Here is a 56907-nt window from a genome sequence, read left to right as displayed (position 1 = left end):
AGTGCCGAGATGACCTCCTGCGCGGCGCCGACGTCGGCATCCACGGTGCGGGCGATCGTGCCGTGGTCCTCGAACGCCTCGAGGGTGCTGTCGGGCAACGTGTTCACCGTGTCGGGACCGATGAGTTCGTCGACGTAGAGCGTGTCGGGGTAGTCGGGGTCCTTGGTGGAGGTCGAGGCCCACAGCGGGCGCTGCACACGTGCGCCCCGCGCCACCAGCGCGTCCCAGCGCGGACCGGAGAAGGTCTCGAGGAAACGGGCGTAGGCCAGCTGCCCGTTGGCCACTGCGGCCGTGCCCCGCAGCGCGAGGGCCTCGTGGGTGCCGATGGCCTCGAGTCGACGATCGATCTCGACGTCGAGGCGGCTGATGAAGAACGACGCCACGCTCGCGATGGCGGAGAGATCACCCTCGGCCCGTTCGAGACCGGCGAGGTAGGCCTCCATCACCTCGGCGTAGCGGTCGAGGGAGAAGATGAGGGTGACGTTGATCGAGCGACCCTCGGCGATCATCTGCTGGATCGGTGCGAGTCCCTCGGCGGTGGCGGGGATCTTGACGAAGAGGTTGGGGGCCTGCAGCTGTTCGTCGAGCGAGCGCGCCGCGGCCTCGGTGCCCGCCGAGTCTCGGGCGAGGCCTGGGTCGACCTCGACCGAGACGTAGCCATCGAGACCGTCGGACTCGTCGTGGACCGGACGAAGGATCTCGAGCGCCGAACGGATGTCGCTGGTGACCAGTCGCCAGTACGAGGCCTCGACGTCGAGCCCTTCACCCACTGCTTCGCCGAACTCGTCGTCGTACTCGGACGAACCCTGGATGGCCTTCTGGAAGATCGACGGGTTCGACGTGAGCCCACGCACCCCGCGCGCCACCCAGTTCTCGAGCTCGCCGCTGGTGATCCAGCCACGGCGAATGTTGTCGAGCCACGGGCTCTGTCCCTGCTCGGCGAAGAGATCGTGCAGGCGGGTCATGGGTCCTCCGGGACAGGTTTTCGACGAGAGGGTTTCGACGAGCGGGTGTGACGATCGGGTTCAGGGGGCGAGAAGTGCGTGGACCCGGGCCACCAGGTGATCGCTGGTCATCCCGAGTTCTGCCAACACCGTATCGCCGGGGGCCGACGCACCGAAGCGATCGATACCGACCACGTCGTCGACCCACCGGTGCCAACCCTGGGTCACGCCCGCTTCGATGGCGATCGACGGAATCGAGCGGGGGAGCACGGCGTCACGGACGTCGGCATCGGCCGCCTCGAAGAGTTCCCACGACGGCATCGACACGACCCGGGCGGCGACCCCGCCCTCGGCCAGCTTCTCGGCGGCGTCGACGCACAACGAAACCTCGGAACCGGTGCCGACCAGCGTGACCGCCGCGTCGGCCGCCTCCTGCAGCACGTAGGCACCCTGGGCGACGCCCTCGGCCGACGTGCCCTCGAGCACGGGAACGTTCTGTCGGGTGAGGACGAGGGCAGTGGGGCCCCCCGACGCAACTGCCACCCGCCATGCCGCAGCGGTCTCGTTGGCATCGGCCGGTCGGATCACCCGCAGGTCGGGGATGGCCCGCAGCGAGGCGAGGTGTTCGACCGGCTGGTGTGTGGGCCCGTCCTCGCCCACGCCGACCGAGTCGTGGCTCCAGACGAAGATCGTGTGGGCCGAGGACAGTGCGGCGAGACGAACCGCGCCGCGCATGTAGTCGGCGAACACGAGGAAGGTGCCGACCACCGGAATCGCCCCGCCGTGCAGCGCCATGCCGTTGGCGATGGCGCCCATCGCGTGCTCCCGAACCCCGAAGTAGATCTGGCGGCCGCCCGGGTCGGCCGCCGAGAAGACGCCTTCGTCCTTGATGACGGTGCCGGTGTTGCCGGTGAGGTCGGCGCCGCCGCCGGTGAGACCCGGCACGAGCGGCACCAGCGCCTGCAGCACGGCATTCGACGCCTTGCGGGTGGCGATCGAGTCACCCACGTCGAACGTGGGCAGCGCATCCTCCCAGCCGGGAAGGCCGGTGCCGCTGAGTTGCGCCTCGAGAGAGTTGCGGTCACCGTCGAACGCGGCGACACGCGACTCCCAGGCCTCGCGAGCGCTCACCCCACGGGTGCCTCGACGGCGATACTCCTCGAGGACGTCGTCGGGGACGTGGAAGGACTTGTCGGCCGGCATCCCCATCACCGTCTTCGTGGCGGCGATCTCCTCGTCGAAGATCGCGTAGCCGTGGGCATCCGGCGTGTTGGCCGACTCGGTCGCGGGCGTGGCGATGATCGTGCGGATGATGACGAGCGAGGGCTTGTCGGTGACGGCCATGGCGGCCCGCAGGCCGGCCTCGAGCGCGTCGAGATCGTCCCCGACCCCGCCCAGTTCGTGGACGTCCCACCCGTAGGCCCGGAACCGGGCGGCGGCGTCGTCGGTGAGCGCGAGCTCGGTCTCACCGTCGATCGTGATGTGGTTGTCGTCGTAGCAGAGAACGATCTTGCCCAACCCGAGGTGTCCGGCGAGCGAGGCCGCCTCGTGGCTGATGCCTTCGGACAGGTCGCCGTCGCCGCAGATGCCGAACACGTGGTGATCGACGATGTCGGCCCCGTAGCGGGAACGCAGCTGGGCTTCGGCGATGGCCATGCCGACGACGTTCGCAACACCCTGGCCGAGCGGACCGGTGGTGACCTCGACACCGGTCGTGTGGCCGACCTCGGGGTGGCCGGGCGTGTTCGATCCCCACTGACGGAACTGCTCGAGGTCCTCGATCGTCAGGCCGAAACCGGCGAGATGCAGGATCGAGTACTGCAGGATCGACGCGTGGCCGGCGGACAGGACGAAGCGGTCACGGTCGACCCAGTCGGGGCGGCCGGCGTCGTAGTCCATCACCCGCGTGAACAACACGTGGGCGAGGGGAGCGAGCGACATGGCCGTGCCCTGGTGTCCCGAGCGGGCGGCGTGCGGTGCATCCATGGCCAGCCCACGGATCGTGCTGATGGCACGCGCGTCGAAATCGGTCATTCGTCCTCCAGGTCGGGATCCTGTCGGAGACTATCCGCGCGATTCCGCCACGAACCGGCCCGACCCGGTCCGGATGTTCCTCAGCCGTAGAACAGCAGCACCGACGCGGTGAGACCGTGGACGTGGTTCCGGCCCCGAACGGGACCGATCTCGCCGGCACAGAACATGCCGGCAACGGCGCCGCCGTGGACGGCGTCGTGCACGAGTTCGGCGTCGTGGTCGGGCGTGGCGAACATCCGGGTACCCCGACCGTTGCAGGTGAACACCAGGGCAGCGTCGGCATCCACGGGCGCGAGGAGCGAACGCAGGTCATCGGATGCCGTCTCGGCGTCACGCACGTGGAACTGCAGCGTGGTGCCGACGGGCGCATGGTCGCCGATGCGCACCGCGCCGGACTCGGCGTCGGTGCCGAGCACGCCGCGGATCAAGAAGTCGCCCCGTTCGAACTGCTCGGCCTGCTCGTCGATCACCAGGCCCACATGGAGGCCGTGGGCGAGCAGAGATCGCTCGTCGTCGTCCGCATCGTCGAGCAGCGACTGCAGCCGTTCGAGCGCCGGGCGCGAGGCCAACCCCGTGACCAGGTTCCGGTCCGAAGCCGTGACGATCAGTGGATCGCCCACCGGCCGGCAGCCCTGCGACACCAGTGTTGCGTCGTCGGATCCCTCGGGGAGCAGAATGGCGACGGCACCGTCGGAGTGCACCTCGCCCTGCACCACGAGCCGGTTGGCACCCGGTCCGCCGGCCGAGGCCATTCCGCCGACGACGGAGAGGTTCGGGTACTGCTCGTTCGTCGCCTTGACGAAGGCCTCGGTCGGAAACGACGACGGGTCGGTGAGCAGGATCAGTGTGCGACGACCGACCGCGGCGTCGTCGGGCATCCCGACCACGGCGACGCCGTCGGGGGAGTGGATCACCTCGAGGCGCACCGCCTCGGCGGGACCGGTGCGACCGGCCCACACCGACACCGCCGGCACCTCCTCGACTTCGGACGGACCGCCGATCACGCCGATGGCAGTGGTGCCGATGAGGGCGCCCGGCGCGAGAATCGCGTGCACCGCGGCCGCGAGGTCCGTCATGGCGTCGACATGCGGGCCGGTCACGAACAACAACGCGATGTCGGCACCCTGCCCGACCCGGTCGAGCACCGCCCCTGCCGCCTCGGCCACGGCATGCGCCGCGTCGGGGTGTTCGCTCACCGCCGACCCGAAGGTGGCCGCGCCGGCGGCGACCACGCTCAGCCCTCCGTGGGCGGGAGCAGCGTGTAGGGAACGGTGGTGTGCGGACCGTGACCGATGCGACACCGCGCCTCGATCGATCCATAGTCGGTGAATTCGAGCTCGGCCCGCACGAGCCGATAGGTGAACTTGCCCGGCTCGACGTCGAAGGGCTGCACGTTCCGGGCGATCTGCTCGTCGTCGCGATGGAAGGTGACCTCGAGCACGCCCTGCCCCGACGCTTCGGTGGGACAGCGCACGATGACGCACAGATGGGGCGCCCAGGTGAGCGGCACCGGCGTGGGGGCCGCTGCGCTGAACTGGATGCCCTTCAGGTCGATCCGGGTCGCCGGACCCTCGACCTGACGAAGGTCGATCTCGTCGATGAAGAGCGCCGAAACGATCTGCATGGCCGGCGCTGCGTCGGGCGAGGAGTCGGTCGTTGGAGGCATGCGCGCACGCTATCGGGGCCTGCGGTACCGATCCCACTACGCTTCGGCTCGTGACCGACATGGCCACCGCCGACTCCGACGTGCCCACGCGTGAGGCGATCGGTACCGCGGCGCGCCGACTTTTTGCCGAACGCGGCTTCGACGGCACGTCCTTGAACGACATCGCGGCGGTGGTCGGCATCCGCCGCCAGAGCCTCCTCCATCACTTCCCGTCGAAGGAAGCGATGTATCGCGACGTCTTCGAACGGGCGCTCGCCGAGTGGTACCAGCGGGTCGAGTCCGCGGTCTCACAGACCTCGGCGAGCGGGTGGGACAAGGTCGACTTCGTGCTGGCCGCCGGCTTCGACTTCTTCAAGGACAATCCGGACTTCGTGCGCATCGTTCGCCGCGAAGCCCTCGCCGAGGAGGGCACCGGCCACATCGAGCTGGGCGTCGCGCTCCAGCCACTGTTCGCTCGCGCCGTCGAGTACTTCGAGCGCGAGATGAACGCCGGCCGGTTCCGTCGCCACGACGCCGAGCAGCTCCTCCTCACCGGCTACGGGGCGCTCCTGTCCTATTTCTCCGATGTCGCCTTCATCGGCGATCTGCTGCTTCGCGACCCGCTCGACGAGGCCTCGCTCAACGCCCGATTGACCCACATCCGTGAGTTGTTCCGGGCCGCGCTCGAGCCCCCCTCGACATGAACGAGTGGGGGCGGCACTACCTGGGCCGCCGGGCCGCGTAACCTTCGTCCCACATGCGTCGGTCCATCCTCCCTGTCATCGTCCTCGCCGTCGCCATCGCGGCGTCGTTCCTCGCGGGACAGGCCAACGACGCCGCGGATCCGAACGACCCGGCCGGCGACGACGCAGTATCGCTCACCACCCCCGTCCTGAGCATGCGGCGCACCCCCGAGTGGCTGCGCCAGCCGACCACCAGCAACCTGCTGGCGGCTGCGGTGCAGGCGCCGATCGACACCGTCGGCCAGGCCGGCGCCGTCTGCGCATCCGTCCACGTCAACGGTGAGCCCGTCACCGACATCGCGGCCACCCAGGCCTTCATCCCCGGCGAAATCCAGCGGTTGCTCACGGTCATCGCCCTCGACACCCTCGGCAGCGGCGGGTTCACCACCGAAGTCGTCCGGTCCGGCGACGCGGTCATCAACGACGAAGGTGTGCTCGAGGGAGATCTCTGGCTCATCGGTGGCGCCGACCCGGTGTTGTCCACCGACGACTACATCAGCCGCTTCGGCGACGACCGGGCGTTCACCCCGCTCGAGGAGCTGGTCGCCGACACGGTCGCCGCGCTGCGAGACGAGGGGATCACCGCCATCGGCGGCCAGGTGATCGGGGTCGACGCCAAGTACGCCGGTACTCCGCAGGTGTTCGGCGACTTCTGGACCAACGCCGAGATCGCATCGGGCACCGTCGGGGTCACGTCGGGCCTGCTGGTCGACAACGGGCTGTCGTCGTTCCCCACCGAGGTCGACCTCGCCAGCGATGTGCGCAGCGCCGACGGAACCGCCCATGCCGCCTCCGTTTTCGCCTCTCTCCTGAACGGCGCCGAGATGCCGGTCGTCGGTGGGTCGAGCGCCGGCGACGCGCCCGCCACCATCAGCCGTCAGTCCGTCGCCAGGATCAGTTCGCCGCCGCTCGACGACATCGCGAAGCGGGCTCTGGTCGACGGCACCACGGCCGAGATGCTGTGGCGTGAAATCGCGGTGCGCAGCGGCAACCCCTTCGGCGCCCTCGCCGCCGTCAACGCGTCGCTCGTCGAGCTCGGTCTGCTCCCGAACGACGAGGCCGGCAACTTCCCCAAGTACGACGGGTCGGGGCTGTCGCTGCTCAACCGGGCCCGCTGCGACACGTTCACCGGTGCCCTCGACGGCGACGCGTCGAGTCTCGCGGCCGAGTCGCTGCCCCCGGTCGAGACCACGAGCCTGGCCGACTGCGCGCCGGCCGGGCTCACGTCACTGCACGTCCTCGCCGCGGCGCGTCCCGAGGTGACCTCGATGGCCGGGCGGGCGGTTGCCGGTAACGGCGACGTCATCACCTTCTCCATGATCGCCAACTGGCTGCCCGGCGAGAACGGGGCCTACGCGCCACAGGCCGTCTGTGACGGACTGTTCCCGGCGGTGCTCGAGGCGATCGCCGACCATCCAGCGGGGCCGCTGCTCGAGCAACTGACCCCGCTCCCGGCCGGATAGCCGTGTACGAGCTGCCGATGTTCCCACTGGAGCACACGGTCGCACCGACCGCGGTGGTGCCGCTGCACATCTTCGAACCCCGGTATCGGGCCCTCGCCGCCGCGGTCACCTCCCTCGACGAACCCGAGTTCGGCATCGCGCCGATCGAGCGGGGCCGCGAGGTCGGCGGCGAGGACGTGCGCGCCGACGTCGCCGTCGTCGCCCGCGTCGTCGACTTCGAGGAGTACCCCGACGGCCGGTGGGCGCTGATCGCCGTCGCCACCCGACGCCTGCGCGTGATCGAGTGGCTGACCGACGATCCGTACCCGCGGGCCCGGGTCGAGGATTGGCCCGACGACGACGCGGACCGCTATGTCGCGCAGCTCGGCGACGATCCGCTGACGACCATGACGGCCGAGCTCGAACGGATCGGCGCGGCCGTCGCGCGCCTCCAACCCGACCACCCCGTCGATGTGCCGACACTGAGCGACGACCCGGCCCAGGCGACCTGGGAGGCCGCAGGGTTCGCGCAGCTCAACAGCCTCGACACGACCACCCTGTTGCGCACTCCCGGCGCGGCCGAACGACTCCACCTCGCCGAGGGCCTCGTGCGAGAACGCGCCGAGATGCTGGAGGCTCTGGCCGACGAGCGCGGATAGGGTGTTTTTCCAATGGCAGATCGAATGGGCCCGGGCGACTTCTTCGAGTTGGTCAAGGCATACGCACGACAAGAGACAATCGAGCCGCTGCGCGGGGCCGGCCGATGGGTCGGTTTCGGCATCGCCGGCAGCGTGCTGCTCATGCTGGGTGGCGTGGCGCTCACCATGTCGATGCTCCGTGTCCTCCAGGAGGAGACCGGGTCGACGTTCACGGGCAATCTCTCGTGGTTTCCGTACCTCGCCACGCTCGGCGCCGCCCTGGTGATCATCGCCCTGCTCGTCTGGCGCATCACGAAGAGGAGCCTGTGATGGCATCCGACCGCAAGTCCGAGAAGAACGCGACCGTCGGTGAGCCGATCACCCGCGACGACATCGAAGCGGGCCTGCGCAGCTTCGTCGGTGAAGCCGAGAAGACGGTCCAGAGCACCGCCAGGAAGATGATGCCGGTCGTCGTCGGTGGCGGCCTGCTCGTGCTCTTCGTCGTCTACCGACTCGGCAAACGCGTCGGCACCACGAAGTCGACGGTCGTGGAGATTCGGCGCATCTGATGGCCGGTCGCGGCTTCGGGCCCACCTACGCCAAGCGAATGATCCGCACGAACAGCGTCCGCAAGGGCCTGCTCGGCGGTTCGCGTTTCTGGCTCACCATCTTCGGGCTGAGCTACGTGGTGCGGTGGATGGGCAACGTCACGAAGCGCGGCGAGATGCCGGTCCGATTCTCCGAAGCGCTCCAGCCCGGCGAAGAGCTCGTGATCCGCCACACCACCGACACCCGTGGAAAGTCCTGAGTGAAGGTCCTCCTTCGCAACCCGTCGCGCGAGGTCGAGATGGACGGACCGGTGCAGGTCTCCGTGCTGTTGCAGCGGCTCGACCTCAACCGGGAATCACACCTCGTGATCGAGGACGGTCAGCTCGTGCCCGGCGACAAGACGCTCGGGAAGGACGCCGTCGTCGAGATCCGCTCCGTGATCTCCGGTGGCGCCCATGACTGAGGCCCCCGTGACGGAGACCCTGCCGTGAAGTGCCAGGTGTGCCGGGGCCCGGCCCTGATCGATGTTCGCCGCCACAACGCGAACTTCTGCCAGGAACACTTCCTTCGCCTCTGCCGCGATCAGACCAGGAAGGCGATCGACGAGTTCTCGATGCTCGCCGACGACGACCGGGTGCTGGTTGCCGTCAGCGGCGGCAAGGACTCGCTCGCCGTCTGGGACATCCTGCTCGAGCTCGGCTACCAGGCCGACGGGTTCTACATCGGGCTCGGCATCGGCGAGTACAGCCGCGAGTCGCGGGGGTTCGCCGAGCGCTTCGCCGAGGCCCGTGGTCTGACGCTGTTGGTCGACGACCTGTTGCGCGACCACGGCTTCGACGTTCCCCACGGCAGCCGCGCCGCCAAGCGGGCGCCCTGCTCGGCCTGCGGGTTGTCGAAGCGTCACCTCTTCGACGAGGCGGCTCGCCGGGGCGGCTACGACGCCATCGTCACCGGCCACAACCTCGACGACGAAGCCGCCGTGCTGATGGGCAACGTGTTGCACTGGCAGACCGACTACCTGGGCCGCCAGTCGCCCCATCTCCCTGCGGCCAACGGCTTTCCGAAGAAGGTGAAACCGCTCGTCCGGCTGACCGAACGCGAGACCGCGGCCTACTGCCTGATGCGCGGAATCGACTATCTCGTCGACGAGTGCCCCATGGCGGCCGGCAACAAGCATCTCTCCTACAAGGCCGCCCTGAACGACATCGAGGTCGACTCGCCGGGCGCGAAGCACGCGTTCTTCTTCGGGTTCCTCGACCGCGCCGCCGACCGCTTTGTCGTCCCGACGGGCGAGACTGCCGACGTGATCATCACCCCCTGTGCGCGCTGCGGCGCGCCGAGCTCCAACGACGTCTGTGCGTTCTGCCGCCTCACCGAACGGGCCACCGATGCCGTTCCGATCGAGCTGGGGCGCACCCGCCGCCGCTCGGGGGCACGGCGATGAGCCGCAGCGGACCGCTCACTGCGGGCGAGCCGGTCATGCTGATCGACCGCAAGCTGCGGCGCTACCTGATCGACCTGGCCGATGGGGGAGAGTTCCATTCCCACTCGGGTGTCCTGCCCCACGACGACATGATCGGGTCGCCGGAGGGCACCACGTTTCGTTCCACCCGCGGCATGGTCTTCACCGCCCTGCGCCCGACCATCAGCGACTTCATTCTGAAGATGCCCCGCGGCGCGCAGGTCATCTACCCGAAGGACATCGGCCCGATCCTCATCCTGGCCGACATCTTCCCTGGCGCTCGGGTGCTCGAGTCCGGTCTCGGTAGTGGCGCGTTGTCCATCGGGATGCTGCGGGCGGGCGCCGAGATCACCGGCTACGAGATCCGCGAGGACTTCCTCGAGAAGGCCCGGGAGAACGTGACCCGCTTCCTCGGCCCGGCGGCGATGGAGCACTACACCACCCATCTCCACGACGTCTACGAGGGCATCGACGAGACCGACCTCGACCGGATCGTCCTGGATCTGCCCGAACCGTGGCAGGTCGTACCCCATGCCGAGAAGGCCCTCCGGCCCGGCGGCATCTTCGTGGCCTACACGCCGAGCATCATCCAGGTCTCCCAACTCCACGACGCGCTCGAGGAATCCAAGCTCGGCTTCGCCGAGACCGTCGAAGTGCTCAATCGCGGATGGCACGTGCAGGGCACCGCCGTGCGTCCCGACCACCGGATGGTGGCCCACACGGGCTTCCTCACGCACGCCCGGCTCCTGGAGGAATGAGGCCTCCCGGCCGCCGACGGGTGCGGTGGCTGCAGTCCGTCGTTGCCATGGCCCTGGTCGCGTCCGTGTCCGCCTGCGGCAGCGACGATCCCGTCGCCACACCCGCGGCCTCGGCCACCACTCCCGACGTGGGCCCGGTTCCCGACGATCACGGCCTTTCCGAACAGCAGCTCGCCGCCGTGCTGCCGTCGACGGTGAGCATCCAGGGCGTGGCCTGCGGCCGCGTCGCCTCGGGATCGGGGTTCGCGCTCACCGACACGCTGGTGGTCACCAACGCCCATGTGATCCTGGGCATCGACGAGATCACCGTCCACACGTTCGACGGTGACGAGTTCATCGGTACCCCGGTGGCGTTCGACGCCGACGCCGACCTTGCGATTCTCGACGTGCCCGATGCCGACTTCGTGCCGCTGCCGCTCACCGAACGCGCGGCCAACGGCTCGACCGGCGTGCTCGTCGGCTGGGAGCGCGGCGGCTTCGCCGACCCCACGCCCTATCGCGTCGAGCGACGGGTCACCGTGCGCATCGAGTCGGTCGGCAGCACCACACGGGTCGAACGGCCGGCCTGGCTCATCGCCGCCGAGGTCCAAGTGGGGGACTCGGGCGCCGCGCTCGTCGACCGCACCGGCGAGGTGATCGGTGTCGCCTTCGCCACCTCCACGGCGGGGGAAGGCGTGGGCTACGCGGTGCGCAGCACCGCCATCGAGGAGCTCATGGCCCGCGGTCTCGACCCGAACCAGACCGTCCCGGATTGCTGAGACGGGCCCGACGCGAAACGAGAGGGGCCGCAGCCCCCCTCGTTCATTCGCGAATTCGTCGTCGGCGCCGTGCGGCGATTTCGATCAGATCTCGATGAAGATGCACTCGCCGGGGCACTCTTCGGCCGACTCGATGGTGGCCTCTTCCTGGCCGGCCTTCACGACCGCGAGGCCCTCGGGGCCGCCCGGGTCGGAGTAGATCTTGTCGCCTTCCTTCACATAGGCCAGTCCGTCGTCGAGAAGGGTGAAGACGTCGGGGGCGATTTCTTCGCAGAGGCCATCGCCGGTGCAAAGATCCTGGTCGATCCAAACCTTCATGAGTGGTGCTGACCTCACTGTGTTTCGAAGCGGGTGACCCGCTCTGGCGTACTCGCGTCCCGAACGTCGGGAGACCCGAACGTCGGAACACCTTACTGGTCGGCAGCATAACGGTCGGAATCAAGTTCGACCGTCATCCTGGCCGGTGAAATCCAACACGCCGCCGGGTCGCCACGGAGCGTGGCTCACCTTGTGCCAGGCTCGGGGCGTCCGACGACAGTACGGGAGCCGGGTCTAGGGTGACCCCGAGTTGGGTTGCCGACGAGATGGAGGAACCGTGGAGGACCATGACACCGCCGCCGAGGTGAACCGGCTTCGGATGCTCGCCGCCGAACTCGAGGACGAGGTGACCGCGCTGCGGCGTCGTCTCCAGGACTCGCCCAAGCGGGTACGCACCCTCGAGGAGCGCCTGCTCGAGACCAAGGGGCAACTCAGCAAGGCCGTGTCCCAGAACGAGAAGCTCACCTACACCCTGCGCGAAGCACGCGAACACATCTCCACCCTGCGCGACGAGGTGGACAAGCTGACCCAGCCGCCCTCGGGCTACGGCACGGTGCTCGGTGCCAACGACGACGGGACGGTCGACGTCCACGCCGGCGGCCGCAAGATGCGTGTCGCGGTGCAGCCCGAACTCGCCGGACAGCTCGAACTCGGCCAGGAGGTCGTGCTCAACGAGTCGTTCAACGTCGTCCTGGCGCGCAACCCGGATCGCACCGGCGAGGTCGCCACGCTCAAGGACGTGCTCGACGGCGGCGACCGTGCCCTGATCATCGGCCGCGCCGACGAGGAACGGGTCGTGGAGATCGGCGACGTCGCCCGTTCCCAACCCCTCCGCAGCGGCGACACCCTGCTCATCGACCCGCGTGCCGGTGTGGTGCTCGAGCGGCTCCCGCGCCCCGAGGTGGAGGATCTCGTGCTCGAGGAGGTGCCCGACGTGTCCTACGACGACGTCGGCGGCCTCGACACGCAGATCGAGGAGATCACCGACGCGGTCGAGCTGCCCTTCGTCCACAGCGCGTTGTTCGCCGAGTACGACCTGCCCGCACCGAAGGGGATCCTGCTCTACGGTCCACCCGGCTGCGGCAAGACACTCATCGCGAAGGCCGTGGCCAACAGTCTGGCCAAGAAGGTGGCCGAGGTCTCCGGCGACAAGGAGGCCCGCAGCTTCTTTCTCAACATCAAGGGCCCGGAGCTGCTCAACAAGTACGTGGGGGAGACCGAGCGCCAGATACGCCTGGTGTTCCAGCGGGCTCGCGAGAAGAGCGAGGAGGGCTGGCCGGTCATCGTGTTCTTCGACGAGATGGAATCACTGTTCCGCACCCGAGGCAGTGGGATCAGCTCCGACATCGAGTCCACCATCGTGCCCCAGCTGTTGGCCGAGATCGACGGCGTCGAGACGCTGCGCAACGTCATCGTCATCGGTGCGTCGAACCGGGAGGATCTCATCGATCCGGCCATCCTCCGGCCCGGACGACTCGACGTGAAGATCAAGATCGAGCGCCCCGACGCCGAGGCGGCCATTCCGATCTTCGCCCGCTATCTCACGGCCGATGTCCCCATCGACGAGGGCATGATCGAGACCGAGGGTGGCGGCGACATCCACAAGGCCATTCAGGCGATGATCGAAGACACCGTTCGCGAGATGTACCGAGAAGACGACGCGAACCGCTTCCTCGAAGTCACGTACCAGAACGGCGACAAAGAGGTCATGTTCTTCAAGGACTTCTCTTCGGGCGCCATGATCGAGAACATCGTGCGCCGGGCCAAGAAGTTGGCCATCAAGCGCGAGATCGCCGGCGGCGAGCGCGGTATCCGCACCGACGACCTGCTCTCCTCGATCCGCCAGGAATTCAAGGAGCACGAAGACCTTCCGAACACCACCAACCCCGACGACTGGGCGAAGATCTCGGGAAAGAAGGGCGAACGCATCGTCTACGTGCGCACGCTCATCCACACCGACAACGACGCATCCGGCGGGAAGTCGATCGACTCGGTGGCCACCGGCCAGTACCTCTGAGCACCCGTTCGACCCGGGTCGTGGGTCCAATGGGGGCCGCCGCGTTGTTGCAGAGCCTTTACGTTCCTGTGGCCGCCATGTGCTGAAGAACACCGTTGCGGCCTGTTGTGCTGCGCAATGTGTGTGTCCGGCGGGTGAACGTCAACTGTCGCATCGGCGACCATCTGCTGACAGCGAAGTCAACACTGTGTAGGGTCGTCTTCACCCAAATAGGGAACCCATTGGAGGGATAATGCGAAACCATTGGATGTTGCGGCTTCTCGCCGTCCTGTTCAGTTTCACCCTGCTCGCGACCGCGTGCGGCGACGACAGTTCTGACGACGCCGACGGCGGCGACACCGACAGCGGTGACACCGACGGCGGCGACACCGACACCGGTGACACCGGCGGCGACGACGACGACACCGTCGACCTCGTCCAGGACGAGGGACAGACCATCCAGACGATCATCGACCGCGGTGTGCTGAACTGTGGCGTCAACGGCCAGCTGCTCGGGTTCTCCAACGTCGATGCCGACGGCAACTACACCGGCCTCGATGTCGACTACTGCCGGGCCATCGCTGCCGCGCTGCTCGACGATCCCGATGCGGTGGAATACACCGACCTCACCGCCGAGACTCGCTTCACGGCCCTTCAGTCGGGCGAAATCGACGTACTGATCCGAAACGGCACATGGACCTCGTCGCGAGACGGCGCCCTGGGCCTCCAGTGGGCCGCCACGACCTTCTACGACGGTGCGGGCATGCTCGTGAACGCGGACTCCGGCTTCACCGAGGTCGCCGACATGGACGGCACCATCATCTGCGTGCAGACCGGTACGACCACCGAGATCAACCTCGAGATCTACTTCAGCAACCTCGGCATCAGCTACGAGCCGTTGAATGTTGCCGACGAGGCCGCAGTCACCTCGAACTTCTCGAGTGGCGCCTGCGACGGCTACGTGACGGACAAGTCCGGGCTCGCCTCCTTCGCGGCGACCTACGACGGCGACGTGACCATCCTCGACGACACCATGTCGAAGGAGCCCCTCGGCCCGGCCACCCGTGAAGGCGACGACGATTTCTTCGACGTCGTTCAGTGGGTCGTGTTCGCCACGTTCAACGCCGAGGAGTTCGGACTCACTTCCGAGAACATCGGTGACGTCACCCCTGGTGAGAACGGTGCCATCGACAAGTTCGTCAACGACGCGGAGTCCGGCCTCGGGTTCCCGACCGCTGACTGGGCAGTCCGTGTCATCGAAGCGGTGGGCAACTATCAGGAGATCTACGACCGCAACATCGCCCCGCTGGGGATTCCCGAGGGATACAACCAGCTCTACACCCAGGGCGGCATCCTCTACGGAGCCCCGGTCAACTGATTCCGCTTCAGGTCATCTGACCTGAAGTCAGCGAACGAGCTGTGGGGCAGGGCTTCGGCCCTGCCCCACATTCGTCGCCGGATTCACACCTGAAAGGAACCTTCTTGACGACCGTCGAGCAGGAGATCCACACGCCGACGAAGCCGCCGCTGTACCGCAACGTGCGCGTCCTCCGCTGGGCGTTTCAATTCGCGGTCGTGGGCGTCGTCGCCTACGTGGTCTACCGCCTCTACGACAACGCGATCACCAACCTCGAGGATGCCGGTCTGCCCACCGGTTTCGACTTCCTCGACAATCAGGCCCGCTTCGCCATTCCCGGGCTCGCCGACAGCGCCGACTACTCGATTCGCAAGGCCTACTGGGCCGGGTACCTCAACACCCTCCGGGTGATCGTCGTGGGTATCCCGCTGTGCACCGCGCTCGGCGTGATCATCGGCATCATGCGTCTGAGCGAAAACCTGCTCGTTCGGGCCGTCGGCACCATCTATGTCGAGGTCTTCCGCAACATCCCGGTCCTGCTGTGGATCTTCATCACCTACCTGGTGATCATCCTCCTGAACCTTCCCCAGATCACCGACGACGTCACCCCGTTCGATGCCTTCGTGATCTCGAACCGCGGCATCGGTATCCCGTGGTTCAACCCCGATGCCAACCTCCTCATGTTCGTCGGCTTCGTCGGTGTCGCAATGCTCGCCGTGGTCGGTGTCAGCCTGTGGCGGCGCAAGGTCAACGAGGAGACCGGCGAACCTCCACGGGGTCTGCTCTACGGCGGCATCGCTTTCCTGATCGTGCTGGCCATCGGCAACTTCGTCGCCGGCAACGCGCTCTCGCTCGATCCGGCGGTCATCGACGGCCGCCAGGTCGGTGGCGGCATGAACATCTTCCCGCCCTACATCGGTCTCACCATCGCCCTGGTGCTCTACACCGCGAGCCACGTCGCCGAGATCGTGCGAGGGTCCATCCAGGCGATCCACAAGGGGCAGGCCGAGGCGGCGCAGGCCATCGCGCTCTCGACGTTCCAGCGGTACCGCTACGTCATCCTGCCGCAGGCCTTCCGGATCATGATCCCGCCGCTGGCCAGCCAGTACCTGAACATCACCAAGAACTCGTCGCTCGCCGTCGCGATTTCGTACGTGGAGATCACCTCGATCTTCGGGCGGGTGTCGAACAACGCCACACCCGCGTTGCAGGCGCTGATCATCCTGATGTTCTGCTACCTGACCTTCAGCCTCGGCATCTCGCTGATCGCCAACTTCTTCAACCGACGACTGTCGCTGGAGTCCCGCTGATGGCCCCCGACGCACAGCTTCCGACCGGGCTCCACGGGGGCGGGGGAGTGGACGGCACGCCGATCGCATCCGAGCCCCCACCGCTCCTCGAGAGCGGATGGGGAGTACGCGAGATCCTCCGGAAGAACCTCTTCAAGGACACGAAGAACTCGATCCTGACCCTGCTCTTCGGGGGGCTCATCCTCTTCGTGCTGTTCAAGACGTTCAACTACGTCTTCATCACGGCCCGCTGGGAAGTCATCTACAACGGCCCGCTCGAGTTCTACATGGTGGGCAAGGACTTCGGCCGGACGGGGATCTCCTACGAGATGCTGTGGGCCGGCATCTACACGGCCATGCTCGCCATGGGCATCGGGACCGGCCTCGGCTACAACGAGGAAGCGCCGCCGATGCGGCTCGGGGCCCGCGCCGCGATGATCGGCGGCCCATTGGTCGGCATCGTCTTCATCCTCTCGATGACCCGCACGATCACCCCGACGCTGCTGACGGTGGGCGCGGTCGTCGTGCTGGCCGCGGGCAACCAGCTCGGGCGCCGATTGCCGCAGGTCGTTCGCCGCCGATCCGGCTGGATCCTGCTGGCGCTGACCCTCCTGGCCTTCGGGCTCATCACCGACTTCACGCCGTCCAACATCGACGAGTTCGGTGGGCTTCTGCTCACCATCGTCGTGGCCTTCGCCGGTGTCTCGCTGAGCTTCCCGATCGGCGTCATCATGGCACTCGCCCGCCGATCGACCTTCCCGCTGATCCGGCCGTTGGCGGTCGGCTACATCGAACTCATCCGCGGTGTGCCGCTCATCAGCCTGCTCTTCATCGGCCAGTTCGCCCTCGGCTTCCTGTTCCCACCGGGCGCAACCCTTCCGGGCCCGATTCCCCGCGCGATCATCATGATCACTCTCTTCTCCGGCGCCTACGTCGCCGAGGTCGTTCGCGGCGGTCTCCAATCGGTCCCGGCCGGGCAGGTCGAGGCGGGCAAGGCGCTCGGACTCTCCCCCTTCACCATCACCCGGCAGATCGTGCTTCCCCAGGCGCTGCGCAACTCGATCCCCGCCTTGATCGGCCAGTTCATCTCGTTGCTGAAGGACGTCTCGCTGCTGGTGATCATCGGCCTCCAGGAGATGCTGGGCATCGTCGACGTCGTCCTGGCTCGACCGGAGTTCACCAACCAGGGCTACACGCCGGAGGCCTACGCCTTCGTGGGGACCATCTACTGGACCTTGTGCTTCTCGATGTCACGGGCAGCACAACGTCTCGAAACCCGACTCGGAGTAGGAACGCGATGAGCGATCAACCAACTGACAACGGAACCCCAGGCATGACCTCTCTGACCAACACGGCCACCGTCGCCGGCGGCACCGGCGAGCCGATCATCACGGTGCAGGGGGTCGACAAGTTCTTCGGCGAGTTCCAGGCGCTCACGAACGTGAACCTGGTCGTCGGCAAGCAGGAGGTCGTCGTGGTCATCGGCCCGTCCGGCTCCGGCAAGTCGACGCTCATCCGCTGCATCAACCATCTCGAAGAGCACACGAACGGCACGATCGTCGTCGACGGCGTCGAACTGACCTCGGACATCCGCAACATCCGGGAGATCCGTCGAGAGTGCGGGATGGTCTTCCAGTCCTTCAACCTGTTCCCACACATGACGGTGCTCGACAACATCACGCTCGGGCCCCGCCGGGTGCGCAAGAAGCCGAAGGCTGCGGCGGAGAAAGCAGCGATGGAGCTCCTCGAGATGGTCAAGATTCCCGAGCAGGCGAAGAAGCACCCCGGACAGCTCTCGGGCGGTCAGCAGCAGCGGGTCGCCATCGCCCGGGCGCTCGCCATGGAACCCAAGGTCATGCTGTTCGACGAGCCCACCTCGGCGCTCGACCCCGAGATGGTCAAAGAGGTGCTCGACGCCATGCAGGACCTCGCCGAGTCGGGCATGACGATGATCGTCGTCACCCACGAGATGGGCTTCGCCCGAGCGGTCGCCGACCGAGTCGCCTTCATGGCGAGCGGCGAAATCGTCGAGGTCGGCACCCCCGAGCACTTCTTCACGAACCCCCAGGAGGAGCGGACAAAGCTCTTCCTCTCCCAGATCCTCTGAGCCGTCGATCGGGCGCCCTCGCGCGGCGGTGGTCCGACTTGGCGGGCGAGTAGGGTCGCCGGAATGGCTATCCCGAAGACCCTCGGCATCGAGACCGAGTACGGCATCGTCCACAAGGGCACCGACGATCCGAACCCGATCGCGGCCTCGTCCGTGCTCATCAACGCGTACCTCTACGATGCCGGCTATCGCACCGACAGCCGGGACGCGTCGGTCCACTGGGATTTCATCGACGAGACACCGGGCATGGACGCCCGTGGCTACGCACCCACCGGCGCGATGCCGCCCGACGTGGAGACCCACCTGGTCAACGCGGTGCTCACCAACGGCGCCCGCTACTACGTCGACCACGCCCACCCCGAACTCAGCACGCCCGAATGCGCCGATGCCCTCTCGGTGGTGCGGTTCGACCGGGCCGCCGAACTCATCGCCGCGCAGTCCATGGAAGCCGCCAACCGCCTGCTGCCGCCGGACGAGGAGATCGTCCTCTACAAGAACAACAGCGACGGCAAGGGCAACAGCTACGGCTGTCACGAGAACTATCTCGTCGACCGGGCGACGCCGTTCGGGCGCATCGTCAACCGGGCAACGGCCCACTTCATCACCCGCCAGATCTTCACCGGTGCGGGCAAGGTCGGCGCCGAGGCACCCGGGATGCGCACCGACGACGTCGGCTTCCAGCTCACCCAGCGGGCCGATTTTTTCGAGGAGGAGGTGGGACTGGAGACCACCCTGAAGCGCCCGATCATCAACACCCGCGACGAGCCCCACGCCGACGCGCGCAAGTACCGGCGTCTCCACGTGATCGTCGGCGACGCCAACATGGCGCAGGTGGCCACCTATCTGAAGGTCGGCACCACGGCCCTCGTGCTGGCGCTCACCGAGGACGACGCGTTCACTCGCGACTTCACGTTTCGCACACCGGTGCCGGCAATGCGCCAGGTGTCCCACGATCTCTCGCTTCGTGCTCCGCTCGAACTCGACGACGGCACCACCATCACCGCGCTCGAGGTGCAATGGGAGTTGCTCGACCAGTCGAAGAAGTACGTCGAGGCCAACGGCACCGACGACGTCGGCGGTGACGTGGCGCTCGATGTGCTCCGCCGGTGGGAGTTCGTGCTGGCCGGCCTCGAGGACGACCCGATGACCCTGGCGGGCCAGGTCGACTGGGTCGCCAAGTACCGCCTGGTCAACGGCTATCGCGACCGCCACGACCTCGAATGGTCCGACGCCCGGCTCCGCGCCATGGACATCCAGTACAGCGACCTGCGTCCGAGCAAGTCCCTCGCGGCGCGCGTCGACCTCGAGCGCCTCGTCGACGAGGCCGACGCCGAACGAGCCAAGACCGAACCGCCCCACGACACCCGGGCCTTCTTCCGCGGCCGCTGTCTCCAGCGCTTTCCCGACGCCGTCGTCGCCGCGAACTGGGACTCGCTGGTGTTCGACGTCGGCACCGAGGCCCTGCGCCGGGTGCCGATGATGGAACCATTGCGCGGGACCGAGGCCCACGTGGGTACCTTGTTCGATGAGTGCGACTCGGCGACGGACCTTCTCCGTCGTCTGGGCAACTGAGCAAACGACCGACGACCAACGGAGCAACGCATGGCCGAGCGTGAACAAATCCGTAAGCCCGCCCCCGCGGAGCGTGAAGCGGAAACCGCTGCCGCCCCCGCGACATCGGAACGGGGCGACGAACTGAAGGCGGAACTCGACGACCTCCTCGACGAGATCGACGAGGTCCTCGAGACCAACGCCGAGGACTTCGTGAAGTCCTACATCCAGAAGGGTGGACAGTAGCCCCGTGAATCTGCCGCTGTTCCAGGCCCAGGACGATCCGGGGCCCAGCTTCGCCGAACTCCTGAAGCGGACCGGCTTCTCCGACACGGTGGCCATCGACTCCGCTGTGCCCGCGTCGGAGTTCCGTCACGGCACGACGTGTGTCGCCGTGCGCTACGCCGACGGCGTGTTGCTGGCCGGCGACCGCCGGGCCACTTCCGGCAACCTGATCAGCCATCGCACCATCGAGAAGGTGTTCCCGGCCGACCGCCACAGCGGGGTGGCCATCGCCGGCGCCGCCGGACCGGCGATCGAGATGGTGAAGCTGTTCCAGCTCCAGCTCGAGCACTACGAGAAGGTCGAAGGCGGGGCGCTGAGCCTGGAGGGCAAGGCCAACCAGCTCGGCCAGATGATCCGCGGCAACCTTCCCGCGGCGATGCAGGGGCTGGCCGTCGTGCCCATCTTCGCGGGCTTCGACGTCGGTCGCGACGAGGGTCGACTCTTCGAGTACGACGTCACCGGCGGCCGCTACGAGGAGACCCAGCACGCCAGTACCGGCTCGGGCAGTCTCCATGCCGGTACCGTGCTCAAGCTCGGCTTCCGGGAGTCCCTCGATGCGGCGGCGGTCACGGATCTCGCCCTCGAGTCGCTCTACGAAGCAGCCGACGAGGACTCCGCCACCGGCGGGCCGGATCTCGTCCGGGGCATCTTCCCGGTGGTCGCCCTGATCAACGCAGCCGGCTACACACGCGTCGACGACGTCGAGCTCGCCGAGCGCACCCGCGCCCTCATCGACCGTCGCCAGAACCAGTAGGGGATCGCCATGAACATGCCCTTCTACGTCGCCCCCGAACAGGTCATGAAGGACCGCGCCGACTACGCCCGCAAGGGCATCGCCCGCGGCCGGAGCCTGATCGCCTTCCGCTTCGAGGGCGGCATCGCCATCTGCGCCGAGAACACCTCGTCCACGCTCCGCAAGGTGAGCGAGATCTACGACCGCATCGCCTTCGCCGGCGTCGGCAAGTACAACGAGTTCGACCAGCTGCGCATCGCCGGCGTGCGCCACGCCGACCTCAAGGGCTACTCGTTCAGCCGCGAGGACGTCGATGCCCGCAGTCTCGCCAACCAGTACGCCCAGAGCCTGGGCCAGGTCTTCACCCACGAGATGAAGCCGATGGAGGTCGAGATCCTCGTCGCCGAGATCGGCACCGCCGAGGACGGGTCGCAGGACCAGCTCTTCCACATCCTCTACGACGGCACCGTGATGGACGAGGACATGTCGGTCGTCCTGGGTGGCGAAACCGACACCATCCGGCAGCGCTTCGGCGACCTCGACGCCCCGCCGACACTCGCCGACGGCGTCGCCCGTGCCGTTGCGGCCCTCGGCGGACCCGAGCGCACCCTGGCCGGTGGCGACCTCGAAGTCGCCATCCTCGAACGCGGCACCGGTCGCCGTGCCTTCCGCCGCCTCGAAGGCCCCGAGCTCACCGCCATCCTCACCCCCTGACCGTCCCGCCGGTGTCAGACACCCGTCCTGCCGGTGTCAGACACCCGTCCCAACCGGTCGGGGGGATCTGGGCCGGAAGGTGGGACGGGGGTCTGACCCCGTCGTCCCACCTTCTTGGCGGGCGGGGCCGTTAGGTTGTCGTGGTGCAGCGTCGGATCTTCGGGATCGAGAACGAGTACGGAGTCACGTGCACCTTGCGCGGTCAGCGTCGCCTCAGCCCTGACGAGGTCGCCCGCTACCTGTTCCGCAGGGTCGTGTCCTGGGGGCGTAGCAGCAACGTGTTCCTCGGCAACGGGGCCCGCCTCTATCTCGATGTCGGCAGCCACCCCGAGTACGCCACGCCCGAATGCGACTCGGTCCACGACCTGGTCGTCCACGACAAGGCCGGCGAACGCATCCTCGAACAGCTGCTCACCAGCGCCGAGGAGCGACTCGGTGACGAGGGCATCCACGGCGACATCTATCTCTTCAAGAACAACACCGACTCCGCCGGCAACAGCTACGGCTGCCACGAGAACTACTGCACCACCCGCAAGGACGACTTCAGCGCCTACGGCGAGGTGCTCATCCCGTTCCTGGTGAGCCGGCAGATCTACGCCGGTGCCGGCAAGGTCCTCCAGACCGCCCGCGGCGCCATGTACTGCGTCAGCCAGCGAGCCGAACACATCTGGGAAGGCGTGTCGTCGGCGACCACCCGCTCGCGTCCCATCATCAACACCCGCGACGAGCCCCACGCCGACGCCGAGCGCTACCGTCGGCTCCACGTCATCGTGGGCGACTCCAACATGAGCGAGTACACCAACTTCTTGAAGGTCGGTGCCTGCGCCCTCATGTTGCGAATGCTCGAGGAACCCAAGGTCGTGCTGCGCGACATGACCCTCGAGAACCCCATCCGGGCCATTCGTGAGATCAGCCACGACATGACCTGCACCCGGCGGGTCCGGCTCGCCAACGGGCGGGAGGTGTCGGCCCTCGACATCCAGTCCGAGTACCTCGAACGGGCGATCCGTTTCGCCGAACACAACGAGCTGAGCGAACAGGAACAGCTCGCGCTCGACATGTGGGAACACTGCCTGACCCAGCTGGCCAACGATCCGATGAAACTCGATCGCGAGATCGACTGGGTGATCAAGTACAAGCTCATCGAGAGCTACCGCGAACGTCACGGGATCGAACTCAACGACGCCAGGATCGCGCTCGTCGATCTCCAGTACCACGACATCAATCGCGACCGCGGGCTCTTCTATCGCATGCAGAAGCGGGGCATGGTCGAGCGCATGGTGACCGACGAGGAGATCTCGCACGCGGTCGAGCACCCGCCGGAGACCACCCGAGCGCGGCTCCGCGGCGAGTTCATCCGCCGGGCCAAGGAGCAAAAGCGCGACTACACCGTCGACTGGGTGCACCTGAAGCTCAACGACCAGGCACAGCGCACCGTGCTGTGCAAGGACCCGTTCAAGGCCCACGACGAACGCGTGGAAAAGCTCATCGCCAGTCTCTGATGGACAAGCTCGAACGCCTCCTCAACCTCGCCGCCGCGCTGCTCGATGCCGACCGTCCAATGACGGCCGACGAACTCCGCGACCGCATCGGCGGCTATCCCGAGGCGAAGGCCTCGTTTCGTCGCACCTTCGAGCGCGACAAGGACGACTTGCGGGCCATGGGGCTGCCCCTGAACGTCGAGCCGGTGCCCGGCACCGATCCACCGCTCGACGGCTATCGCATGCGCCGGGCGGACTACTCCGGCCACGAACTGCGACTGGAACCGGACGAGCTCGCGGCCCTGCATCTGGCGACGAACCTGGTCCGCCTCGATGGGGCCGACACCGGTCTACGCAAGCTCGGTGGGGGAGCGGCCGACACAGCCGACGAGGTCGGTCGTGTCCCCTTCGACGATGCCGTGGCGGTCATGATCGCCGCCGCGGCCGACCGCAAGGCCGTCACGTTCACCTACGGCGACACGGCCCGCACCGTCGAACCGTGGCGGCTGTCGTTCACCCGCGGTCACTGGTATCTCGCCGGCTGGGATCGCACCCGCGATGCAGAGCGGCTCTATCGCGTCGACCGCATCAGCAGCGCCGTCGAGATGGGCGACGCGGCAATTCAGGAGGTCGGCACCCCGAACGACCCGAGTGACCTGCGCGGCTGGGAGTTGGGCGACGGCGAACCGGTGCGGGCGCTCGTCCGCATCGACGCGGCCCGGGCCGCTCATGCCCGCCACCTCCTCGGCCCGGTCGAGGAGCTGCCCGACGGGGGAGTCGTGGCCGAGATGGCCGTGCGCAACGAGCAAGCGTTTCGTTCCTTCGTGCTCAGCTTCCTCGAGCACGCGGAGATCCTCGAGCCGCCCCGTCTGCGCGACGAGATGGTCGCGTGGCTGGAGACCTTTGCATGAGTGCCAAACTCACCGCTCGCGAACGGATGACCCGCCTGCTGGCGGTGATCCCGTGGGTCGTCGAACAGGACGGCGCCCTGCTCGACGACATCACCGCTCGTTTCGACTACCCCCGCAAGCAACTCGTCGATGACCTCACGCAGGTCGTGCTGTTCGTCGGTGTGCACCCCTTCACCCCCGACTCGCTGATCGAGGTGGACATCACCGACGACCGGGTGCAGATCCGCTACGCCGACTGGTTCTCCCAGCCGCTGCGCCTCACTCCCGAGGAGGGCGCCCGCCTCCTCACCGCCGGCCGCACGGTGCTGTCGATGACCGCCGACGAGGGCTCCAGCCCGCTGCTGCGGGCACTGGCGAAGCTCGGCATGGCGCTCGGCGAGGGCGCCGACAGCGCCGTCGACGTCCGCCTCGGCAACGCGCCCGAGGCGACCCTCGGCACACTCCGTCAAGCCGTCGGCCGTGGCACCCAGGTCGAACTCGATTACTACACCTACGGTCGCGACGAACTGACGACCCGGCGGGTCGATCCGGCTCGGGTCTTCAGCGACCACGGCAACTGGTATCTCCACGGCTACTGCCATCGCGCCGACGACGAACGGGTGTTTCGCGTCGACCGCATTCGCGACGCCCGGCCCACCGACGACGCGATCGTGCATCCGCTCGAGGGCGGCGGCGCATCGTTCACTCCGGGCGGCGACGACCCGCGTGTGCGCCTCGTCCTGCGACCGAGCGCCACGTGGGTGGTCGAGCAGTATCCGACCGACATGGTCACCACGCTCGACGACGGCCGACTCGACGTGGTGATGGCCGTCACGGCGGTGCCGTGGCTCGAACGTCTCCTGCTCCGACTCGGGGACGACGCGGAGATTCTCGACGTGGATCCGCCGCTCGAGATCGGGCTCGCGGCCGCCGCGGCTGCCCGCATCCTCACTCGCTATCGCCCCTGAGGACCAGGGTCGACGGCTCGGTGGTGATGGACCGGTACCCTCGTGATTCGTGACCGACTCCGGCGTTCCTCCCTCGACCCCGGGTGACCGAGGCTCCTCTTCGTCCGGACCCCGTCCCCGGGTCGGTGCCGGTGATGTCAACGGGGCCAACAGGTCTGCGGCCCGCGGCGCTGCCGAGCCGAATCGGCCCCCGTCGGCGGTCGATTTCTGGCGTGACGAAGACGAGGCCGAGGCGAGCGCACCCTTCGACGTCCAGACCGGTATTCGCACCGTCATGGAGTGGGTCGCGGTCGCGATCGGGGCCCTCGTCGTCGCACTCGTGATCAAGGCGTTCCTGCTGCAGGCCTTCTACATCCCGTCGGCCTCGATGGAGCCGACCCTGCACGAGGACGACCGGGTCCTCGTGAACAAGCTGAGCTACCGCGTCGGCGACGTCCAACGCGGCGACGTCATCGTGTTCGAGAAGCCCGAAGGCGCCGGCGGCGAAATCGACGACTTCATCAAACGGGTGGTCGGCCTGCCCGGCGAGACGGTCTCGTTCAGTGACGGCAGCGTGTTCATCGACGGCGAACGGCTCACCGAGAGCTATGTCGAAGGGGCGCAGTCGAACCCGGGGCCGGTCATCGAGGGTTGCGACAACGCCCCGGCACTGGCCGACACCTGTCAGGTCCCCGACGGCATGGTGTTCGTGATGGGCGACAACCGTCTGGCGAGCCAGGACTCGCGCTATTTCGGCCCGATCGACCAGGATTCGATCGTGGGTCGGGCATTCATGAAGGTGTGGCCGCTCGGCGACATCGGTTTCCTCTGACGCCGCCTACGGCGTGTGGAAGGTGGCCGCCACTGCGGCCATGCGGTCCGCGTGATCGCTGCTGACCGCGTCCACCCCCATGTCGATCAACCTCGCCAGCTGGCGTTCGAACTGTGCATCGTCGGCGAAGGCCAGCACCTCGAAGCGGTGAAACAGGGTCACGAGCCCGCCGGTCCAGTCGGCCTCGGGTAGCGCCACGGCGTCGACCCGGGCGGCTGCGAGTTCCGCCGCCCGACGCTCGGGCCCGCGTGGGAGGTCGGGAACCGTCGTCGAGTTGACGAGATGGACGTCCGCGGCCTGGTCCCGCCAGCGGGCCAGCACCTCGAGATCGTGGTGGGCGAGCCACACCCGGTCGACCTGGCCCCGTTCTCGGGCCGTTGCCATGATCAGCGCCACCGTCTCGTCGTCGCTCGGCGCGAGACGCAGCGGCACATCAGTGTCCAGCGCGAAGAGCTCGTCGAGGGTCGCGAAGGTCTCGTCGATCGCGTCTCGACCCACATCACGGATGCGGCGTTTGGGGAACCGCCGAACGAGGCCGGTCCGACTGAGCACCACATGGCCGTCGTTCGTGGTCCAGGCATCGGCCCGCAGGCCCGTGGCACCGAGTCGCAGCGCCACGGAGAGCGACTCGATCGTCTGGCGGTGAGCGAACAGGATCGCTCGGTCGAGCAGCGAGGGAAGCCGTGTTGCCATGGCGCCATCGTCCCATCTGTGTCCGCATCGGGCACACCCCGGCTGATTCGGGCCGGAACTGAGCCGAACGGACCAGCGAATCGGGGCCGCTGGACCCTTTATCGCCTCTCCGAATCTGCCGATGGACTTGAGCACACGGGCAGAACGAACGGGGCTTACCGCACACCATGGCTACGATCAGAGCGAGTTGCGAAGACTGCGGCGACGTCGAATTGACGACCGCTGATGTGCGAGTGCGGGTCTGCATCAACGACAACCGCGGCGAATACAGCTTCCGTTGTCCCGCCTGTGCGATGACCATCGTCAAGGCCGCCGAGCCCCGCACGATCGACCTGCTCGTCGCCTCCGGCGTCGCCATGGACACGTGGTCCCTGCCCGCCGAGCTGGACGAGACCAAGGACGGCCGGCCGATCACCCACGACGACCTGCTCGAGTTCCACGACAAGCTCCACGACAGCAACTCGTGGACCGAGGCCCTCGCGCACCTCCTCGACGGCTGAGTCCTCGACGGCTGGGTCCTCGGGCACATCGCCACTCGGCGCCGCTGTGATCGGTAGCGTCGGGATCGTGAGCCTGACCCTCCTGGCCCCGGCCGCAGCCATCGTCGTGACCCTGTGCATGCTCGCCTGGTCGATGCATCGCATCGAGGGCGAACTCGCGGCGCTGCGCAGCTCGCTGCGTCGGAGCCGGGCCGCCGGCGTGGCGATCGACGAATTGCGCCGCGAGACCGCCGCCACCATGCACGACGCCGAGCGGGTGGAACGCCACCGAGCCGACCTGCGCCGAAGCCGACGGCGAACCCGGCGTCGGTAGGCTGGTCAGATGTTCTCCAACATCGGAGGCCTCGAGGTCCTGTTCGTGATGCTCGTCGCCCTGGTCGTGCTCGGACCGACCAAGTTGCCCGAAGCGGCCCGCCAGGTCGGCAAGTTCGTCAACGAAGCACGACGGATGTCGGCCGGCTTCCAGAAGGAGTTCCGCGAGGCGGTCCAGGATCCGATCATCGAAGCCGAGGCCCGCGCCCGAGGCTCGATGGAGAAGGCGAAGTCCGCGGTGACCGAGCCGTTCCAGGCGCTCAGCGAGCCGGTCGAATCCGCGAAGCCCACACCCACGCCGGATCCGACGACCTCGCCGAACGAGGCGACGTCCGCGAACGAGGCGACGCCCCCGGATGAGGGAAACGGGCAGTGACCGACACCGAGGAGCGGCCCGTCACCGAGGCGAGGATGTCGCTCATCGAGCACCTGACCGAGCTGCGCCGCCGGCTGGTCATCTCGTTCATCGCCATCGGTATCGGGGCCGTCATCGGTTGGCTGGCCTACGACTGGATCGTCGATCAGCTGCTTCGGCCGTACTGCAGCATCGTGGAGACCGACGAACAGTGCACCGTCGTCGCCCGAGGGCCGCTCGAATTCTTCAACGTCAAGCTCACCATCGCCGGCTACAGCGGCGTGATCATGGCGATGCCCGTGGTGCTCTGGCAGGCCTGGCGCTTCGTCGCCCCCGGCCTCTACAGCCACGAGAAGAAGTACGCGATCCCCTTCATCGCCTCTGCCGTTGCGCTGTTCTTCCTCGGCGCCGGCCTGGCCTACTGGAGCGTGCCCAAGGCGCTCGACTGGCTCATCAGCCAGGGTGGTGACAACTTCGAAGCGCTTTTTGCTCCCGAGGAGTACTTCGGCTTCATCGTGAAGATGATGTTGGCGTTCGGCCTCGGGTTCGAGTTCCCGATCGCGCTGATCTTCCTGCAGATGCTCGGTCTGGTCGAGAACAAGACGCTGCGGGCCGGCCGTCAGTACGCCATCGTCGGCATCGTCGCGTTGGTGGCGGTGATCACCCCGAGCGGTGATCCGTTCACCCTGGCCGTCCTCTCGGTGCCGATGTACGTCTTCTACGAGGTGGCGATCCTGTTCGGACGCATCCGGCTACGGAGGGCCGGCGGCACGTCGGCGAGCGCGTGAGCGCGGCGGAGCGCACGTTCCAACTCGATCGCTTCCAACTCGACGCCATCGAACACCTCGACGCCGGGCGGTCGGTCATCGTCAGCGCGCCCACCGGCAGCGGCAAGACGGTCGTGGCGGAGCACGCGATCGATCGCGCCGTGAGCGAAGGGAAACGCGCCTTCTACACCACGCCGATCAAGGCGCTGTCCAACCAGAAGTACCGCGATCTCGCCCAGAGGATCGGCACCTCGCGGGTCGGCCTGCTCACCGGCGACAACGCGATCAATCCCGACGCCGACGTCGTGGTGATGACCACCGAAGTCCTGCGCAACATGCTCTACGAGGGTCGCAATCTCGACGAGCTGGCGTTCGTCGTGCTCGACGAAGTGCACTATCTCGAGGACTCGTTCCGTGGCCCGGTGTGGGAGGAGGTCATCCTCCACCTTCCCGCGCACGTGGCGCTCGTGTGCCTCTCGGCCACAGTGTCGAACAGCGACGAGGTCGGCGGCTGGCTGGAGTCCGTACGCGGCCCGACCGGCATCGTCGTCGAGACCAAGCGACCCGTCGAGCTGACGAATCTCTACGCCGTGGGCGACCGACGCGGCGATCGCCTCCATGTGATCCCCACGCTCGTCGACGGTCGTCCCAACCCCGAGGGTGATCGTTTCGACCCCGATCTGCGGCGCGGTCGTGGGGACAACCGCAAGAAGAAGCGGCCACCCTGGCGCACGCCCACCCGTCTCGAGCTGCTCGACGAGCTCGAGGACAAGGACCTCCTGCCGGTCATCTGGTTCGTCTTCAGCCGCAAGGGCTGCGACGAGGCCGCGGCAACCGTGCGCCGGGCCGGTGTGCGCTTCACCGACAAGGACGAGGCCCGACGCATCCGCATCATCGCCGAAGACCGCCTGGCCGGCCTCGACCCCGGCGATCTCGCCCTGCTCGACACCGCCGGCTGGCTCGACCGCCTCGAACGGGGCATCGCCAGCCACCACGCCGGCCTCGTCCCGGCCTTCAAGGAAGCCGTCGAGATCTGCTTCGCCGAGGGTCTCGTGCGGGTCGTCTTCGCCACCGAGACGTTGGCCCTCGGGGTGAACCTGCCCGCCCGCAGCGTGGTGATCGACAAGTTGTCGAAGTTCACCGGCGAACACCACGAACTGCTCACGCCCGCCCAGTTCACCCAGCTCACGGGCCGGGCCGGGCGGCGAGGCATCGACGAGCGGGGCCACGCCATCGTGCCCTGGTCGCCGTTCACCCAGTTCGACCAGGTGTCGGCGCTGGCCGGGAGCAAGGCGTTCCGGCTCCGCTCCGCCTTCCAGCCCACCTACAACATGGCCGTCAACCTCCTGCAGCGGCTCGAGCCCGATGCGGCCCGCGCGTTGCTGGCCCGGAGTTTCGCCCAGTACCAGGCCGATGCCGGGGTCGCCCGCCTCGAGGCACGCCTGGTGCGCGAACGAGCCAAGCTCGAGAGCCTTCGCGCCGAGGTGGCCGCGGCGTTCGGCGACGAACCGGCCGACGAACCGGCGCAGTCCGACCCCGCCGCCATCGCCGACGCGGTGTCCCGGCTCCGGCCCGGCGATGTGGTGATCGACGACAACGGCGACCGCCTCGCCGTGCTCGGCGTGTCGTGGCGCAAGGGCGGACGGGCCCGGATGCGGCTCGTCACCCAGAGCGCCCACGAGATCCGGTGGGAGCTGGCCGAGCTCGACGAGGCGCCGCTCACGGTCGGCCACATCGATCTTCCCCAGCCGATGGCACCGGAACGCATCGACTACCGCCAGGAGGTCGCCACGCTGCTGCGTCGCGCCCGCGGCGGGGGAGGGGCGCGTCGCCAGCGCCGCACCCGACCCCGCAACGATCCCCGCGCCACCCTGACCCGGCTCGAGCAGGAGGTCGTCCATCTCGAGCGCAAAGCACGACGGGACAAGGGTTCGGTCGCTCGCCGCTTCGACGCGATCTGCGAGGTGCTGCGGTCCCGCGGCCACCTCGACGACTGGACCGTCACCCGCAGCGGCATCATGCTCGGCCGGGTCTACCACGAGTCCGACCTCCTCATCGCCGAGGCGATCGACGGCGGTCATCTCGACGGCTTGGAGCCGCCGGCACTCGCGTCGCTCGTCTCGTGTTTCACCTACGAGCACCGGCGCCCCACACCGCCGCCGGAACCCTGGTTCCCGTCGAAGGCGGCGAAACAACGCTTTCGCGAGATCGACCGGCTGGCGAGCGATCTCGCCGGCCACGAGACCCACCATGGCGTGCCCCCGACTCGACCACCCGAGGCTGGCTTCGCGCCGATCGCCCACGCCTGGGCGGCCGGCGAGGATCTCGCCGTGCTCCTCGACACCGACGACGAGTTGAACGCCGGCGACTTCGTGCGCAACATCAAGCAGCTGATGGATCTCCTCCGCCAGATCGCCGTCGTGGCACCCGACCCGACCACGGCCCGCTCGGCCCGCCAGGCCGCCGACTCGATCCATCGCGGGGTGGTCGCGTTGTCGGGCTCGGTGGAGGTGGAGTGACCGTCCGCAAGGGGCAGGACTGGGGCGATGATGCCCCGCTGCCCGACGATGCGGTGACGGTGGGCTCGGACCGCGAGGCGGCCGAGGTCGCCGCCACGCATCGCCGGGCCAACACCCCGATCCCGCCGATGCTGCTCACCGCCGGCGATCTGGCCCGGACCCTCGGGGGCGGCCAACCCGACACGGCCCGTCCGAGAACCCATGTGACGGTCGATCTCGGTGCGGTTCTGGTCGATGGTCGCCTGCACTGGTTCGTGGCCCATCTCGTCGCTCGGCGTTCGTGGCTGCGGGGGCGCATCGTGGTCGTGGCCAACGCCGCCTTCCTCGGCGACTGGAACATCGCACCGAAAGCCCACCCCGGCGACGGCCGTCTCGATCTGCTCGACACCGACCTCTCGCTCGGCGATCGGCTCAAGGCGCGGCGACGCCTGACGACGGGGACCCACGTTCCCCACCCGGACATCACCACGCGGCGGGTCGCGGCAGTCCAGATCGACCTTCCCGGCCCCACGCCGGTGCATCTCGACGGACATCGGGTGGGCACGGCGCAGAGCCTGAGCATCCGGGTCGAACCCGCGGCCGTCGACCTCTGGATCTGAGCTCTCCGCCCCACCGATATCCTCGTCCGGCCGCCGCTGGTCGCGGTCGGTACCATGGAGTCATGGACGTCACCGAGGCCAAGCAGAAGGTTCGCGCCGAGATCGATCGGCTCACCCCGACCCTGCTCGAGGTCTCCCACGAGATCCATGCCCACCCCGAGCTGAACTTCGAGGAACACTTCGCCCACGACACGCTGACAGGGGTCCTCGAGGACCAGGGGCTCGGCGTCGAACGTGGCGCCTACGACATGCCCACCGCCTTCGACGCCCGCGTGGGCGGCGAAGGGCCGACGATCGCCGTCTGTTGCGAATACGACGCGCTCCCGGGCATCGGTCACGCCTGCGGCCACAACATCATCGCCGCGGCCGGCCTGGGTGCCGGCCTGGCCGCCGCCACGGTCGCCGACGCCCTCGGCGGGCGCCTGGCGATCCTCGGCACACCGGCCGAGGAGGGCGGCGGCGGCAAGGAGTTCATGATCCGGCGCGGCGCGTTCGACCAGATCGACGCGGCGATGATGGTCCACCCCGCCGACCACGACCTGCGCTGGATGCAGACGATCGCCATCCACACCGTCGATGTCGAGTACGAGGGCCGAGCCGCCCATGCGGCCGCCGCGCCCCACAAGGGTCTCAACGCCCTCGACGCGGCGGTGCTCGGCTACAACAACGTGGCCGCGCTGCGCCAGCACATCCGGCCCGAAGAACGCATCCACGGCGTGTTCACCGATGCCGGCGAGAAGCCCAACATCGTGCCCGAGCACGCGGCGGCACAGTGGTATGTGCGTTCCGGCAACATGGCGTCGCTCGAGCCCCTCAAGGCCCGGGTGCTGGCCTGCCTCGAGGCCGGGGCCGCGGCGACCGGCTGCACGATGACCCACCAGTGGAACGATCCGCCGTTCCTCGACATGATCGACAACACACCGCTGCTCGACCTCTACTGCGCCAACGCGGCCGACGTCGGTCGGGTCGTGGCGGAACCCAACCCGATGTCGATCGTCGCCGGCAGCACCGACATGGGCAACGTGTCCTACGCCGTTCCCGCCATCCATCCCATGATCAAGGTCGCGCCGGAGGGCTGCGCGATCCACACGCCCGACTTCGCCGGCCACGCCCGCAGCGAAGCCGGCGACCGCGCGGTGATCGATGGTGCACTCGCGATGGCCCTCACGATCGTCGATCTCTGGGCCGACGCAGCCACCATGGGAGCGGTCCGCGGTGCCTTCCCCTCGACGCAATAGGATCTCCGACCGATGACGGTCTACATCGCCGAGGAGTTCACCGCCGACGAGGCCGACATCCTCCGCCGCTATTTCACGAACCTCGACCAGCCGGTCTTCGCCCTGGTGAATCTGCCCGAGGTCGTCAAGGGCGCGCTGTTCGCCCGCTACTCACGCTCGCCGCTCAGTCTGCGCCGCCTCTTCCTCCAGGAATTCGTGGGCGATCTCGACATCGAGGGTGACCAGACCATCGATGCCACGGTCGGACTGCGTCGGGCCGAGGAGCTCTACGACAAGGTCTTCTTCGAGTACGGCGACGACAGCGTGGCCCAGCTCGGGGGCGTACACCTGGCCTGTGAGCAGGCCAGCAACGTGCTCACGAAGGTGCTCGAGTGGGGCCGCCTCATGGCCTATCTCGAACAGAGCACCCGCTACATCGCCTACGACCAACGACTGGGCGGCCGCTACCGCTACTACCGCGATCCCGACATCCTGAGCAGCCCCCTTGGCACCCGCTACGTCGCCGACATGGACCGGATCTTCGACTCCTACTCGGGCCTGGTGCCGCAGATGCAGGAGTTCTTCAAGGCGATCACCCCCAAGGCCGGCACCGACAGCGACTTCGCATACCGCACCGCCATCAAGGCCCGCGCCCTCGACGCGGTGCGAGGCATGCTGCCCGCTTCGTCGCTGTCGAACCTCGGGATCTACGGCACCGGCCAGGCCTACGAGGCGCTGTTGCTGCGGATGCGGTCGCACCCGCTGCCCGAGAGCCGGGCCTATGCCGACCTGATGCTCACCGAGCTGCGCAAGGTCGTGCCGTCATTCCTCAAGCGCGTCGATCTCCCGGATCGCGGCGAGCGCACCAGCGCCTATCTCGCCGACACACGCGACTCGATGGACGCGGTCGTCGACCATCTCTTCGGCGACGAGACCGGCGGTGTCGTCGCCGACGACGTCGTGGACCTGGTCGACTTCGACCCCGACGGCGAGGTCAAGGTCGTCGCCGCCATGCTCTATCCCCACACATCGCTGTCGGAGACCACCATCGAAGCGCGTGTACGCACGATGTCGGTCGAGGACCGCCTCGACGTCATCAAGGCCTACGTCGGCCATCGGGAGAACCGCCGGCAACGACCCGGTCGGGCCTTCGAGCGCACCGACTATCGATTCGACGTGCTCTCCGACTATGGCGCCTTCCGGGATCTCCAGCGCCACCGGATGCTCACGATCGACTGGCAGCCGCTGTCGCCGCGCCACGGCTTCGTCATGCCCGAAGCGGTCAGCGCCGCCGGGGTCGAGGGCGAGTTCCGGGCCGCCATGGAACGCTCGGCGTCGCTGCACGCGGCGCTGATGGAGACGCACCCCGATCAGGCGGCCTACGCCGTCTCGCTGGCCTACCGAGTGCGCTACTCGATGCAGTTCAACGCCCGTGAGGCCATGCACATGCTCGAGTTGCGCACCACGCCGCAGGGACACGAGGCCTACCGCCGGGTGTGCCAGCGCATGCACACGGCCATCGCCGAAACCGCCGGGCATCGTGCCCTCGCCGAGGCGATGAAGTTCGTCGATCACTCCGGCGAGCCGGCGCTCGGCCGGCTCGATGCCGAACGCCGAGCCGAAGAACGTCGCCGCAGTCGCGACCTGGGCTGATACTCTCTTCGAACGCGGGTGGAGCCGTAGGAGGCTCCCGTGTACCCGCACTCGCAAATCTGGCGCCCGTTGGCTCTGGCCGGCGCTCTCGTCGCCGCCACGACGTTCGCCACCTCGACCATCACGGTGGCCCCCGGCGACACCCTGTCCGAGCTCGCGGAGCAGCACGGCGTCACCGTGGCCGAGCTCCTCGAGTGGAACGGCCTCGACGACCCTGATCGGGTCATCGCCGGATCGACACTCATCGTGTCGGCCCCCGACGGCGCAGCGCCGGCCACCGCCGCGAGCGGCAAGCACCTGGTCACGGCCGGTGACACCCTCTCGGCGATCGCCGTCCGGTTCAGTACCTCGGTGCGCACCCTCGCGGCAGCCAACGATCTCGCCGACCCCGATCGGATCTATGTCGGCCAGTCGTTGGTGCTCGACGCGTCGGCGACCCCGACGACCACCGCGGCGCCGACGACCACCCACACGGTCGTGACCGGCGACACGCTCAGCACCATCGCCGAGCGCTACGGCGTGAAGACCGGTGTGCTCGCGGCCGACAACGGCATCAGCGACCCCGATCGCATCGTCATCGGCATGGTGCTCACGATCGGAGCGCCGGCACCTGCGGCGCCCCCCACGACGACCACCACGACGACCCCCACGACGACCCCGACCACGACCCCGACCACGACCCCGACGACGACCCCGGCTTCGAGCCCTACGACGACCACGACGGCGACGCCCACGACAACCGAAGCGACCCCGACCACCACGACGGCGGCGCCTCCTGCGTCATCGGGGACCCCGCGTCAGGCTGACGAGGTTCTGCTCGTGCCGATGTTCAGCCGATGGGCCGAGGTCTACGCCGTTCCCCAGGATCTCCTCGAGGCCATCGCCTGGAAGGAATCGAACTGGAGCCCGACCGCAGTGGGCTCGAGCGGCCACATGGGGATCATGCAGCTCAGCGCCGACACCGTCGCCCTGATCGAAGGCGGCCTCCTCGGACGGGACATGGAGCCGCTCGAGGCCGACGACGGCATCCAGATGGGCGCCCGCTACCTGCGCTACCTGCTCGACCGCACCGACAGCGAACGGGCCGCGGTCGCCGCCTGGCGCCAGGGACTGAAGAGCGTGCAGGACAACGGCATCAGCGACAATGGCGGGGCCTACGCCGACGCAATCGAGGAGATCCGCCGCCAGCGCAGCTGAAACAGGCATGATCCACCTCACAATTGCAACAAATCGATCACGGACGTTGCGTGTGCGCTCGCAGTGTCTATGATCCGCCGCAACATCTGAGGCGCAGGAACCCATGGCTGACGAAGACTCCCCTGAAGACGAGATCGACGATCCCGACGTCGACGACGAAGAGATCGACGACGAAGAGTTCGACGACGGCGAGGACGACTTCGAAGTCGACGACGACGCCGTCGTCGACGATGATGACGATGATGATGACGACGACGACGTCCCGACCCCGGCCCGGCCGGCCGACGACGACGAAGAAGATGACGACGACGTCGAAGCCGACCTCGACGCGATCCTGAAGGACCGCATCGCGGCCGGCGATGACGAGGACGAAGACGACGACGAAGACGACAACAAGCCACCGAAGCCGACGCCGACGCCGGCCGGCGAGGCTGAACCGGTCCTCGCACGCCAGGACAACGAGTTCTCCTGCCCCCACTGCTTCCTGCTGGTGAACGCCCGGTCCGTCGTCGACGACGAGTGCCCACATTGCGGGGGACCGGTTCAGGTCCCGTGAGCGACGACGAGGGGCTCGCGGATCAGGTGCTGGACCTCTTCGTCTACGCCCCGATCGGCTTGGCGCTCGAAGCTCGCGAGCTCATTCCCAAACTCGCCGATCGTGGACGCGGACAGATCGCGCTCACCCGCCTGGCCGGACGAATGGCCAGCCAACGAGGACAGGGCGAGGCCCGCAGGGTGATCGACCAGGTGGTCGACGCGGTCGGCACGGTGCTCGCCGGCGAGGCCGGCGACCCACCGGTCGATGACGAGACGCTCGTGGATCTGGCCAACAGCGATCTCGTCGAGCAGCTCGATCTGACCCCTCTACCGATCGACGACTACGACGATCTCACTGCGCCCGAACTCCTGCCATTCCTGTCATCGCTGACAGAGGAGGAGTTGCACACGGTGCTGCGCTACGAACAGGCCCACCGCAGCCGAGCGACCGTCATCAATCGCGTCCGCCAGCTGCAGAGCTGATCCCGTGGACGTGGCAGCCCGAGAAGCCCGCGCCGATGACCTCGAGGTCGTCACCGCACTGTGCGAGTCGGCCATCGCCGAGCTTCGCCCCAACCGCGGCGGCGACATATGGAGCCAGTGGGAAGCGCGGTCCGAGCCGGTCGGCCCCGCGCTGGCGCAATCGATCGACGACGACGAGGCCGTCCTCCTGACCGGCACCATCGACGACGTGGTGGTCGGCTACAGCGCCTGTGAGCTCCACTGGCTGCACGACGGTCGGCTCGTCGGCCATCTCCGCGATCTCTACGTCATGCCCGAAGCCCGCGGTGTGGGCGTGGGTGAGGCGCTGATGCACGCCGTCGACGAGTGGTGCCGGAAGAAGGGGTGCGTCGGCGTCGACTCGATCGCCCTCCCCGGCGACCGGGCGACGAAGAACTTCTTCGAGTCGTTCGGCATGGTCGCTCGGGCGCTCCGGGTCCACCGGTCCCTGTAGCGCGTTCGGGTCAGCGACCCTTCCACACGGGGTCACGCTTCTCTATGAAGGCTCGTGGGCCCTCGGCAAAGTCCTCGGTCGTAGAGAGCTCGGCCAGGACCGTCCCCGCCGCCCTCATGCCCTCTCGATCGCTCTGTCCGGGGGCATCGAGGATGAGCTGCCGGCTGGCTCGCACCGCGAGCGGCGCGTTGGCCGTGATGCGGCCGGCGAGGGCCATTGCGGCGTCGACCGAACTGCCCGGCGCGCAGACCTCGTTGATCATGCCGAAGTGCGCAGCGCGTTCGGCATCGATGGTGTCGCCGGTGATGGCGAGCTCCATCGCGATGGCAGGCGGAAGCACCCGGGGAAGGCGCACGAGACCGCCGGCGGCGGCAACCAACGATCGCTTCACCTCGGGGATGCCGAACTTCGACGCGGACGACGCCACCCGCAGATCGCAGGCCAGCGCGATCTCGGTGCCGCCGGCCACGGCGTGGCCGTCGACGGCGGCGATCAGCGGCTTGGTGCGTTCGCGACTGACGATGCCACCGAAGCCGCCCCGCTTCGTGGCCAACCCGCCGGCGTTGCCGGCGGCGATCTCCTTGAGGTCGGCGCCGGCGCAGAACACCGGGCCGTCGTGGGTGAGAATGCCCACCCAGAGGTCGTCATCGTCCTCGAGACGGTCGATCGCGCCCTCGATGGCCTCGGCCATCGCAGCGTTGATCGCGTTGCGGGCCTCCACCCGCTGGAGCGTGATGATCGCCACATGGCCGTCGACCCGGAAATCGATCATTCGGCGACCCGGGGTGCGTCGTCGGCGGGAGCAGGTGTCTCCTCCACCGGAGCCGGCGTTGCATCGATGGCGGCGGGCGCCGGTGCGTCCTGCTCGGGAGCGGTCGCGGCGACGGGCGCGTCGGCTTCGGGCGCAACGGACTCGGGCCCGGCGGCGGGCTTGGGCGGCGGCGGGGGAGTGCGGCGGCCACCCTTCTTGCGGGGCGCCGGCGGCTCGACGCCGAACAGGGCGGCGATGGCGGGCACCTTGGTTGCGTGCTTGCGCACTGCCGAGAGCAACTGATCGTTGGGTGTGGCCGGAACACCCTCGGGGATCACGAGGCCCTTGACGGGGGAGAAGGCGACCGCATCGAGCACTGTGGCCCAGCGGTCCTGGGTGATCTCGCTGGTGAGCGACGCCGAGGCGGCAGCGGCCAGCCGCTCGGCCATGTCGGGCGGCAGCGGGGCACCGGCCTTGGGCGGGCGCGAACTGTGCCGCAGGGCCCGCACGGTGCGGCCCTCCTGGATGTTCTCGGCCAGCTCGTCGAGCCACTTGCGATGTTCGGCATCGACACGAGCGGTGAGACCGTCGCGCAGCTGGTCGGCGAGCGCTCGGGACTCGTCGTCACGAGCGGCGGAGTCGGCCGCCACCACGACGCTGCGAATGTCCTTCACATCGATCTCGGTGATGCCGGCCAGCGCAGCCTCGGCCCGATCGCGCCATTCGGCGGCCTTGAGCTTCGGCGCCAGCTTCTCGGCGAGCGCGACCAGCGGCTCGGTCTTGATCTTGGGCATTCCCTCGGCCACGGCCTTCTCGTTCATGCGGTCGACCGCCTGACGCAGGCCGGGAACACCGCCCTTGAAGACTTCTTCGGCCAGCTGGTGCTGGATCTCCGGCAGCGCCGTGAGCGCGGCCTGACGATGGGCCCGGCCCGGGCGCAGACGCGGCGCCTTCGGACGGGCCGGCGCCTTCGGTCGTTCGCGTCGCTCACCGCGACCACCCTCGCTGCGCCCGCCACCACGTCCGCCGTCGCTGCGGCCACCGCGGTCGTCACGACCGCCTCTACCACGACCGCCGTCACGACCACGACCACGATCGCCGTCACGACCGCGACCGCCGCCACGGTCGCCGTCGCGTCCCCGGCCGCGGCCCTTGCCTGCGAGCACCGAGGTGACCAGCGGCTCGTCGCGACCGGAGCCGAGCAGCTCGATCGTCTCGGGCTCCTTGCGTCCGCCCTTGGGCGGGAAGATCGTGGTGATCTCGAGTCCTTCGAGATAGGCCTCGGCCTCGACCTTCACGACATCGCCGATGCCGACGCCCTCGGGGACGAGCGAGCCGTCGAGCACCCCCTTCGGCTTCTTCGCCCCCGCGGCGCGCCACGTCCAAGTGCCGTCGTCGCGAGATGAGGTGAGTTCGATGTCCAGCCTGCGTGCCACGGTGGGCAACCGTATCGGCGCCCGCACCCCGGAGCGACTCCCCGGGGGCGAACACCGCGTAAATCAGAGCTGGAGCGACTTGGTCTGCAGGAACTCCTCGATGCCGTAGGGCCCGTTCTCGCGGCCGTAACCCGACTGCTTGTAGCCACCGAACGGGGCCTGGATGTTGAAGCTGCCGCCGTTGACATCGACCGCACCGGTGCGCATACGACGAGCGACCTTCATGGCTCGCTCCTCGGAGCCCCACACCCCGCCGGCCAGGCCGTAGAGGCTGTCGTTGGCGATGGCGACGGCGTCGTCATCATCGTCGTAGGCGATGATCGAGAGCACCGGCCCGAAGATCTCCTCCTGGGCGATGGTCATCGAGTTCTCGACATCGGCGAACACCGTCGGCTTCACGTAGTAGCCGGTGTCGAGACCCTCGGGCTTGCCGAGTCCGCCGGCGACCACGCGAGCGCCCTCGTCGATGCCCTTCTGGATGTAGCCCTGGACACGGTCCCACTGGGCCTGCGAGATGAGCGGACCCATGTGCATGCCCTCCTCGGTGGGCGACTTCACCTCCATCGCCTCGGCTGCGGCAGCGGCGATGGCCACGCCCTCCTCGTAGCGAGAGCGGGGGAGGAGCATGCGGGTGTGGGCGGTGCACGTCTGGCCGTTGTTGAGGTACGCGGCGAACACGCCACCGCCGATGGCGGCGCCGTAGTCCTCGACGTCGTCGAGGATGATGTTGGCCGACTTGCCGCCGAGCTCGAGGGCGACCCGCTTGACCGTCTCGGCGGCCACGGCGGCCACGCGCTTTCCGGCTCGGGTCGAACCGGTGAACGACACCATGTCGATGTCGGGGTGCGACGCGATGCGTTCGCCGACCTCGGGTCCGGTGCCCATGACCATGTTGAAGACACCGGCCGGAAGTCCGACGTCGTGGATGATCTCGGCCAGGATGTAGGCGTTGAGCGGGGCGATCTCGGTGGGCTTGAGCACGACCGTGCACCCTGCGGCGAAGGCGCCGCCGATCTTGCAGATGATCTGGTGGAGCGGGTAGTTCCACGGCGTGATGCAGCCGACGACACCAACCGGCTCCTTCACCACCAGGCTGTTGCCGATCGTCTCCTCCCACTGGACCTCGCCGAGCAGGTTGGCGTAGCTCTCCATGTTCATCATGGGGAGCCCGGCCTGGATCATCCCGGCCCAGGTGATGGGCATGCCGACCTCGCCGGCGATGACCTCGGCGATCTCGCCGCTGCGGGCGGCGAGGCCCTCGTGGAGTCGACGAAGGTACTTCTGTCGCTCCTCGACGTCGGTCTGGCTCCACGCCGGAAACGCCGCCTTCGCCGCGGCAACAGCCTTGTCGACGTCGGCCGCGACGCCGTTGGGAATCCGTCCCATGACCTCTTCGGTGGCGGCATTGATGACGTCGATGGAGCCAGCGCCCTCGGAGGGCACCCACGCCCCGTCGATGTAGATCTGGTCGTAGTCGCGCATGTGGTGCCTCTCAGCCTGGATGGGGAGTGGGATGGGGGTCTACCACCCACTCTGCCACTCGGCGGAGTCGACGTCACTCCGGGACCTTGGTCCCTTCCCCCGTATTGCCCACGGAACGCATCGTGGTGTCCGCGTCGGCATCGACGCGCGTCCGATCGGAGTCTTCATGCCCACCCCCCGTTTCCGCTGGTTGCTCTTCGGGCTGCTCGTTTTCGTGCTCGCCTCGTGCGCGGAGGACGACGCGCTGGGCGGCGAGGTCGCAATGGGTGAGATCAGTGCCGATGCCACCGTTCCGCTCATCGACCTGACGGAGTTCGCCATCCGCGGCGATCTTGCCGTGCCCGAGGGCCACGTGGTGCTCGATGTGCTGAACCAGGGAGCGGCACCGCACAACCTGCGGCTCGCCGACGGCCCCATCACCGCCGACCTCAACGCCGGCGATGGCACCTTCCTCGATCTCGGCGAGCTGTCACCGGGCACGTACGAACTCTTGTGCGAGCTCCCGGGCCACCGCGAATCCGGAATGACGGCGACCCTCGAGGTCGTACCGAGCGCGGACTCCGGCGCCGTGACGATCTCGACGGAGCGCACCGAAGAGCACGACTGGGCCCACCTCGACGCCGCGATGATCGACTCGATCAATGCGTTCCCGGCCGAGACCGAGGGGCTCGGCAACATCCCGCTCGAGCCGACGATCCTGCCCGACGGCACCAAGGAGTTCGACCTGACCGTGGCGATCACCCCCTGGGAGGTGTCACCGGGTGTGATCGTCGACGCCTGGACGTACAACGGCATGGTCCCCGGCCCCGAGATCAGGGTGGACGTGGGTGACAAGGTCCGGGTCAACGTGCAGAACGACCTGCCGCTGGGCACCGACATCCACTGGCACGGCGTCCACACGCCCAACGACCAGGACGGCGTCGCGCCCCTCACCCAGGACCTCATCGAGTCCGGAGACGACTATGTCTACGAATTCGTGGCCGACGAGCCGGCGATCGGGATGTACCACGCCCACCACCACGGCCAGATGGCGATCCCCAACGGGCTCTTCGGGGTGTTCAGCATCGGCGAGTTGCCGATTCCGCGGGGTCAGACGATCGGCGGCAACACGATTCCCGAGGACCTCGTCATCGACCACGAGATCCCGATGGTGCTCAACGACGCCGGGGTGATCGGCTACTCGCTGAACGGCAAGTCGTTCCCGGCCACCGAACCGTACGTGGTCGCACCCGGCGACTGGATCGCCGTCACGTACTACAACGAGGGTCTCCAGATCCATCCGATGCACCTGCACCAGTTCCCGCAGCTGGTGTTCGCCAAGGACGGCTTCCCGCTCGACAATCCGTACTACGCCGACACCGTCAACGTGGCACCGGGGGAGCGATACACCGTGCTGATCCAGGCCACCGACCTGGGCACCTGGGTCTGGCACTGCCACATCCTCACCCACGTCGAGAAGGAGGAGGGCATGTTCGGCATGGTCACGGCCATGGTGGTTGCCTGACCTCAACCGGTGACCAGGTCTGCGGGGTCGGTGTTGGCCCCGCAGACCACCACCACGACCCGCTCGTCGTGCTGGGGCCGCCACGCGCCGCTGTGGAGCGCGGCATAGGCAGTGGCGCCACCCATCTCGGCGACGAGCTGCGCCTCGTCCCAGAGCGACTGACGGGCCGCGATGATCGCCTCGTCGCTCACCAGGACCGACTCGGCCCGGGTCTCGAGCACCGACCAGGGTACGGCGCCGATCTGGCGGGCACCCAGGGAGTCGGCCGCGATGCTGTCGATCTCCACCGGCACAGGCTCTCCGGCCGCAAGTGCAGCATGGAGGCAGCAGGACTGCGCCGGCTCGACGCACACCAGGCGAACGTGGGGGAGCGCGGCCGCAATGCCGCCCGCAAGCCCGCCACCGCCGGTCGCGACGACGACCGTGTCGACCGCCTCCAGTTGCTGCTCGATCTCGATCCCGAGTGTGCCCTGCCCGGCGACCGTGAGCGGGGCATCGAAGGGGTGAATGGCGAGTGCCCCCGACTCGACGATCCGTTCGTCGCAGGCGGCCTGGGCATCTGCGTAGAGCGCCCCGGCCACGCGGACATCGGCGCCGAGTGCGCGGATGCGTCCGATCTTGACCGGCGCCGCCGTCGTGGGGACGTGGATCTCTGCGCGAACGCCCAGCTCACGGGCGATGTATGCCACCGCAGCACCGTGATTGCCCCCGGACGCGGCGATGAGGCCGGCCTCGGGCACGCCCTGCGCCAGCACCGAGTTGAACCCACCCCGCACCTTGAACGAACCCGAGTGCTGGAACAGCTCGAGCTTGAGGGTGATGGGCGCGCCCTCGGGCGTCGAGAACTCCATCACCGGCGTGCGCCGCACCCGTCCCCGGATACGTCCGTACGCCGCATCGACGGCCACACGAGCGATCATCCGGACTCGCTAGGCCAGACGGCGGGGCGAGAAGGCCATGCTGTACGTGTCCGTTGGCTTCTCGGCCAGGGGAGTGGCGACCTGCTCCACGGTGGGGCCGATGCCGAGTGGCTCGAGCGCCGCCATGTCGAGGTCGTACACCTCAGCGGCCGTCTCGCCGAGCACCTTGCGGAGGTCAGCCTCGTTCCAGTCGTGGAACGTGTGTTGCAACGACTCGAGCGTGTAGGGGTAGGTGCCTTCCTTGTGGGGGTAGTCGCTTCCCCACATCACCCGGTCGACGCCGAGCGCCTGCATCGCCACGGCCTCGTCGGGCGACGGCATGCTCGCGCCCATCCAGCAGTTGCGGTGGAAATAGAACGACGGGGCGTGGGGGAGCAGGTCCTCGGGTGCGGGCATCTCGCCGACCCGGCCGTTCTCCTTGAACAGACCCCAGTAGACGTCCATCCGGGCCAGCACATCGGGTACCCAGCCCACGGCCTGCTCCGTCATGACGAACTTCAGCCCCGGGTAGCGCTCGAACACGCCGCCGATGATGAGGTGCCAGAGGCTTCGGTTGGCGAAGAAGGGCACCTCCATCAGCATCAACATGTTGCGTCCGGGGGATCCCTCGATGTCGGGGATGCCGGCGCCGCCGTGCTGGTTGATCGGCAGCCCGGTTTCCTGCGCGGCGGCCCACACCGGGTCGTAGATCGGGTCCCAGAGGGCGGGCACGCCGGCATCGGGCGGAATGGCCGAGAAGAGAATGCCCTTCAGCCCGTGCTCCTTGGCCCAGTGGATCTCCGCCACCGCCGCCGCGACGTCGTTGGGGAAGATCTGCGCGAGGCCGGCGCGGCGGCCGGGCAGCTCGGCGCACCAGTCGGCCAGCCATCGATTGTGGGCGGTGAGCCCGGCCTGGCGCAGCTCGTGATCGCGACCGCTCGCCGGTGGCCGCACGACCAGCTGACCCGTGGGAAAGAACGGCGGCACGGTGTTCGGGAACACGATCTCGGCGGACTGGAGATCACCCTCGAGTTCACGCTGGCGATAGTCGTTGTCCCAGTTGCGCACCCGGGTCGGATCCTCGAGGTCCGAGAACGGGTTCACGTACGAGTCGGCCCATGCCTCGAACTCGTCGTGGTACTCGGCGGCCAGATACGGCTTGTAGCCCGGGATGTCGGCCCCGGCGTGACAGTCGGCCGAAATGATGGTGTAGCGATCCTGAGCCATGTCACCTGTCTAGCTCTCCCTTCTCACCCCGTAAACGCCGGAAATCATCGTTATGTCAAGTCGAGTCGATTCGAGGGACGACGATTCTCCATGGTCGGGTTCAGGTCGCCGACGCGACGACCGATGACATGACGAACGCGTTACAGTCGGCCCGCGACGGGCCGGAGGATTCATGTCGACACTGCATTCCAATCTCCGCCGAGCGATCGCTGCGGCGGTCGTCGTCGCCGTGGTCTTCGCCGTCTCACCGGCGGCGGCCGTCGATGAGACCGAAGCCGAGCAGGTGCTGCTGGCGCCCTTCGCCTGCGGCACCGAGTGGCAGGGCACGACCTACTCGGGCCATGGCCACGACGACCTCACGCTCGACCTCAACCGGACGAGCCTCGTGTGGCCCGACCCCCTGCACGACCTCGACCAGCCGATCCTCGCCCAAGGCGACGGCGTGGTGGTCCATGTCGCACAGGACGGCTGGAACAGCGGCGCGGGCACGTATCTCGAGGTCGACTACGGCGACGTGACTGCGGTCTACGTACACCTGGTCGAGAACTCGATCGCAGTCGAACTCCACGACACGGTCACCACCGGCGATCTCCTGGGACTCCTGGGCAACACCGGCAACATCTTCAGCAGCACTGCAGAGAAGCTCGCCCACCTGCACCTCGCCTACTGGGACAGCTCCGGTGCCGAGGACTCCCGCTCCTATCTGCTGGACACCCAGATTCCCGTGCGGATCGACGGCGTGGACTACATCGCCACCGCCGAGCCCCGTAGCCCGGCACCGCCCTTCGTCTCCACCAACTGTGATGGCGCGCCGATTCCCGCCACGCCGGCACCCCGGTCCGAGCCCACGCCACCGGCCTATCCGTTCAGCGACATCGAGGCCGGCTCGTTCGCCTACGACGACATCGCGCTGCTCTACGAACTGGCGATCACCGAAGGCACCGGGCCCGAGAGCTACGCACCCGACCGGACGGTCGATCGCGAGCAGATGGCGGCGTTCCTCGCCCGTATCTGGCGCCTGATGGCCCCCGACACGCCGGCCCCGGAGGGCGACTACCCGTTCGACGACGTCGACACCGATTCCTTCGCCTATGACGACATCGCGCTGCTGTTCGAGCTCGGCATCACGACCGGCACCGGCCAGACCACCTACTCCCCCGGCCGCTCGGTGAGCCGTGAGCAGATGGCCGCGTTCCTCAGTCGGATTCACGAGAAGCTGGCCGAACCGGCCCTGGCCGCAGCCTCCGCGCTCCCCGCCGAGCCCGACACGATCGGCCCCGGCCCGATCTTCGCCGACTACCCCTTCGACGACGTCGAACCCGGCTCCTTCGCCTACGGCGACATCGCCCAGATCCATCAGCTCGGCATCACCACGGGCACCAGCGCCACCACCTACTCCCCTGCCCAGACGGTCGACCGCGAGCAGATGGCGGCGTTCCTCGCCCGCGTCTACCGGCTCCTCGAGACCACGGAGTAGCCCTCGTCCGCTTGCCGCTGTCGGCACCCGATGTGAAGATGGTCACATGATCGGCACGACACGACGACTCACCCTTCCGCTCGTTCTCCTACTCGCCCTGCTCGCGGCGGCGTGCACCGTCGACGTCGGCGCCACGACGCTCACGGTCGTGCAGGCGCAGGAGGACGGGTTCTTCGAAAACGGTGACGAGCCCTACGTCGCAGTGATCAAGTGGCGGGTCATTCCCGGCACGGCAGGATCCGCGTCGGCGGAGTTCATCGGCAACCTGGCCGAACTCGGCAGCGGCGCCGACGACGGTGCCGTGCTCAGCATCCCGTCGTCGATGGGTGCGGTGCAGTTCCCCAACGTGCAGAACTCGACGTTCGACGACCTGATCGCGTTCGGGAAGGTGCCGGAACTCGTCGGCACCGTGATGATCGTGATGGAGAGCGACCTCACCCCGTGGGGCACGATCAACAACCTGATGAACGACGTCGAGTCCGCGCTGCAGGCCGAACTCGTGAACCAGGTCGAGCCCCTGACCATCGCCCAGCTCACCGACCCGCAGGCCGTTGCCGCTGCGCTCACCACGGCGGCCGCGAACGTCGAGGCGGCGGTGACCCCGGGCATCTGGGACTCGATCCTGTTGTTCCTCGGTTCGCTCGGCAATCCCGATGACCCGATCGACGTCGGTTTCACGGTGTGGGTCGCCGCCTACGGCCCACTCGGTCAGCTCATCGACCAGAACCTGCTCAGCGCGCTGCCGCCCGGCTCGACCGGCGGTGTCTGGTTCAACAGCGTCGAGCCGATCTCGACCACCGTGCGTTTCAGCGGCGACGGCGCGATCTACGACGTCGACCTCGTCGCAACGACCGGCCCATAGCGTCGAGGGGGTATGGCCACGCACATCCGGTTCCCCGACATCAGCCCGACCGCGTGGGAACACCCCACCGACCGGGCCGCACTCAACGCGCTGCGGCGCATCCCCGGGTTCGACCTCGTGCTGCGCAAACTCGTCGGCATGTTCGGTGAGAAGTCGGTTCGCCTCACGTTCAAGGCCAACGCGGTCAAGGTCGGCGAGACCCAGTACCCGTGGGTCCACCAGCGGCTGCTGAAGGTGTGCGACACGTTCGATCTGGCCGACGTGCCCGAGCTCTACATCTCCCAGACACCCCTGGTCAATGCCGGTGCCGTCGGGTTCGACGAGCCGTTCATCGTGCTCAACTCCTCGACGGTCGAGATCCTCGACCGCGACGAGCTCGAGGCCGTCATCGCCCACGAGGTCGCCCACATCATGAGTGGCCACGCCGTGTATCGCACGATGCTGTTCATCCTGATGCGGTTCGCGCTCACCCGCTATCCGCTGGCCGGCGTCGCCGTCCGTCCCGTGCTCTACGGGCTGCTCGAATGGTCGCGGCGCTCCGAGCTCTCCTGCGACCGGGCCGGCTTGCTCGCAACCCAGGACCCCACCGTCGTCATGGGCGCGCTGATGCGCATCGCCGGCGGCAGCCGCGGCGAACAACTCGACCTCGACGCCTTCATCGCCCAGAGCGACGAGTACCGCGACGACGGCGACACCCTGGCCGGCATCTACAAGGTGCTCGCCGCCCTCGGCGCCACCCACCCCTTCGCGGTGGTCCGGGTGGCCGAGCTACGCGACTGGATCGACAGCGGCGACTACCAGACGATCCTCGACGGCGACTATCGCACCCCGAGCGACGACGCCGAGCAGCCCTACTCCGAGGACCTGGGCGATGCTGCGGCCGGGTATGCGGCCAGCGCCCGGAAGATCGTGGACGACGTCGGCGCCAAGGTCGGCTCGGTCGCCGAGAAGGTCAGCGGCGCCTGGCGCGCCGAGCGCGACACCTGACGGCGAACTGCCCGTCTACCGTCCCCGGAAAGACCCGGTCCGGCGAATCGAGTCGACGAGGGTTCGACCGTGGGCGACCTGCGCGGTGTAGAGCGATCCACCGATGCTGATGCGACGGGCACCGGCCTCGGCGACCTCGTCGAACGTGAGGCTCGACCCGATCGGCACCAGGATGTTGGTGGGCCCGCCGGCCTCGGCCGCCACCGTGCGGATGCTCTCGAGATCCCAGGTGCCGGGTGCATAGAGACACTCGGCCCCGACATCGGCGAACGCCTGGAGTCGGGCCAGCGCCTCGGCCATCCCACCGTCGAGCCCGTACAGCAGCACCTCGGTGCGGCCCGTGATCACGAATGGCCGGTCGAGCGCGTTGGCCGCCTCGACCGCCGCCTCGATGCGGGCCACGGCGAGCGCACGATCGTAGAGCCCCCGTTCGGCGTCGCCGGACCAGTCCTCGATGCCCATCCCCGCCGCGCCGGTCGCCGCGAAGCGCTGTACGGCCGCAGCCATCGTCTCGGGCTCGTGGCCGTAACCGTTCTCGGCGTCGACGTTGAGCGGAAGATCGCCGGCCGCCACCAGCGCCGCAGTGTGTTCGGCGTGTTCCTCCATCGTCACGTCACCGGCCGCATCGGCACGACCGATCGTCTCCGCGTGCGCCGAACTCGACGTCGCGATGGCATCGACCCCGGCCTCGCCCAGCGCCTTGGCCGTTCCCGCGTCGCCGACGTTGGCCAGCAGGAAACACCCGGACCGGTGCAGCGCACGGAATCGGGCCCCGAGTTCGGCGTGACGTGCCATCTCCATTCGCCCTTCCTACACGCTCCTGCAACATGAATCCCTTGGTCGATAGCGTTGCGGGGTGACCGTCGACCTCGCTGCCCTGCCGACACCCGGCTCGAAGCGCATGGCGGTACGGGTCACGAAGGACGCCCTGCGCCACATTCGCCACGGCCATCCGTGGGTCTACGAGGACTCGATCGACTCGGTGTCACACCGCGGCGCGCCCGGCGACCTCGCCGTCATCTTCGACGACGACCGCAAGTTCGCCGCGATCGGCATGTGGGATCCGGCCTCGCCGATCTGCATCAAGATCCTCCACGCCGGGAAGCCGGCAACAATCGACGCGACGTTCTGGGATCGGCGCGTGGCCGAGGCCGTCGAGCGTCGCCGTCCGCTCCTCGACGATCCCGACCACAACGCCTACCGGCTGATCCACGGCGAGAACGACGCGATGCCGGGCATCGTCGTCGACGACTACAACGGCGTGGTCGTCGCCAAGATCTACACCGACGGCTGGATCCCCCACCTGGCCGACCTCGTCCCCGTTCTGGTGGACCGCCTCGTTCCCCGATCGCTGATCATCCGGTTCGCCCGCTCGGTCGAGCCGCAGCCGTCGCTCGGGCTCGTCGAAGGCGCCCCGCTCCACGGCCCTCCGCCGGCCGAGCCGGTGATGTTCCTCGAGAACGGACTCACGTTCGAAGCCCACCCGACGACCGGACAGAAGACCGGTCACTTCCTCGACCAGCGCGACAACCGGGCCCTGGTGCGCGGTCTGGCCAGAGGACGACGCGTGCTCGACGTCTTCAGCTGTACCGGCGGGTTCACGGTGCATGCCGCCGCCGGAGGGGCGACCGAGGTGCACTCCGTCGACCTCTCGAGGCCGGCGCTCGACGCGGCCGAACGCAACATGGCGCACAACCGCCCGGACCCGGCGGTCGCGGCCTGCGACCACCTCGTCCATCACGGTGATGCCTTCGAGGTGATGGAGGGGCTCCTCCGACGCAACGAGCGATTCGACTTCGTCATCATCGATCCACCCTCGTTCGCACAACGCCAGGCAAGCGTCGACGGCGCGATGGCGGCCTACGAGCGACTCTCCCGCCTGGGGTTCGCGTTGACCTGCGACGGCGGCACCTACCTTCAGGCGTCGTGCTCGAGTCGTGTACCGGCCGAGGACTTCTTCCACGCTGTGCATTTCACCGCTCGCCGGGAGGGCGTCGAGATCCGAGAATTCGACCGCACGGGCCATCCACTCGATCATCCGATCGGGTTCGCGCAGGGCGCGTATCTCAAGGCGCTCTACGCGACCGTGCACCACTGACCCGCCGCCCCGACGCCGCGCACTACCGTGGCGCCGATGGAGGACGCCACGCGCATCGAACTGACCCTGCGCCTGTGGGGTACCGGGGCGCCCGACCGGTTCGACGAATACGTCGACCGACTCATCGCCCTGCTCCCCCGCAACCAGGGGGCCCTCGAGCGCCGCGCCGCCGAGGTCGACGCCGGTCCGGGTGCCCCCGACGCACTGCTGGTGATGTCCTTCCCCGACGCGCCGTCGGTCGACGGCTTCCTGCGCGACCCGCTGCGAGCCGACATGGAGGACCTCGCGGCGGCGGCCATCAGCCGCTCACTCATCAGCGACAGTCGGCACCGCCGCAAGCCCGAGGACCATCGCGCCGCCGACGTCGTCGCCCTACCGCTCGAGTCGGATCAGTGACCGAGCGTGCGGCTGCGCTGGCCGACCTCGTCGAGACCGGGGAATCACCGGTTCACGGCACCGGTGTCTTCGCCCGGACAGCGATCGCCGCGGGCACCCACATCGGCAGCTACGACGGCGATCCGACCGAGGTCGACGACACCTTCGTGCTGTGGATCGAGGACGACGAAGGCGACGCCTGGCACGGCATCGACGGCACCGGGTTGCTCCGCTACCTGAACCACAGCCAGTCGCCCAATGCCGAGTTCGACGGACCCGAACTCTTCGCCATCCGTGACATCGCCGCCGGCGAAGAACTGCTCTTCGACTACGGCGACGAGTGGGCTCACGTCCCCTGACGAGACGGCTCGGCGGCGTCGATCAACCGATGCGCGACAGGACCGACGGTGCCGACCGGACCGACACGCCAGTTCGCGCTGTCGCGCAACCGGGCGGTCACGAAGTCCTTGGCCGCCCGCACTGCGACAGCCCGGTCGGCACCGCGCGCGAGGCCGGCGGCGACCGCTGCCGCGAACGTGCACCCGCTTCCGCGCACGTTGACGGTGTCGACCCACTCTCCCGTGAGTTCCTCCGTCGAACCGTCGGACCACACGAGCAGGTCGGTCGCCCGAGCACCCCCGCCGGTCACGACGACCAGCCCGGCGCCGAGGCCGGCCAGCTCGGTCGACGACCCCCCGAGCAACGTCGCCTCGGCCCGATTGGGGGTGAGAACGGCGGTGAGCGGGAACAACTGCGCCCGCGCGGCGGCCTCGATCTCGGTGGCGACGAATCGGGTGCCGCGACCGTCGACCATCACCGGATCCACCACGGGCGCCGGCAGTCGTCCGTCGGCGACCCGCTCGACGACCACCTCGACCTGCGCAGGGTCGAAGAGGAGCCCCACCTTCACGGCGGCGACCGTCGCCGAGGCGATCACACCGTCGAGCTGACGCGCCAACAGGTCGGCCGGCGTGGCGACGACTTGCTCGACCGCATCGAATCGCTGAGCACTGACGGCCGTCACGGCAACCATGCCGTGGACGCCGAGCGCCGCGAAGGTCGTGAGGTCGGCGGCGATGCCGGCGCCGCCGAGCGGATCGTGGGCGGCAATCGTGAGAACGACGGGTGGAGTCACGTGGTCGATCGTGCCACAGCACCAATGGAGTCCCGCCACACGCGAGACTGCACCTGATGAACGAGTCCACGCGAGGCCGATTGCTGGTGGCGAACCCCGGCCTGCTCGATCCCAACTTCACGCGCACGGTCATCTTCATGCTCGAACACAACGAGGAGGGTGCGATCGGCGTGGTGCTCAACCGGCCGAGCGAGCTTCCCGTCGCGTCGACCATCGAGCCGTGGGCCGGCCGGGCCGTGCCGCCGGGCGTGATCTTCCTCGGCGGCCCCGTGTCGCCATCCTCCGTGATCGCGCTCGCATCGGTCAGTCTCGACGATGCCGGCGACAACTGGCATCAGGTGCTCGGCCGGATCGGCACCGTCGATCTCGACGTCGATCCGAGCGAGGTTCCCGGGCTCGAAGAGGTCCGCATGTACGCCGGATATGCCGGCTGGACGGGTGGCCAGCTCGAAGCCGAGCTCGTCGACGACGGCTGGTTCGTGCTCGATGCCGAGCTCACCGATGTGCACACCGACGACCCGTTCGAGCTGTGGTGGGAGGTCCTCGGCCGCCAACCCGGCCCCCTCGGCCGCCTCGCCCACTACCCCAAGGACCCCCACGACAACTAGTTGCAGCACTGGGGTCAGACCCCCGCTGCAACTACGACGGAGGGTCGGACACCGGGCCGGACATAAGGTGGGACGGGGGTCTGACCCCAGCGTCCCAACTCAGGGGGTGAACTGCCACAGGCGGGTGAGTTCGGCGAAGACGAGGTCGGCGACCCAAGAGGACGCCTCGCGGGTCAGGTGGACACCGTCGTCGATGCGGGCCCGGGTGTCGGTGCCGTCGGGACCGACAATGCGCGCGGAGAAGCCGGCATCACCGCCGAACAGGGGCCAGATGTCGATGGCCGACACGAAATCGCGTTCGGCGATCACCGCAGCGGCGAGATCGTTGACGATGCCGACACCGGTGTTGAGATCACCGTCGCGCATCGGAGGCTGGGTCACCCAGAAGATGTGACGCCCCGGCCGTTCGAGCAGGTCGAACGTGATCGCGAGCCGGCGACTCCACTCTGTCTGCCACTCGACCGATCCCTCGACCAACCGCGTACCGTCAGCCGCGGACATGTCCTGATGATCGTTCGCGCCGATGAAGAGGACCACGGCCTCGGGGTCCTGCGCCTCGTCGATCTCACGAAGCCGGGCCGGCCAGTTGAAGTAGTCGGGGCGGGCCAGGCTCGTCGAGATCTCGAACTGGGCCTCGACGCGCAAGGCGAGGTCGGATTCGGTGGTGACGGCCTGGGCGAGGTACTCGGCCTGGCTGTCGCCACCGACGAACACCGTGAGCGGCGACGACGCGTCGACCTCACGTAGCACGACCGGCACGGTCGTGCTGGTGGTCGTGGTCGTCGTCGTTCCCGAGTCGGCGGTGTCCTCGGTGTCGTCACCCGGGAGCGACTCGATGTCGGGCACGACCACGTCGAGGCCCAGGTCATCGGCAACGTCGTCGATGCTGTCGATGCGCGCCGCAGCGTCGTCGCCGATGCCCCGGACGTCGTGAATGGCGTCGTAAGGACGGTTCAACGACAGGAAGTTGGCCACCCGGTCGATGTTCTCGGCAACGGCCAACTGCCGGTCGCGGGTGTCGCCGAACTCCTGACGCTCGGCGATCTCCACGATCTTCCCCGAGGTCAAGAGGGTCGCGAGCAGCAGGCAGGTGAGCGCCGCCACGACCGCCGAACGAGAATCGGAAGTGCGCTGGCGGAGATCGTCTTCGCGGGCCTGCTTGAACTTCTCGTCGTCCCAGGTCTCGCCGCGCTCTCGCGGCGCCGTCGCCCGCTTCAGCGGGTCACTGTGTTCCATCTCTCGTCACCTCCCGTCAGAACTCGCCATCAGAACTGGAAATAGATGAACTCGGAAATGCCCTCGGGACCGAGGGCAACGACCACCATGATCCATAGCGCGAATGCGACCGATACCACGATCGGGTGCACCACCGAGAACATCGCGGCCCATTGCCGCACCAGTAGCGGCGGCACGTACTGGGCGGCGATCGAGCCGACGATGACCAGCACGACCAGCGGATTCACGAGTTCGGGCGCCTCGCCCCAGCCGCTGAACACCGACCAGAGCACGTCACCCGCCCGTCCCAGCGACGCACTGTTGAAGATGACCCAACCGATGCAGACGAAGTGGAACGTGACCAGCCGACCCAGCCACAGCGATCTCACCTCGAGCGGGGTGAACGGCACCGGCGACGAGGGATCTTCGCGCCACGCGTCGACCGCCGCGCCCGAATGGAGGCGGGCGATCTCCTGGATGCGTACGTCGCGGGAGTCGAGCGGCGTGTCCTTCTCGCCGCGCAGGTCGGAGATGAACCGCTCCCCTGCCATGCCGAGCCCCTGGTAGACGCCCCACACCACGAACGTGCCCGCGGCGCCGTGCCACAGTCCCCCGAGGCCCATCGTGATGAGCAGGTTGCGATAGGTGATGAACCGGCCCTTCCGGTTGCCGCCCAGCGGGAAGTAGAGGTAGTCCCGCAGCCATCGGGACAGGGTCATGTGCCAGCGACGCCAGAAGTCCTGCACAGAGACGGCCGCATACGGACGGTCGAAGTTCTGCGGGAACCGAAAGCCGAGCAGTAGCGCGATACCGATGGCCATGTCGGTGTAGCCACTGAAGTCGGCGTAGAGCTGAATGGCGTAGCCATAGATCCCGAAGAGGATGTCGAGCCCGCCGTACTCGCCCGGCGTACCGAAGGTGTCGGCAACGATCGCCCGACCAAGGAAGTCCGCGATCACGACCTTCTTGAAGAGTCCGCGCCCGATGAGCACCACCGCCCGGCCCGCCTCGACCTGGTTCGGCACCCGGTCGGTGCGCAACTCGGGCAGGAACTCGACGGCCCGCACGATCGGTCCGGCCACGAGCTGGGGGAAGAACGAGAGGTAGACCGCGAAGTCGAGCAGCGGGGCCGGCGGTGTGTCCCTGCGGTAGACGTCGACCACGTAGCTGATGCCCTGGAACGTGAAGAACGAGATACCGATCGGGAGCACCACGTCGAGGGCCGGGCTGGAGAGACCGAGATTGCGCTCGAGCGAATCCGTGAAGAAGTCGTAGTACTTGAAGAAGCCGAGCAGGACGAGGTTCAGGCCCACCGCGGCGGTGACGGCAGCCTTGCGGGCGTGGTCGTTGCTGCTGCGATGCACGGCGATCGCGGCGACCTCGTTGCCCAGCGTGGCTCCGGCGAGCAGGACGACGAAGCGCAGGTCCCAGTAGCCGTAGAAGTAATACGACGCAGCGAGGATGAACAGCTTCCAGGCGGTGACGCGCTCTCTCAACATCCAGCTCACGGGGAGCACCACGGCAAAAAAAGCCGCGAAGGTGAATGTGGGGAACAGCACGGGAAAGAGAACCTCCTGTGTCCGCCCGAGGCGCAGGCTATCTCTGTGACCACGTCGTTTCGGGGAGGCTACGGTCACACCCATGTCGGAGGCAGAGGGGCCGCAGCCGAACGACCGTCACCCCGACCACGAAGCCGAGCAGCGCTACCTCCACGAGGCTCGCGTCGCGCTCGATTCGATGGTCGCCCGGTCGCAGCAGGTGCTCGAATTCGCCGATCAGCGCGTCCGCGACGAGGACTCGGCCGACGCCAAGCTCGCCCGCGCCCACATGGCCGATCGACGCGCCGCCGTCGATGTCGGCGATGTCGCGCTCTGCTTCGGTCGCATCGACGAAGACCCCGTGATCACCGACGGCGACCACTGGTACGTCGGCCGTCGCCACATCGAGGACGCCGAGGGCGCACCGGTGATCGTCGATTGGCGAGCCCCGGTGGCGATCCCGTTCTACCGAGCCACTGCGGTCGACGCCTTCGGCCTCGCTCGCCGCCGCCGCTTCTCTTGTGAGGTCGACGAACTCGTCGCCATCTTCGACGAGCACCTCGACGACCCCGACTCGGTCACCGCCGCCGGCATCCCCGACCCCGTGCTGGCCGAGATCGAGCGCGGCCGCAGCGGTGAGATGAGCGACATCGTCGCCACCATCGCCGCCGAGCAGGACGAGATCATCCGCGCCCGGCTCGACGAGTGTCTGCTCGTGCAGGGCGGGCCCGGCACCGGCAAGACGGCCGTGGGGCTCCACCGCGCCGCCTACCTGCTCTTCGAACACCGCCAGGCCCTGGCCCAGAGCCACGTGCTCGTCATCGGGCCGAACCGGGTCTTCCTGCGCTATGTGGCCAACGTGCTCCCTTCACTCGGCGAGACCGCAGTGAGCCAGGCCACCATCACCTCACTGCTCAGCGCCCGCGTGCGGGTGCGAGCCGACGAGCCACCGGAGGTCACCGAGGTGAAAGGGCGGGCCGAGATGGCCCAGGTGCTGCGCCGGCTGGCCGATGCCCGGATCAGGGTTCCTGCGGACGAACAGGTCGTCCCCCTCGGCCTGCGTTCGGTGCGCTACTCCCCCGCCACGATCGCCGACGCCATCACGACCGCTCGTGACAACGACCTGCCGCTCAACGACGCCAAGGGCGTGTTCATCGAGGTGCTGTTGCGAGCGGCACGACAGCAGCTGATCGACCGCGAGGTGGCGCAGGAGGACCTGGCCCGACTGCTCCCCGAGCTCCGCAAGAGTCCCGGCTTCAAGAAGACGGTGGACAAGATCTGGCCGAGCCTGAGCGGCGCCCAGCTCGTGCGTTCACTGCTCGGAAGTCCCTCGAGTCGCAAGAAGGTGGTCGCCGGTGTGCTGTCCGACGACGAGGCGGAGCTGCTCCAACGCTCATCGGCCAGGAAGATCGCCGACGAGCCGTGGGCGGCCGCCGACCTGCCCCTGCTCGACGAGGCCAACGCACTCACCACGGGCACCGGTCGCACCTACGGACATGTCATCGTCGACGAAGCCCAGGACCTGTCGGCCATGGCCCTCAGGGCTGCCGGGCGACGAGCCGAGGGCGGCTCGATGACGATCCTCGGCGACATCGCCCAGGCCACCGGCGTGGGCGCCCAGACCTCGTGGGATGCGGTCACCACCGGCCTCGGCATCGACGGTTCGCTGGTGCGACGGCGAGAGCTCACCGTCGGCTACCGGGTTCCCGGGCCGATCCTCGACTACGCCAACCGACTGCTGCCGGTGACGGCACCCGACATCACCCCGTCGACCTCGATCCGCAGTCGCGGTGAAGGGGCCGAGCACCATGTGGTCGACGAGCGGGACCTGGCCGTCACCGTCGCCGAACTGGCCGGCGAACTCGGCGGCGACTGGTCGACCATCGGCGTGATCGCCATGCCCGACCGGATGGACGATGTGCTCGCGGCACTGGCCGAGGCCGGACTCGACGCGGGCGACACCCGTTCGGCGGTTGCGCTCGACCATCCGATCTCGGTGGTCGACCCGCCGACCGCCAAGGGCCTCGAGTTCGACGCCACCATCGTGGTCGAACCGGGCGAGTTCGTGCCGCTCCCCAACGGTCTGCGGCTGCTCTACGTGGCCCTCACCAGGTCGGTCCAGCGTCTGCTCATCGTGCGGACCCACGAGATGCCGTCCCCCCTCCGCATCGAGCGAGACCAGCGCGACTGAGCACGTCGGGCTCGCGCGCCACGGGTGACGGCGATTCCCACGCCTTGCGTCCGATTCGAACGCGCGCAGTGAGCGGACCGATGACAATCGTCCGCACCTCATGGGCCGAACGGCTCATATCGCTTCACAACGCGCCGACGGGAGCACATGGTCGAACAAGGCACCCAGAGCGGATGCCCTCGATACAAGGTGGGAGCCATGAGCACACGGACGCAGGACACGACGACGAATCGGACCGCCCATCGCGGGCACCGCGACGGCGATCGAAACGGCCGGCGGCTCGAGATCGTGATGGTCGATGACGATCACAACGACCATCTGTTGATGTCCATGGCGGCCGAGGCG

60 protein-coding genes (2 of these 60 cut by a window edge) are annotated in these 56907 nt (G+C 68.1%); 45 read left to right on the top strand and 15 right to left on the bottom strand.

What is annotated here, in order from left to right; translation table 11 throughout:
* From tal to RIB98_10570, 4 genes are all read right to left on the bottom strand, one after another.
* Positions 1–965, bottom strand: the 5' portion of a protein-coding gene (gene tal / locus RIB98_10585) for a transaldolase (protein MEQ8841420.1). Its footprint begins 127 nt before the window's first position; only the first 965 of its 1092 coding nucleotides appear in the window; its start codon is at positions 963–965; its stop codon lies off the left edge, out of view.
* 60 nt (positions 966–1025) lie between these two features.
* Entirely contained in the window at positions 1026–2978 is a 1953-nt protein-coding gene (tkt, locus tag RIB98_10580; GenBank protein MEQ8841419.1) for a transketolase, read from the bottom strand.
* Positions 2979–3058: 80 nt separating this feature from the next.
* Positions 3059–4210, bottom strand: a complete 1152-nt coding sequence (locus tag RIB98_10575) for an FIST N-terminal domain-containing protein (GenBank protein ID MEQ8841418.1) — start codon at positions 4208–4210, stop codon at positions 3059–3061.
* A 2-nt stretch (positions 4211–4212) separates the two neighbouring features.
* Positions 4213–4644: a hypothetical protein gene (locus RIB98_10570; protein ID MEQ8841417.1), complete on the bottom strand. Its 432-nt coding sequence runs from the start codon at positions 4642–4644 to the stop codon at positions 4213–4215.
* A 59-nt stretch (positions 4645–4703) separates the two neighbouring features.
* Between RIB98_10570 and RIB98_10565 the strand changes: the two genes are divergently transcribed.
* Genes RIB98_10565 through RIB98_10520 form a run of 10 tightly spaced genes read left to right on the top strand, consistent with a single transcriptional unit; the run spans position 4704 to position 10973 of the window.
* On the top strand, positions 4704–5327 hold the full coding sequence (locus tag RIB98_10565; GenBank protein ID MEQ8841416.1) for a TetR/AcrR family transcriptional regulator: 624 nt from the start codon (positions 4704–4706) through the stop codon (positions 5325–5327).
* A gap of 53 nt (positions 5328–5380) precedes the next feature.
* Positions 5381–6829, top strand: coding sequence for a D-alanyl-D-alanine carboxypeptidase (locus RIB98_10560; protein MEQ8841415.1), 1449 nt, complete (start codon positions 5381–5383; stop codon positions 6827–6829).
* Positions 6830–6846: 17 nt separating this feature from the next.
* Positions 6847–7467, top strand: coding sequence for an LON peptidase substrate-binding domain-containing protein (locus RIB98_10555; GenBank protein MEQ8841414.1), 621 nt, complete (start codon positions 6847–6849; stop codon positions 7465–7467).
* Between the two features lie 12 nt (positions 7468–7479).
* A complete protein-coding gene (locus RIB98_10550; GenBank protein ID MEQ8841413.1) occupies positions 7480–7776 on the top strand; it encodes a hypothetical protein in 297 nt (98 codons plus the stop codon).
* The gene (locus tag RIB98_10545; protein ID MEQ8841412.1) at positions 7776–8015 is read left to right on the top strand and encodes a hypothetical protein; all 240 of its coding nucleotides are present in this window, start codon (positions 7776–7778) and stop codon (positions 8013–8015) included. The genes RIB98_10550 and RIB98_10545 overlap by 1 nt, the downstream gene beginning before the upstream one ends.
* A complete protein-coding gene (locus RIB98_10540) occupies positions 8015–8254 on the top strand; it encodes a hypothetical protein (GenBank protein MEQ8841411.1) in 240 nt (79 codons plus the stop codon). The genes RIB98_10545 and RIB98_10540 overlap by 1 nt, the downstream gene beginning before the upstream one ends.
* Positions 8255–8458 (top strand): thiamine biosynthesis protein ThiS, encoded by a 204-nt coding sequence (locus RIB98_10535; protein MEQ8841410.1) that lies wholly within the window; start codon positions 8255–8257, stop codon positions 8456–8458. It begins immediately after the preceding gene.
* Between the two features lie 24 nt (positions 8459–8482).
* On the top strand, positions 8483–9439 hold the full coding sequence (locus tag RIB98_10530; GenBank protein MEQ8841409.1) for an ATP-binding protein: 957 nt from the start codon (positions 8483–8485) through the stop codon (positions 9437–9439).
* The gene (locus RIB98_10525; protein MEQ8841408.1) at positions 9436–10215 is read left to right on the top strand and encodes a tRNA (adenine-N1)-methyltransferase; all 780 of its coding nucleotides are present in this window, start codon (positions 9436–9438) and stop codon (positions 10213–10215) included. The genes RIB98_10530 and RIB98_10525 overlap by 4 nt, the downstream gene beginning before the upstream one ends.
* Complete coding sequence (locus RIB98_10520) at positions 10212–10973, top strand: trypsin-like peptidase domain-containing protein (protein ID MEQ8841407.1); 762 nt, start codon at positions 10212–10214, stop codon at positions 10971–10973. Before RIB98_10525 ends, RIB98_10520 begins: the two co-directional genes overlap by 4 nt.
* 84 nt (positions 10974–11057) lie before the next feature.
* On the opposite strand, the gene RIB98_10515 is transcribed toward RIB98_10520, so the two are convergent.
* Positions 11058–11291, bottom strand: a complete 234-nt coding sequence (locus RIB98_10515) for a ferredoxin (protein MEQ8841406.1) — start codon at positions 11289–11291, stop codon at positions 11058–11060.
* A gap of 277 nt (positions 11292–11568) precedes the next feature.
* On the opposite strand from RIB98_10515, the gene arc reads away from it, so the two are divergent.
* The 13 genes from arc (at position 11569) to lepB (ending at position 25473) form a co-directional block, all read left to right on the top strand.
* Positions 11569–13308 (top strand): proteasome ATPase, encoded by a 1740-nt coding sequence (gene arc, locus RIB98_10510; protein ID MEQ8841405.1) that lies wholly within the window; start codon positions 11569–11571, stop codon positions 13306–13308.
* Positions 13309–13540: 232 nt separating this feature from the next.
* Entirely contained in the window at positions 13541–14665 is a 1125-nt protein-coding gene (locus RIB98_10505; GenBank protein MEQ8841404.1) for an amino acid ABC transporter substrate-binding protein, read from the top strand.
* Positions 14666–14769: 104 nt separating this feature from the next.
* The gene (locus RIB98_10500; protein ID MEQ8841403.1) at positions 14770–15954 is read left to right on the top strand and encodes an ABC transporter permease subunit; all 1185 of its coding nucleotides are present in this window, start codon (positions 14770–14772) and stop codon (positions 15952–15954) included.
* Entirely contained in the window at positions 15954–17234 is a 1281-nt protein-coding gene (locus RIB98_10495; protein MEQ8841402.1) for an amino acid ABC transporter permease, read from the top strand. The genes RIB98_10500 and RIB98_10495 overlap by 1 nt, the downstream gene beginning before the upstream one ends.
* A 32-nt stretch (positions 17235–17266) precedes the next feature.
* Complete coding sequence (locus RIB98_10490) at positions 17267–18040, top strand: amino acid ABC transporter ATP-binding protein (protein ID MEQ8841401.1); 774 nt, start codon at positions 17267–17269, stop codon at positions 18038–18040.
* A 63-nt stretch (positions 18041–18103) separates the two neighbouring features.
* Positions 18104–19612, top strand: coding sequence for a depupylase/deamidase Dop (gene dop, locus RIB98_10485; GenBank protein ID MEQ8841400.1), 1509 nt, complete (start codon positions 18104–18106; stop codon positions 19610–19612).
* A gap of 30 nt (positions 19613–19642) precedes the next feature.
* A complete protein-coding gene (locus RIB98_10480) occupies positions 19643–19837 on the top strand; it encodes a ubiquitin-like protein Pup (GenBank protein ID MEQ8841399.1) in 195 nt (64 codons plus the stop codon).
* A gap of 4 nt (positions 19838–19841) precedes the next feature.
* Positions 19842–20630 (top strand): proteasome subunit beta, encoded by a 789-nt coding sequence (prcB, locus tag RIB98_10475; protein ID MEQ8841398.1) that lies wholly within the window; start codon positions 19842–19844, stop codon positions 20628–20630.
* A 9-nt stretch (positions 20631–20639) separates the two neighbouring features.
* Positions 20640–21323 carry a proteasome subunit alpha gene (prcA, locus tag RIB98_10470; GenBank protein MEQ8841397.1) on the top strand — a complete coding sequence of 228 codons (684 nt, stop codon included), beginning with the start codon at positions 20640–20642 and terminating at the stop codon, positions 21321–21323.
* Between the two features lie 143 nt (positions 21324–21466).
* The gene (gene pafA, locus RIB98_10465) at positions 21467–22825 is read left to right on the top strand and encodes a Pup--protein ligase (protein ID MEQ8841396.1); all 1359 of its coding nucleotides are present in this window, start codon (positions 21467–21469) and stop codon (positions 22823–22825) included.
* Positions 22825–23715 (top strand): WYL domain-containing protein, encoded by an 891-nt coding sequence (locus tag RIB98_10460; GenBank protein MEQ8841395.1) that lies wholly within the window; start codon positions 22825–22827, stop codon positions 23713–23715. Before pafA ends, RIB98_10460 begins: the two co-directional genes overlap by 1 nt.
* On the top strand, positions 23712–24662 hold the full coding sequence (locus RIB98_10455) for a WYL domain-containing protein (GenBank protein ID MEQ8841394.1): 951 nt from the start codon (positions 23712–23714) through the stop codon (positions 24660–24662). Before RIB98_10460 ends, RIB98_10455 begins: the two co-directional genes overlap by 4 nt.
* 49 nt (positions 24663–24711) lie before the next feature.
* Positions 24712–25473: a signal peptidase I gene (gene lepB / locus RIB98_10450; protein ID MEQ8841393.1), complete on the top strand. Its 762-nt coding sequence runs from the start codon at positions 24712–24714 to the stop codon at positions 25471–25473.
* A gap of 6 nt (positions 25474–25479) precedes the next feature.
* Here the strand turns inward: lepB and RIB98_10445 are convergent, their stop codons facing one another.
* Positions 25480–26166, bottom strand: coding sequence for a hypothetical protein (locus tag RIB98_10445; protein ID MEQ8841392.1), 687 nt, complete (start codon positions 26164–26166; stop codon positions 25480–25482).
* A gap of 167 nt (positions 26167–26333) precedes the next feature.
* Between RIB98_10445 and RIB98_10440 the strand changes: the two genes are divergently transcribed.
* The 12 genes from RIB98_10440 to RIB98_10385 all read left to right on the top strand — a co-directional run bounded on the left by RIB98_10440 (position 26334) and on the right by RIB98_10385 (position 36777).
* Positions 26334–26666 (top strand): hypothetical protein, encoded by a 333-nt coding sequence (locus RIB98_10440; GenBank protein MEQ8841391.1) that lies wholly within the window; start codon positions 26334–26336, stop codon positions 26664–26666.
* Between the two features lie 67 nt (positions 26667–26733).
* The gene (locus RIB98_10435; protein ID MEQ8841390.1) at positions 26734–26979 is read left to right on the top strand and encodes a hypothetical protein; all 246 of its coding nucleotides are present in this window, start codon (positions 26734–26736) and stop codon (positions 26977–26979) included.
* 9 nt (positions 26980–26988) lie between these two features.
* Positions 26989–27354: a Sec-independent protein translocase protein TatB gene (tatB, locus tag RIB98_10430; protein ID MEQ8841389.1), complete on the top strand. Its 366-nt coding sequence runs from the start codon at positions 26989–26991 to the stop codon at positions 27352–27354.
* Complete coding sequence (tatC, locus tag RIB98_10425) at positions 27351–28121, top strand: twin-arginine translocase subunit TatC (GenBank protein ID MEQ8841388.1); 771 nt, start codon at positions 27351–27353, stop codon at positions 28119–28121. Before tatB ends, tatC begins: the two co-directional genes overlap by 4 nt.
* Positions 28118–30619, top strand: coding sequence for a DEAD/DEAH box helicase (locus RIB98_10420; protein MEQ8841387.1), 2502 nt, complete (start codon positions 28118–28120; stop codon positions 30617–30619). Before tatC ends, RIB98_10420 begins: the two co-directional genes overlap by 4 nt.
* A complete protein-coding gene (locus RIB98_10415; protein MEQ8841386.1) occupies positions 30616–31218 on the top strand; it encodes a hypothetical protein in 603 nt (200 codons plus the stop codon). Before RIB98_10420 ends, RIB98_10415 begins: the two co-directional genes overlap by 4 nt.
* A 62-nt stretch (positions 31219–31280) precedes the next feature.
* The gene (locus tag RIB98_10410; protein ID MEQ8841385.1) at positions 31281–32456 is read left to right on the top strand and encodes a M20 family metallopeptidase; all 1176 of its coding nucleotides are present in this window, start codon (positions 31281–31283) and stop codon (positions 32454–32456) included.
* A gap of 12 nt (positions 32457–32468) precedes the next feature.
* Complete coding sequence (locus RIB98_10405) at positions 32469–34088, top strand: FAD-dependent thymidylate synthase (GenBank protein ID MEQ8841384.1); 1620 nt, start codon at positions 32469–32471, stop codon at positions 34086–34088.
* Positions 34089–34127: 39 nt separating this feature from the next.
* Positions 34128–35285 carry a LysM peptidoglycan-binding domain-containing protein gene (locus RIB98_10400; GenBank protein MEQ8841383.1) on the top strand — a complete coding sequence of 386 codons (1158 nt, stop codon included), beginning with the start codon at positions 34128–34130 and terminating at the stop codon, positions 35283–35285.
* Between the two features lie 103 nt (positions 35286–35388).
* A complete protein-coding gene (locus tag RIB98_10395; GenBank protein ID MEQ8841382.1) occupies positions 35389–35841 on the top strand; it encodes a hypothetical protein in 453 nt (150 codons plus the stop codon).
* Positions 35838–36305, top strand: coding sequence for a hypothetical protein (locus RIB98_10390; GenBank protein MEQ8841381.1), 468 nt, complete (start codon positions 35838–35840; stop codon positions 36303–36305). Before RIB98_10395 ends, RIB98_10390 begins: the two co-directional genes overlap by 4 nt.
* Before the next feature lie 10 nt (positions 36306–36315).
* Positions 36316–36777, top strand: coding sequence for a GNAT family N-acetyltransferase (locus RIB98_10385; protein ID MEQ8841380.1), 462 nt, complete (start codon positions 36316–36318; stop codon positions 36775–36777).
* Positions 36778–36787: 10 nt separating this feature from the next.
* Here RIB98_10385 and RIB98_10380 read toward each other — a convergent pair whose 3' ends face one another.
* The 3 genes from RIB98_10380 to RIB98_10370 form a co-directional block, all read right to left on the bottom strand.
* Positions 36788–37549 (bottom strand): crotonase/enoyl-CoA hydratase family protein, encoded by a 762-nt coding sequence (locus tag RIB98_10380; protein ID MEQ8841379.1) that lies wholly within the window; start codon positions 37547–37549, stop codon positions 36788–36790.
* A complete protein-coding gene (locus tag RIB98_10375; GenBank protein MEQ8841378.1) occupies positions 37546–38964 on the bottom strand; it encodes a hypothetical protein in 1419 nt (472 codons plus the stop codon). The genes RIB98_10380 and RIB98_10375 overlap by 4 nt, the downstream gene beginning before the upstream one ends.
* Positions 38965–39027: 63 nt before the next feature.
* Positions 39028–40446, bottom strand: coding sequence for an aldehyde dehydrogenase family protein (locus RIB98_10370; protein ID MEQ8841377.1), 1419 nt, complete (start codon positions 40444–40446; stop codon positions 39028–39030).
* A gap of 166 nt (positions 40447–40612) precedes the next feature.
* Between RIB98_10370 and RIB98_10365 the strand changes: the two genes are divergently transcribed.
* Entirely contained in the window at positions 40613–41950 is a 1338-nt protein-coding gene (locus RIB98_10365) for a multicopper oxidase domain-containing protein (GenBank protein MEQ8841376.1), read from the top strand.
* 2 nt (positions 41951–41952) lie between these two features.
* Here RIB98_10365 and RIB98_10360 read toward each other — a convergent pair whose 3' ends face one another.
* On the bottom strand, positions 41953–42870 hold the full coding sequence (locus RIB98_10360; GenBank protein MEQ8841375.1) for a threonine/serine dehydratase: 918 nt from the start codon (positions 42868–42870) through the stop codon (positions 41953–41955).
* 9 nt (positions 42871–42879) lie between these two features.
* Positions 42880–44076: an amidohydrolase family protein gene (locus RIB98_10355; GenBank protein ID MEQ8841374.1), complete on the bottom strand. Its 1197-nt coding sequence runs from the start codon at positions 44074–44076 to the stop codon at positions 42880–42882.
* Between the two features lie 172 nt (positions 44077–44248).
* Between RIB98_10355 and RIB98_10350 the strand changes: the two genes are divergently transcribed.
* The 3 genes from RIB98_10350 to RIB98_10340 are packed head-to-tail and all read left to right on the top strand — an operon-like array spanning position 44249 to position 47402.
* Positions 44249–45553, top strand: a complete 1305-nt coding sequence (locus tag RIB98_10350; protein ID MEQ8841373.1) for an S-layer homology domain-containing protein — start codon at positions 44249–44251, stop codon at positions 45551–45553.
* Between the two features lie 46 nt (positions 45554–45599).
* Complete coding sequence (locus tag RIB98_10345; protein MEQ8841372.1) at positions 45600–46415, top strand: hypothetical protein; 816 nt, start codon at positions 45600–45602, stop codon at positions 46413–46415.
* A 12-nt stretch (positions 46416–46427) separates the two neighbouring features.
* Complete coding sequence (locus RIB98_10340; protein ID MEQ8841371.1) at positions 46428–47402, top strand: M48 family metallopeptidase; 975 nt, start codon at positions 46428–46430, stop codon at positions 47400–47402.
* Between the two features lie 15 nt (positions 47403–47417).
* On the opposite strand, the gene RIB98_10335 is transcribed toward RIB98_10340, so the two are convergent.
* Positions 47418–48203 (bottom strand): isocitrate lyase/phosphoenolpyruvate mutase family protein, encoded by a 786-nt coding sequence (locus tag RIB98_10335; GenBank protein MEQ8841370.1) that lies wholly within the window; start codon positions 48201–48203, stop codon positions 47418–47420.
* A 55-nt stretch (positions 48204–48258) separates the two neighbouring features.
* Here RIB98_10335 and RIB98_10330 point away from each other — a divergent pair, with 55 nt between their 5' ends.
* The 3 genes from RIB98_10330 to RIB98_10320 are packed head-to-tail and all read left to right on the top strand — an operon-like array spanning position 48259 to position 50234.
* Positions 48259–49500, top strand: a complete 1242-nt coding sequence (locus tag RIB98_10330) for a class I SAM-dependent methyltransferase (protein ID MEQ8841369.1) — start codon at positions 48259–48261, stop codon at positions 49498–49500.
* 36 nt (positions 49501–49536) lie between these two features.
* The gene (locus tag RIB98_10325) at positions 49537–49896 is read left to right on the top strand and encodes a hypothetical protein (GenBank protein ID MEQ8841368.1); all 360 of its coding nucleotides are present in this window, start codon (positions 49537–49539) and stop codon (positions 49894–49896) included.
* Entirely contained in the window at positions 49893–50234 is a 342-nt protein-coding gene (locus tag RIB98_10320; protein ID MEQ8841367.1) for an SET domain-containing protein-lysine N-methyltransferase, read from the top strand. Before RIB98_10325 ends, RIB98_10320 begins: the two co-directional genes overlap by 4 nt.
* Here RIB98_10320 and RIB98_10315 read toward each other — a convergent pair.
* Entirely contained in the window at positions 50222–51010 is a 789-nt protein-coding gene (locus tag RIB98_10315) for a hydroxymethylpyrimidine/phosphomethylpyrimidine kinase (protein ID MEQ8841366.1), read from the bottom strand. The genes RIB98_10320 and RIB98_10315 overlap by 13 nt on opposite strands.
* A 56-nt stretch (positions 51011–51066) precedes the next feature.
* Here RIB98_10315 and RIB98_10310 point away from each other — a divergent pair, with 56 nt between their 5' ends.
* A complete protein-coding gene (locus RIB98_10310; GenBank protein MEQ8841365.1) occupies positions 51067–51618 on the top strand; it encodes a YqgE/AlgH family protein in 552 nt (183 codons plus the stop codon).
* A 99-nt stretch (positions 51619–51717) separates the two neighbouring features.
* Here the strand turns inward: RIB98_10310 and RIB98_10305 are convergent, their stop codons facing one another.
* On the bottom strand, positions 51718–52854 hold the full coding sequence (locus RIB98_10305; GenBank protein MEQ8841364.1) for a DUF459 domain-containing protein: 1137 nt from the start codon (positions 52852–52854) through the stop codon (positions 51718–51720).
* 29 nt (positions 52855–52883) lie between these two features.
* Positions 52884–54392, bottom strand: a complete 1509-nt coding sequence (locus tag RIB98_10300; GenBank protein ID MEQ8841363.1) for an MBOAT family protein — start codon at positions 54390–54392, stop codon at positions 52884–52886.
* An 82-nt stretch (positions 54393–54474) separates the two neighbouring features.
* On the opposite strand from RIB98_10300, the gene RIB98_10295 reads away from it, so the two are divergent.
* Both RIB98_10295 and RIB98_10290 read left to right on the top strand, forming a co-directional pair.
* Positions 54475–56562, top strand: a complete 2088-nt coding sequence (locus RIB98_10295) for an AAA family ATPase (protein MEQ8841362.1) — start codon at positions 54475–54477, stop codon at positions 56560–56562.
* Between the two features lie 198 nt (positions 56563–56760).
* Positions 56761–56907: the beginning of a response regulator gene (locus RIB98_10290; GenBank protein MEQ8841361.1), read on the top strand. It continues 441 nt past the right edge of the window; the window shows 147 of its 588 coding nt (coding positions 1–147); its start codon is at positions 56761–56763; the stop codon falls past the right edge of the window.

The organism is Acidimicrobiales bacterium, from assembly GCA_040219515.1.
In the GTDB taxonomy this organism is placed as follows: domain Bacteria; phylum Actinomycetota; class Acidimicrobiia; order Acidimicrobiales; family Aldehydirespiratoraceae; genus JAJRXC01.
Note: the sequence above shows the minus strand (reverse complement) of the source record. Positions and strands in the feature narration are given on the sequence as shown.

Excerpts from the sequence above, each read along its gene's own strand:
- tkt (MEQ8841419.1), bottom strand. The coding sequence starts at position 2,978 with ATGACCGATTTCGACGCGCGTGCCATCAGCACGATCCGTGGGCTGGCC.
- RIB98_10570 (MEQ8841417.1), bottom strand. The coding sequence starts at position 4,644 with ATGCCTCCAACGACCGACTCCTCGCCCGACGCAGCGCCGGCCATGCAG.
- RIB98_10565 (MEQ8841416.1), top strand. The coding sequence starts at position 4,704 with ATGGCCACCGCCGACTCCGACGTGCCCACGCGTGAGGCGATCGGTACC.
- RIB98_10560 (MEQ8841415.1), top strand. The coding sequence starts at position 5,381 with ATGCGTCGGTCCATCCTCCCTGTCATCGTCCTCGCCGTCGCCATCGCG.
- RIB98_10555 (MEQ8841414.1), top strand. The coding sequence starts at position 6,847 with ATGTTCCCACTGGAGCACACGGTCGCACCGACCGCGGTGGTGCCGCTG.
- RIB98_10550 (MEQ8841413.1), top strand. The coding sequence starts at position 7,480 with ATGGCAGATCGAATGGGCCCGGGCGACTTCTTCGAGTTGGTCAAGGCA.
- RIB98_10545 (MEQ8841412.1), top strand. The coding sequence starts at position 7,776 with ATGGCATCCGACCGCAAGTCCGAGAAGAACGCGACCGTCGGTGAGCCG.
- RIB98_10540 (MEQ8841411.1), top strand. The coding sequence starts at position 8,015 with ATGGCCGGTCGCGGCTTCGGGCCCACCTACGCCAAGCGAATGATCCGC.
- RIB98_10525 (MEQ8841408.1), top strand. The coding sequence starts at position 9,436 with ATGAGCCGCAGCGGACCGCTCACTGCGGGCGAGCCGGTCATGCTGATC.
- RIB98_10520 (MEQ8841407.1), top strand. The coding sequence starts at position 10,212 with ATGAGGCCTCCCGGCCGCCGACGGGTGCGGTGGCTGCAGTCCGTCGTT.
- RIB98_10515 (MEQ8841406.1), bottom strand. The coding sequence starts at position 11,291 with ATGAAGGTTTGGATCGACCAGGATCTTTGCACCGGCGATGGCCTCTGC.
- RIB98_10505 (MEQ8841404.1), top strand. The coding sequence starts at position 13,541 with ATGCGAAACCATTGGATGTTGCGGCTTCTCGCCGTCCTGTTCAGTTTC.
- RIB98_10495 (MEQ8841402.1), top strand. The coding sequence starts at position 15,954 with ATGGCCCCCGACGCACAGCTTCCGACCGGGCTCCACGGGGGCGGGGGA.
- RIB98_10490 (MEQ8841401.1), top strand. The coding sequence starts at position 17,267 with ATGACCTCTCTGACCAACACGGCCACCGTCGCCGGCGGCACCGGCGAG.
- dop (MEQ8841400.1), top strand. The coding sequence starts at position 18,104 with ATGGCTATCCCGAAGACCCTCGGCATCGAGACCGAGTACGGCATCGTC.
- RIB98_10480 (MEQ8841399.1), top strand. The coding sequence starts at position 19,643 with ATGGCCGAGCGTGAACAAATCCGTAAGCCCGCCCCCGCGGAGCGTGAA.
- prcA (MEQ8841397.1), top strand. The coding sequence starts at position 20,640 with ATGAACATGCCCTTCTACGTCGCCCCCGAACAGGTCATGAAGGACCGC.
- RIB98_10460 (MEQ8841395.1), top strand. The coding sequence starts at position 22,825 with ATGGACAAGCTCGAACGCCTCCTCAACCTCGCCGCCGCGCTGCTCGAT.
- RIB98_10455 (MEQ8841394.1), top strand. The coding sequence starts at position 23,712 with ATGAGTGCCAAACTCACCGCTCGCGAACGGATGACCCGCCTGCTGGCG.
- RIB98_10445 (MEQ8841392.1), bottom strand. The coding sequence starts at position 26,166 with ATGGCAACACGGCTTCCCTCGCTGCTCGACCGAGCGATCCTGTTCGCT.
- RIB98_10440 (MEQ8841391.1), top strand. The coding sequence starts at position 26,334 with ATGGCTACGATCAGAGCGAGTTGCGAAGACTGCGGCGACGTCGAATTG.
- tatB (MEQ8841389.1), top strand. The coding sequence starts at position 26,989 with ATGTTCTCCAACATCGGAGGCCTCGAGGTCCTGTTCGTGATGCTCGTC.
- RIB98_10410 (MEQ8841385.1), top strand. The coding sequence starts at position 31,281 with ATGGACGTCACCGAGGCCAAGCAGAAGGTTCGCGCCGAGATCGATCGG.
- RIB98_10405 (MEQ8841384.1), top strand. The coding sequence starts at position 32,469 with ATGACGGTCTACATCGCCGAGGAGTTCACCGCCGACGAGGCCGACATC.
- RIB98_10395 (MEQ8841382.1), top strand. The coding sequence starts at position 35,389 with ATGGCTGACGAAGACTCCCCTGAAGACGAGATCGACGATCCCGACGTC.
- RIB98_10380 (MEQ8841379.1), bottom strand. The coding sequence starts at position 37,549 with ATGATCGATTTCCGGGTCGACGGCCATGTGGCGATCATCACGCTCCAG.
- RIB98_10370 (MEQ8841377.1), bottom strand. The coding sequence starts at position 40,446 with ATGCGCGACTACGACCAGATCTACATCGACGGGGCGTGGGTGCCCTCC.
- RIB98_10365 (MEQ8841376.1), top strand. The coding sequence starts at position 40,613 with ATGCCCACCCCCCGTTTCCGCTGGTTGCTCTTCGGGCTGCTCGTTTTC.
- RIB98_10360 (MEQ8841375.1), bottom strand. The coding sequence starts at position 42,870 with ATGATCGCTCGTGTGGCCGTCGATGCGGCGTACGGACGTATCCGGGGA.
- RIB98_10355 (MEQ8841374.1), bottom strand. The coding sequence starts at position 44,076 with ATGGCTCAGGATCGCTACACCATCATTTCGGCCGACTGTCACGCCGGG.
- RIB98_10350 (MEQ8841373.1), top strand. The coding sequence starts at position 44,249 with ATGTCGACACTGCATTCCAATCTCCGCCGAGCGATCGCTGCGGCGGTC.
- RIB98_10345 (MEQ8841372.1), top strand. The coding sequence starts at position 45,600 with ATGATCGGCACGACACGACGACTCACCCTTCCGCTCGTTCTCCTACTC.
- RIB98_10340 (MEQ8841371.1), top strand. The coding sequence starts at position 46,428 with ATGGCCACGCACATCCGGTTCCCCGACATCAGCCCGACCGCGTGGGAA.
- RIB98_10335 (MEQ8841370.1), bottom strand. The coding sequence starts at position 48,203 with ATGGAGATGGCACGTCACGCCGAACTCGGGGCCCGATTCCGTGCGCTG.
- RIB98_10325 (MEQ8841368.1), top strand. The coding sequence starts at position 49,537 with ATGGAGGACGCCACGCGCATCGAACTGACCCTGCGCCTGTGGGGTACC.
- RIB98_10310 (MEQ8841365.1), top strand. The coding sequence starts at position 51,067 with ATGAACGAGTCCACGCGAGGCCGATTGCTGGTGGCGAACCCCGGCCTG.
- RIB98_10305 (MEQ8841364.1), bottom strand. The coding sequence starts at position 52,854 with ATGGAACACAGTGACCCGCTGAAGCGGGCGACGGCGCCGCGAGAGCGC.
- RIB98_10295 (MEQ8841362.1), top strand. The coding sequence starts at position 54,475 with ATGTCGGAGGCAGAGGGGCCGCAGCCGAACGACCGTCACCCCGACCAC.